The sequence below is a fragment of the Enterococcus sp. 12F9_DIV0723 genome, assembly GCF_002174375.1.
Classification (GTDB): domain Bacteria; phylum Bacillota; class Bacilli; order Lactobacillales; family Enterococcaceae; genus Enterococcus_A; species Enterococcus_A gilvus.
Genome location: NZ_NIBK01000001.1, coordinates 924,271 through 981,941, shown reverse-complemented (window position 1 = coordinate 981,941; position 57,671 = coordinate 924,271). Strand labels below are relative to the sequence as shown.

Sequence of the window (57,671 nt, the reverse complement as noted above, 5' to 3'; positions counted from 1 at the left end):
CTTACCAACTTTTGAACGAACCGCACCTAGAGCAGTTACAGCAGTTAAGAATTGGTCGGCAGCGAACATCAATACGTCGCCAGCTTCAGCATTTGTCGCCTTCTTCAAGTCTTCACTGACACCGCCCATGAATTTCGCGATCGGTCCAGTTAATTCACCGTTCTCGTCTACTTTGATCCATGCCAATCCCTTCGCACCAAATTGACCAACGAACTGACCTAGGCGATCCAATTCTTTTCGAGAATATTTATCGGCAGCACCTTTTGCGTTCAACGCTTTAACCACGCCGCCATTATCAGAAGCCATGCGGAACACTTTGAAATCAGTGGCAGAGGCAATATCTGTCACATCGATCAATTCCATATCGAAACGCGTATCTGGTTTATCTGAGCCATAGCGTTCCATCGCTTCATCCCAAGTGATCCGCGGGAATGGCAACGTCACTTCAACCCCACGTACATCCTTCATGACTTGTGCGATCATTGCTTCGGTGTATTCTTGTATTTCTTCAGCCGTTAAAAAGCTCGTTTCAATATCGATTTGTGTAAATTCTGGCTGACGGTCGCCACGTAGATCTTCATCACGGAAGCAGCGAACGATTTGATAGTAACGGTCAAATCCAGCAGTCATCAATAATTGTTTTAAAATTTGCGGTGATTGCGGCAGCGCATAGAAATGTCCTGGGTGAACACGTGAAGGAACCAAATAGTCCCGAGCACCTTCTGGCGTTGATTTAGCTAAATAAGGTGTTTCAATATCTAAGAAATCATTGTTATCTAAGAAACGACGAACCGATTGTGTCAAACAGTGACGCATCATCAAGTTTTGTGTCATCTTCGGACGACGTAAATCCATATAGCGATATTTCAAACGGACTTCGTCACTGATATTTTGGTCATCTTCAATTGAAAATGGCGGTGTTTTCGCACTATTTAAAATAGTGATTTCTTCACCCTTCACTTCAAAGTCGCCCGTGCTCATTTTTTTGTTTACCGCACCTGCATCCCGTCGGATCACCGTTCCGGTAATTTCAACAACGAATTCGCTGCGGCATTGATCCGCAATCTCCCATGCTGTTTTCGATTCTTCAGGATTAAAGACCACTTGGACGATTCCTTCACGGTCTCGCAGATCGATAAAGATCAGTCCGCCTAAATCTCGGCGTTTTTGTACCCACCCTTTTAATGTCACTTTTTGATCCAAATACTCTTCGGACACGCGCCCGCAATAGACAGTACGTCTAGCCATTTTTCCATTCCTCCATTTTTTAAGTAATCTACCTTTTTTATCAGTAGGATTTATTTCGTTTTAATCAATTTTCGGCATCGTCATTTCGTCATAGATCGCTGCAAAGTCTTCGTACAGATCAGCCAATGGAAAGGCCTTTTCCTCACGAGTAGCTGAATCTTTTACATTGATCACGCCTTTAGCTAATTCATCTTCCCCTAAGGTTAAAACAAGTTTTGCCCCTTCTTTATCAGCAGTCTTAAATTGTGCTTTCGCTTTGCGTCCCATGAAATCACGATCGGCTGAAAAACCAAATCCGCGAATCGCTTGAACCACTTTTAGGGCTTCTAAGTTTGTCACATCTCCAAGACCCACGACATAAGCGTCGAGACTTGCGGCACTTGGAATCATCACTTCTTCTTGTTCTAGAGTCAATAAAATGCGTTCGATTCCCATCGCAAACCCAATTCCAGGTGTCTCTGGCCCGCCAAGCTCCTCAACGAGGCCATCATAACGACCCCCGCCACAAATCGTCGTTTGCGCTCCCATCCCCGGTGCGTCACTCATAATTTCAAAAATCGTATGGTTATAATAATCCAAGCCTCGAACCATTCGGTGATCGATTTCATATGAAATGTTCAAATACTCCAAGGTTTTTGTGACACCTTCAAAGTATTCTTTCGCATACTCGCTTAAATAATCCAAAATACTTGGAGCATCCGCAACGATCGGCTGGTCTTTACGGTCTTTACTATCTAAAACCCGCAACGGATTTTCATGCAAGCGACGACGTGAATCTTCACTTAGCTCTTCTTCATGCGCTTCAAGATAGGCGATTAAAGCTTGACGATAATTGGTCCGTGTTTCTTGATCTCCTAGAGTATTGATTACTAATCGCAGCTGGTTGATGCCTAGCTGCTTAAAGAAATCCATCGCCATTGCCATTACTTCTACGTCAAGACTTGGATTTTCACTGCCAAACGCTTCGACACCAATTTGATGAAATTGACGCAATCGTCCTTTTTGCGGCCGTTCATAACGAAACATCGGTCCAGTATAATAAACCTTGTATGGTTTCTTGAATTCTGGGCCAAACAACTTGTTTTCAACGTACGCACGTACGATAGGAGCTGTTCCTTCAGGACGAAGAGTTACATGCCGATCACCCTTGTCATGAAAGTCGTACATTTCCTTAGAAACGATATCCGTAGTATCCCCCACACTGCGGGCAATTACTTCGTAGTGTTCAAAAATCGGCGTACGAATCTCTTGGTACTGATAATCGTTGAATACTAAGCGGGCAGTCTCTTCGACAAATTGCCACTTTTCACTTTCTCCCGGTAAAATATCATTGGTCCCTTTTGGTCGCTGATAACTCATGGTTTATCTCCTTTTTCTTGATATCGCAAAAATACAAAAAAAGCCCTTGTTCCTATGAACAAGGGCGAAAATCGTCGCGGTACCACCTATTTTTTTAAAAGAGTTTTACTCTTTTTCTCTGGCAATTAACGCTTGCTTTACGGAGCGGCTTTGCACACGCTCATCTCCAGACTGTCTTTCAATTACTTATCACGAAATTGCTTTCAGCCAAGGCAATTTTTTCTGTACGTTATCTCGTAATTTACTAGTTCCTTCGTAGATGTTTCATTGATGTTTTTATCTCTTCCTAAGCTACTAAAAAAAGGCTTGAAAGTCAAGTGATTTTCCAATGATATCTGAAAAGTGAAAAGAGGAGTCGCTTTTTCCCGCTCTTTATTTTAAACTTGGAAAGAAGCATCATTTTTTTATTGCGAAACACAGAAAGGGGAAAATGTACTATGACAGATGTGCGAATTGGAAAATCACAAGTTTATGCAAGTGCCTTAGGATTAGGGACGAATGCCGTTGGAGGCCACAACCTTTATCCAAACCTGACCGACGATATTGGAAAAGAAGTCGTTCGGACCGCTATCCATAACGGAATCACACTATTGGACACAGCTTTCTCATACGGACGCGGGCGTTCAGAAGAACTAATTGGCGAAGTGCTACAGGAACCGGAATTCGATCGTTCACGTGTCATTATCGCTACAAAAGCTGCCCACGATATGCAGCAAGATGGGAAATTTAATAATTCACCCGAATTTTTACGTCATGCTGTCGAAGCGGCATTAAAACGGTTGCAAACAGAATATATCGATATTTTTTACATCCATTTTCCTGACGAAACTACTCCAAAAAACGAGGCAGTCGCAGCTTTGCATAAATTGAAAGAAGAAGGAAAAATTCGCGCGATCGGTGTCTCCAATTTTTCTTTGGAACAGTTAAAAGAAGCGAATAAAGATGGCTATGTGGATATTGTCGAAGAACGTTTCAGCCTGATTCATCGAGAACACGAAAAAGAGCTTTTCCCATACTTGAACGAGCATACGATCAGCTTTGTCCCTTATTATCCGCTAGATTCAGGTTTGTTGACTGGAAAATACAGCGAGGAAACAGCCTTCGAGGACAGCGATCTTCGTAGTAAAAATCCTGACTTTAAAGGAGAACGCTTTAAAGAGATCATCAAAAAAGTAGATCAATTGAAACCCATTGCCAAAAATTATGACGCGACGGTTACCCAATTAGTATTGGCTTGGTATATGAAGCACCCGCATATTGACGTGGTCATTCCAGGAGCAAAACGACCAGAACAAGTCGAGGCAAACGCAATGGCAGTGGATATTCACCTTTCTGTCGATGATTTTGAAAAAATTGATCAGTTATTCCGTTAACAAACAGAGCCATGACAGGGAATTGTCATGGCTCTATTTACATGTTCATTTCATTGAAGTATTCATCGAAATAGAATAGTCGCTTTTTTTTAAACTTTAAACTACACTTGGAAAATAATCACTTATTTTTGAGTGATAGATAAAAGGAGCGAATGTTTTATGACGGATGTACGAATCGGAAAATCACGTGTTTATGCCAGTGATCTGGGATTGGGCACAAATGCAGTTGGTGGACACAATCTTTTCCCTAACTTAAATGATGAAACTGGAAAAAAAGTCATACGGACAGCCATCAATAATGGAATCACGTTGCTGGATACAGCTTATGCCTATGGCTATGGTCGTTCTGAGGAATTGATTGGCGAGGTTTTACAAGAGCCAGAGTTTGATCGTTCTCGTATCATCATAGCGACTAAGGCCGCTCACGATCCTGAAAATAACTATGCCTTTAATAATTCTCCACAATTTCTTAAACAATCCGTAGAGGACGCGTTAAAAAGGCTACAAACAGAATATATCGATATTTTTTACATTCATTTTCCAGATGAAGCCACACCTAAAAACGAGGCTATCGCCGCGCTACACGAACTGAAGGAAGAAGGAAAAATCCGTGCAATCGGTGTTTCAAATTTTTCACTAGAACAACTTAAAGAGGCCAATCAGGAAGGCTATGTCGATGTTGTCGAAGAGCAGTTCAATTTGATTCATCGTGAACATGAAAAAGACCTCTTCCCTTACCTGAAGGAAAATAGGATCAGCTTTGTTCCATATTTTCCTCTCGCTTCTGGTTTACTTACTGGAAAATATAAGAAAGAAGATCGCTTTGACGCGTCAGATCGACGGAGCCAGAGGCCCGATTTCACCGGTGAGCGTTTTGAAAAAATCGTCGGCAAAGTGGATCAGTTAAAGCCCATTGCCAAAAATTATGATGCCACTGTAGCACAATTAATTCTGGCGTGGTACATGAAGCATCCACAAATTAGTGTCATTATTCCCGGCGCAAAACAACCTGAACAAGTTGAAGCGAATGCAAAATCCGTGGACATTCGATTAACAACTGAAGATTTTGACACGATTGATCACTTATTTAAATAATCAGGAAAGGAGCCCGATGTGTGTCATCAGGCTCTTTCTTTATTTACGACATTTTTTTCTTTCCCTGCTAAATAAGCAGCAAAGTTGTCCACGGCTATTTCCATCAAACGCTCTCTTGTTTCTAATGGACGCCATGCGATATGGGGGGTGATGATACAATTTTTAGCAGACATTAACGGATTGTCCTTTGTCATTGGTTCTTTTGAGACGACATCCACACCTGCCGCAAAAATTTGACCTCTATTTAATGCGTCTGCAACAGCAGCTTCATCTAACAGACCCCCACGCGCCGTATTTAATAAAATGACGCCCTCTTTCATCCTGGCAATCGTTTTTTGATTGATCATTTTTTCTGTTTCTGAGGTTTGAGGAACATGCAAACTGATGATATCGGCTTGCTGATAAAGTTCTTCAATAGATACTTGCTTCGCCCAATCCTCTTGAGCCTTTTTGGGACGATGGTTCCAGTAAATAACCTTCATATTAAACGCATGCGCAATTGTTGCAGTGGCCTGAGCAATCTCCCCATACCCTATCAAACCGATCGTTTTCCCTCTTAATTCCATTAACGGTGTTTTTTGATATGTAAAATCTGTACTCCGCTGCCATTCTCCTTGTTGAACAGAAGCATTGTGTACACCAACTTGATTGGCGATCTCCAATAATAATGCAAACGTAAACTGTGCCACGGCGTCCGTTCCATAGGAAGGGATATTGGTCACAGGAATGTTCCGTTTTCTGGCAGCAGCAACATCGACTACGTTATATCCTGTCGCCACTACACCGATATATTTTAGTTTCGGAACAGCAGACAAAATTTCTTCGTCAATTGGCGTCTTATTCGTAAGAATGGCTTCTGCTTCACCGATTCGATCAATGATTTCCTGTTTATCCGTAAAAGAAGTCCGATCATAGACCGTCACTTCACCAAACGCCTCAAAGCCTTGCCAATCCAAATCCCCTGGGTTTAAGGCATAGCCATCTAACACTACGATTTTCATTTCTCATTCTCCTCACTTACTGCTTCATTAAACAATAGCATTTAATTTCCTTTACCGTAAAGAAAAAGTATTTTTACAAGAATGTCTTCTATTTAATGAAGATATTTTGGATGCGGATGCCACTGAGTTTGGAACCACGCAATTCATGATAATAAAAAAACAAGCCTGAACCGATCAAATGTCTTTGATAGGTTCAGGCTCTAAGAATATAACCGCACAGATCAACCTTTTTGGGAAACCAAATTCCCTACCGTCCTGCTTACTGGTGGCTGATTGATAAAACAGTAATTGCAAAAACTTATTTATATAAAAAGTGATTCTGTGGCGGACTTCCTCAAATTAATAAGCGCGTGCGATCCAAACGGTATGCTTCGCAGGCTTTCCATTCACGATATCGACTGTTTTTTCAACAGGTGGGTTAAATGGAATATTCCGTGTAGTGAAGCCAGTTTCTTCTTTGATCTTAGCTTCCGTTTCTTCCGTACCATCCCAACCGATTAAAACGAATCCTGGTGTTTCCCCAGCTTCTTTCGATTTTTCGATATGTGCTTTCAAATCATCTAACGTATCAATATCTGTATGTTCATTCGCTGTATAACGTTTTTGCGCGCTTTCGAATAAACGTTTTTGCATTACATCCAATTGGGCAACAATGTGTTCTTCGATGCCGTCTAAAGAGACAGATTCCTTGTCCGCTAAATCACGCATTTTGATAACGGCTTGATTGTTTTCAAGATCACGCGGGCCAAATTCAATACGTAATGGTGCCCCTTTAAGTTCCCATTCATTAAATTTATATCCAGGTGTATTGTCCGTAGTATCAATTCGAACACGTAACCCTTTCTTAACTAAGGATGCTTTTAATTCTTTCAGACGATCAAGAATTTCAGGTTTCTTTTGCCAAGGGCCAACAGGGATCAAAATCACTTGTGTTGGTGCAACTTTCGGTGGCAATACTAATCCTTGTTCATCTCCATGAACCATAATCAATGAGCCGATCAGACGTGTTGAGATTCCCCAAGAAGTCGTATACACATGGTCATGTTCGTTGTTGCGATTCAAGAATTTAATATCGAAAGCTTCCGCAAAATTTTGTCCAAGGTAATGAGACGTTCCTGCTTGGACGGCTTTTCCGTCACGCATCATTGCCTCTACTGAATAAGTGTCTACTGCACCTGCAAAACGTTCAGATGGTGTTTTTTGTCCACGATACACAGGGATTGCCAATGTATCTTCGATCAACGTAGCATATGCTTCTAAAACGCCCATTGTCCGTTCGCGTGCGCTTTCTTCTGTTTCATGTGCCGTATGTCCTTCTTGCCATAAGAATTCTGAAGTACGCAAGAAAGGCATCGTCTTTTTCTCCCAACGGAAAACGTTCGCCCACTGATTGATTTCGTAAGGAAGATCACGGTAAGAGTTGATCCAGTTAGAAAATGCATCACCGATCAGTGTTTCAGATGTCGGACGTAAGGCATAAGGTTCTTCCAACTCTTCATCGCCAACTTTCGTCAACCAAGGTAATTCTGGCGCAAATCCTTCTACGTGCTCTTCTTCTTTTTCCAAGAAATGTTTAGGGATCAGCATTGGGAAATAGACATTGCGAATATCTTGTGTTTTTAGGTATTTGTTAAAGTCCTCTTGAATATGCTCCCATAATTCCCAGCCATCTGGTTTAAAGATAATACAGCCGCGAACGGGTGAATAATCCATCAAGTCTGCCTTTTGGATTGTTTGTAAATACCATTTTGAAAAATCTTCTTTTTGTAAGTTTGTCATTCATGCATCCTCCTAAAATAAAAATAAAAAAAACCGTTCCATCCCTACAACTTGTAAGGACGAAACGGATAATTTCGCGGTACCACCTTGCTTGGTCAAACATTGTTGACCCAACTTTCAGCTCCAATAACGCTAGAGTCGCGTGCTGTTTTCACAACAATCAACTTTGGTAGGTTCATAAATCTCAGAGGGCGCGTTGATCTTTCAGACGGTGAATCAACTCTCTGCTGCCAATAAAATTTATTACTATTCCAAATGCTTAACACCATATTAAAGACTTCTCATCAAAAATGCAAGCCTAAATGTTAATTTTTTTCTAATCCTCTGGAACATAGCGTTCTTCTAAGCGGCTCATCCACCAGCCCAAAGCTGCTCCTAAAAGGCAGAGAACTGCGCAGCCGAGGAATCCAAGGAAGCCGATCCCGCTATAATCTGTTGGTACGATCATGACCGTAGAGGCGAATACAATTCCTAAAATAAAATGAAACATTGGGGCATAATAGTGACTGAAGACCCAGTCCATCACTTTTGATAAACTCAAAACTGTCACTAATCCTCCGATGCCGATCGGAAGGATCACACCCATATCGACTGTTTTGAACCCGTCTGCCATTGCTTTATACATACCCATATACACCAAAAAATTAGATGGGCTAAGTCCAGGGACAATAAGGCCTAAACCGATCAAACCACCTGCGATCATCCAAGTAAAAAAGTTTTGATCGACTGTCCCGAAGAGACTCGACCCCTTCCACAAAAATAAAAATCCTAAAACAAAACTAACCGCAATAATAACATAATCTTTTGTTCCTCGGCCTTTTTTTCCAGCCTCTTTCCATAATGCTGGGATCGTCCCGATAATACATCCTACAAAGAACCACAGCATAATTGTTTCAAATTCACCCAACAAAAAGCTAACCGCAAACGATAACACGAACACTCCTGTCAGGCCACCAAGTCCCACAGGTATGAAGAAAAGTACATTTTCTTTAAAGTTCTTTGTGATATGGGCTAAAAATGAAATGATTCGTTCATAAATACCAAATACTGCTGCCAAAGCACCCCCGCTGACACCTGGTAAAATAAATCCTGAGCCGATGAACATTCCTTTGATGAAGCGTAAAAACCAGTCGCTTTTATTCGGCTGTGTAACTTTTTCGTTTTCCATAAAAAAATAAGTCCTCCTAGTTCATTTAAAAGAACACATTTTCCAAAAAAATGAAAAATGATTCTAATTGTCGTGGTGTTCATTCGTTTCACGAATAAAAAAAATCCTATTGCACCTTAGTTAGTGTACCGATAAAAAGAAACTGGCGCAAGGCTAACTAGAGAACACGCGTCGAAAACTTATAAATTTTTTTGAGATTTTGATCATTCCTTTACGCATAGTCCTTTCAGAATTGACGACTGTAGGCACAATTTTTTAGTCATTATCTAAAAATAAACGAAATTATTTTTAAGCGATTGATAGCTCAAGCATCAAAAAAAGAAACCGGATGCGCATTGTTTGAACATCCAATTTCTTTTATAATTTATTATACACTGAATCAAGGTACTCTTGACGTTCTTCAAGCGACAAATTTTTTAGAGATCCCAAATGGTGCCAAGAGATATTACGCATCCCTATGTCCTCTAACGTTGTCGTCAATTGATGCTTATAGCTGCGAGTGCAGCGACGCTCTAGACTCTCTGTCGGTTGATCAGAAGTAGTAAAAACAACGACTGACTCAATCGATAACAGTGGCTGGATACCATTCCCGCCATCAAAAAAAGCGAATTCATTTAGCAGCACTTTGTCAAGGAACCCCTTTAGACTAGCCGGCGAGCTGTACCACCAAATTGGGAAAACCAGAACGAGCTGTGTTGTTGTACGTAACAAATTCATATAATGCAACACTAAAGGATCTAAAACAGAACCGCTTTGATAAACTGCCAGCTCTTCTTCCTTCATGACCGGGTCAAATCCGTCTTTATTTAGATCAATTATTTGATAGATTTTCTGATCTTGTTCAAGACCTTCGACCAATCGATTCAAAATACCATGATTAAAACTTTCTTTCCACGGATGATCAATTATCAATGTTGTTGCCATTTCAGTCTCCTCTTTACCCTTTTTAACAAAAATAGCACAAGTTTATTGCATTTCGATTTCATTTTGATTTCAAAAAAGCTAAGAACTTGATAAAGTTAAGTTATATTCACAAATCCCCTCGTCAATTCCTTTCGATAAATGTGTTTATTTTTCAATTTTCAGACAGACGATCCGTAAAAAACAAGGAGTTTGCTCATGTATTATTTACCTAATATAATAACTTTTCTTCGTATTTTAATCGCGTTAGCATTGCCTTTTATAGCAGACAATCTTTTTCTTCCGCTCTATTTATTTACTGGAATGACAGATTTTTTGGACGGATGGCTGGCAAGAAAAATGAATTGGACTACTCCTTTAGGCGCATGGCTAGATAGCGTGGCGGATCATATTTTCTTCGCTTCCGTCACAGTCAAGGTTATAGAGATTTTTACAGTGCCTCTATTTATCCTAAAAGGCGCGCTGCTGATCTTACTGATTCGTTGTCTCTCTTATGTGATCGGCTATTTTCGGTTTCATCAATTCACCAGTTTACATACGTATTTAAATAAATTAACGGGAGGTCTTCTTTTTATATCTCCAATAATCTTATTTTTTCTGCCTATCCATTTGTTAGGTTCGCTTCTGTTGTTTGTTTCGACGCTCTCTGCTTTTGAAGAGTTATTGATTGTGTTGACTTTTCCTAAGATAGATAGAAATGTACCAACTTTTTTTAAAAGAAAATAAATCGTCTCATTACGGCTTCTTCTTATAGTAGGTAAACTATGGATTACTCATTTATTTAAAAAAAGGCGAGGTGATTATGTAATGAACGAGGATAAAAAAGGATTTTAATGCCATACTGGCGAACAATAAAGGCGAACGGAGAAATCAACCCGAAATTCTCAGGAGGAATAGAAAAATAGAGGGAAATGCTTGAGGCAGAGGGGCATCGTGTCATTCGTCCAGGAAAAAAATTCCCGATAGTATGTTGAAATTTTGAAGATGCAATGTATGAATTGTAAGTTCCATTTTTATGATGAAAACAAACCGAATTTATGCAGTAAAAAAAACCTTTACCTATTTCGGTAAAGGTTTCAATGTTTATTTACTCAAGCGTTCAACATCACGAGCAATCATAACTTCTTCATCTGTTGGAATTACAAAAACCTTCACACGAGAATTTTCAGTGGATAGCTCTGCTTCTTTTCCGTGGATACTCTTATTGATCTCTTCATCAATTTCGATACCGAACCACGTCATATTTTCTAAGACCATGCTGCGAACAGGATCAGCATTTTCCCCAACACCAGCAGTGAAGACAATCGCATCGACACCATTCATCACTGAGATATATTGCGCAATGTATTTACGGATGCGATCGCAATAAATTTCTAAAGCCAAGATGGCATCTGCATTGCCCTCTTCAGCGCCATTTTCGATATCACGCATATCGCTTGAAATACCGGTTAGACCCAAAACACCTGACTTTTTATTTAGAACATCAATCATTTCGTTGATATCTTTGATACCTGCTTTTTCCATCAAGTATGGCAATAATGAAGCATCGATATCACCTGCGCGCGTGCCCATTGTCAGACCCGCTAACGGAGTGAAGCCCATTGACGTATCTACTGATTTCCCACCTTCGACAGCAGTTACAGAACCACCATTACCGATATGAGCAGTGATGATTTTTGTTTCTTCAATCGGTTTGCCCAGTAACTCTGCTGCACGTTCAGAAACATAACGATGGCTCGTTCCGTGGAACCCATACTTACGAGCTGCGTATTTATCATAGTACTCTTTAGGAATGCTGTATAAATAATTGACAGCAGGCATTGTTGCATGGAAAGACGTATCAAAAACAGCTACACTTGTCACATTCGGTAAAATATGACGGAATGCTTTAATTCCCATCGCATTTGCCGGATTATGCAACGGCGCAAATTCACTTAGCTCTTCAATTTTCGCCAAGACATCGTCATCAATCAAAACAGAATCTTTGAAGTATTCGCCGCCTGCTACTACACGATGACCTACGCCAGTGATTTCATCAAAGGATGCAATGATTTTCAACTCAAGTAATTGGTCCAATAACATTTGAACGGCAACTTCATGGTCTTTGATATCAAGAACTTGTTCAAATTTTTCACCTTCACCGTATTTGATAGTGAAGATAGAATCATTTAAACCGATTCGTTCAACGATTCCTTTTGCGATTACTGATTCTTCAGGCATTTGATAAAGCTGCCATTTTAGGCTTGAACTGCCTGCGTTGATTGCAATTGTTTTTGACATTTTAACTCTCCTTTGTTATTAAATTACTTTTCGCTCCATTGAGCAGTTTATAAATTAGAAGACTTCCAGTCCTCGAATTTTTTAAAGAACTCTGTTACTTGGGCAGGATCTTTTAGGGAAGGAAGATGAACAAGCAATACTTTTTCTACCTGTTCGGCCGTCTCACCTTTTTTTTGTAACAGTAAAATACTTTTCCTTGAATGTTCAGATTGGAATAATTCGTCTGGCAATTGGATAATTCCTTGAAGCAATACTTGATCCTTCAACCATTTTTGCAACAACGGCCCTTGTTCTGTTTCAAGAAAATTACTTGGTACTAAGAATAATCCAAAGCCATCTGGCTTCACATAGTTCATCGCTTGTTCCATCAATAAATGATGCGCATAACTATGCTCTTTCTCAGAATGAGTCGCAAATTTTTCCGCTTGCTGATCATTTGGATAATAGCCGACTGGTAAATCTCCGATCACATAGTCAACAGGGTCAACTAATAAATCTTGCAAACTATCTTGGTGGAATAACTTAATTTCTTCATCCATCAGCAACCCATCTGAAGCAGCAATGGCTAGTAAGGTTTCGTCGTTATCCACGCCAATTCCTTTAACAGAATAATTTGCTGCCTGCAAATTGATCACTGTTGTCAGTAATAAATTTCCCATTCCGACAGTAATATCTAAAATTTCTAATGGCTGATCCTTTTTCACTGTTAGTTGTTCTATCAAGAAAACAAATAGGAAACCAATACTGTCAGGTGTTAACTGATGATTGGGTTGTAATCCTTCATTTTTTGAACCTTTAAGTAAAATCAATTGGGTTAGCTTTCGCCAATCTTCTTTCCCTAGATCCAATGCTAATAATTCTTGATATAATGCTTCTACTCTTGCAACAGTACCTGCATCTGGTTGCTCTTCAAAGACACGTACTTTTGCATTGTCGACCAAGTTCTCCGTATTTTCGATGTAAGCGTCAAAAAAAGAAGTTCCTAGTGAACGTTGCAATACGATAACTGCTTCTTCCATCAATGAAAAAGCTTTCTCAATTTTCTCTGGATCCATCTTGCACCTCACAAACTAATATAACACTCACGATACCTGTTCTATTTTAGCGAACATGCACCAATTAATCAATCGCTTTCTTTCTTTTATCATCGATTTCCTAATTCGGTGTAAAAGTACCTTTCACACTGTATTCTCTCTCTTTCGCGTGATATCAAAGGCTATATCAATCCGAAGAATTTGATGTTCTATTTTTTTCAAAAAATTGATATGTTTTCTTTTTAATTTTCACATTCATTACTAAGCGATTCGCCTCTGTCTCATAGGCGATCTCTCCTTTATTGAATTTCCATACACCATTTTTATTTTTCAACTTTGGATAATCTGCTAAGAAAAGCTCTTTAGCGATCTTAGCTTCATACAACTGCTCCGTTCTTTTTGTTAAATCTGCTGTTTGATGATAGCTTGTTGTTAAATTTAGTAATAAGAAACTAAATAGAAAAATAGCCAATAAGACGGAAAGTAAAATTCCGCCTTGGCTATTCGATGATCCATGTCCCTTCTTTTTGTTTTCCATCCTTGAAGGTAACCACAAAATCCACTCCATGATTTTTTTCTTGGCAAACAAATCGACTCACTCCTGTTAATAATGGCTGATAGCCATCAGATTGGCTTTTAATAATTTTGTCATTGCTTTTCTTAATAACTATTTTTTTCTTTTCATCATTCTCCGCCCAAATCTCACGTGAACTGGTTTGTTTATAATGGAGACCCTCCATCTCCGTTTCCAATTGTAGTAGATAGATTTCCCACTCTAGCTGATGATACCCGCTAAGCGACTGTTCCATCTTATGCGCATGTTGAATTAACCCAGAAAGCAACAACAGAATTCCGCTTAGCATCAAAAGCGCCACTAAACTTTCTAACAATGTGAAGCCGCTATTTTTTCGCAATCAGAATTCCCCCCTGTTGATTTGACGCCGTTCCATTTTCCAAGGAAATAGAGATTTGTGGCCGGGTAGACTCCCCCTCATGTATTCTGCACCGTCGAGTTTCAATATACAGGTCGCGATAATTTTCTAAATTCGCCAGACGTTGATGGCTCTCCTTTTGCATTTTAACTGTGACGCCCACATAACTAGAAACAAGAATCAGTAATATCGCCAAACTAATCAAACTTTCTAACAAGATGTACCCTTCATTTCCTTTCAAAACGACCACTCCCCAGTTGAAATTGATACGTAATCTTTTGATTGTCTTCTGTGAAAACCACATGCGGAATACTGCCATTTCCAGGCTGTGTGGTCGATATATTCCCCGTTCCTGCTTTGAAAGCAATCGAATACCCACTTTGTAACTTCACAGTACGGGGGATCTTTAATTTTCTCCAAGACAGCTCAGTATGATTTGTAAAAAAATCAATCAGCTGCGCCTCATTATGAAGATCGATCCGTGTATTGCGCTGGTCGGCAATTGCAACTTGTTGGATATGCAGGGTAGACTTCTCGAACTGATAATAGAAAAACTCTTTTTCCAACTGTTGTTGCCACTCCTTAATAGCAAGCGTTGGCAGTAAAACGAAGATGCAAACCAGCGCAAGAACGATCAGTGTCTCAATGAGTGTAAATCCCGAATTATTTCGGTTGTTTTTGGGCTCTTTCATACGCGTCATACTGCTCCTTTTTGACGTATTCTTGATCGATTAACTCTTCTCTTGTGGGTGTCTTTCCAAAATCTAATTCATACACTTGAATTTGTGTTTCTACTACTTTTGCTATTGCTGCATCGCTTTTTTTACTAGCGCTTTCTTTTTGATTAATTAGTTTAGGCACGAATAATAATAAAAGCAGACTGATTACAAAAAGTACGACCAACATCTCTAATAAGGTGAACCCAGATACTTTCTTTTTCATATAATTCCCTCCAAATTCGTTAACGGCAAAAGCATCGTCATGTATAGGCTGATAATCAAAAGGGCAACGATCAAAAAAACAAGGGGCTGCAACCAAGAACACAGGAATTCTAACTGATTGAAAAAGCGACGCCAGACTAATTGACTGTAAGTTAACAACTCTTTGGCCAAATTCCCTCGAGCTTCTCCTTGAAAGATGATTCGTCCAAACTCTTTGGTTAAAAATGGGTAACGCTTCAATTCTTCGGCTAGCGAGCTGCCTTGAGCTAAGCGGATCTTCAAATCTGCTGCTAATTCTTGCATCAATGATTTTCCATCTATAGACAATAGACATTCGATAATTTGATTTAATTCCAATCCTTGCTGAAAAAGTTTGCCCCATTCCAAGGCAAAATAGGCAGAATAGTAATTACTAAATAATGCTCCGACTAACGGTACTCTTGCTAAAAAGCGAAAACGGATCAAAAAGTTTTGTCTTCTCCCCCAAGCTTGCCAGCATACTATTAATACTAAAAAAAACAGGATCATTCCTAAGGCAATCACAGGAACAACTTTTATGAGCTGAACCGAAAAATCCTCCTCCCGAATCATTCCGCTAGCTAATAGCTGAGGCAACAAGAAAAACCGCATTCCCAATAAAATAACAATTAGAAACACCAATAGAAGCAACGGGTACGAAACCGCCTTGAGAAAATTCTCTCTTTGACGTTGGACTAACCGCATTTGTTCAGCAATTCCCAGCAATGTTTTTGACAAGTCACCGTGAGAATCAGCAAGTTCTATTTGTAGTATTTGATCGTTTGAGTAATTCAACTTTGCAAAACTCACCGCTAAATTTTCCCCTTGATGGAGGTCTTTTTGTACACCGATTAATACAGAAGGCAGAAAAATGTTTGCATTAACAAAGAAGTCCAATGCCTGCTGCAAGCTAAACCCATTTTCCATCAACTCACCTAATAAATGAGCAAAATCAATTCGTTGTTTTCTGGTCAGTTTGTTTCTGTGCCACACGACGCATCCCCTCTTCCCAGGTGAATGTCACCTTTTCTTGATAAAATTGGTAACTTGTCAATAACCCTACCGTTTGGTCTATTGGTAAAAGTTCTTGATAAATAATTCCCCGTAGGCATTCTTTTAGTAACGAGGCCTCTCCTCCAAGCTCAAAGACCCGTGCATGAGCAGTTTCTAAGCTGGCAGCATGAAGGGTAGCAAATACGCAATGACCCGTTAACGCGGCTCGAATTGCGCCTTGAATCGTCTTCTCATCACGGATTTCACCGATAATCAACACATCTGGATGGTGTCTCAATGACAACTTGATCAGTTCATCATAGCTTTGTTGAATTTTTTCATTTACTTGCAACTGTACAAAATCAGGTTCTTCAATTTCTACCGGATCTTCAATGGTAATAACTTGCCCTTCCATTTCACGTGCCAACTTGTACATCAATGTTGTCTTACCCGAACCCACAGGCCCGCAGAAAATATACAGCCCTCTTTTTTTAGTATGCCTTCGCAAAATATCCAATTGCTCAGACAAGTGGTAAACCTCGGGACTAGTACCAAACTGATGTAAAAATCGAATAACTAAACTCTCCCGTTGTAAATAATCTCCTACCGTGGACAGCCTCAATCGCTGATTCGTCTCCGGTAACGGATAAGAGATCGCCCCAAGCTGAACTTTGCGCTTTTCGCTGACATCCATTTGCCCCAAATATTTGAAGCGGTTAATCAACTGCAATGCCGTACGTACATTCATTTCATTATCAACATAGGAAAGATCTGAGTTCTTATGCTCATAAAATGGGCCTCTGCGAAAAAAGTATCGATACTTATCTTTTTGGGGCAACAAATATAAATCTTGCATTTGGTGGTCAAAACCATATTGAATCAATTCGTCTGAAAGCTCTTCGATCTCCATTTTTATCACCTCAAAAAACAAGATACGTAAAAACTTTTTTCTGCTCCAAAAAAAAGAAGATAAACCTAAAAGGTCTATCTCCTCGTCTGCCATTATTTTGTCTTATCCTGAAAACGTGCTTCCACTCGATAAATTCGCTGTCCTTTGTTTGAAAACTTCTCTTCATATTCGGTCATAATATTTCCCTCAAAAGAACTTTCGTGCAGATCTAACCAAACGTGTTCAAGAGTCATTCCGTATTTTGAGAAACTACTCAATGAATATTCAAATAACCCTTGGTTGTCTGTTTTAAAATGGATTTCTCCGGCTGGCTTCAAAATCGCTTCGTCTACTTTTAAAAAGCTTGGCGATGTCAGTCGGCGTTTTTCATGTTTTTTCTTTGGCCATGGATCAGAAAAGTTCAAATAAATCTGATCTACTTCGCTGTCCGCAAAATAATTCGTCAGCTCTGAACCATCTACATGTAGCAATTGTAAATTAGGCAATTCTGCTTCAACTAGTTTATCTAAAGCTAAAGAAATCACGCTCACTTGCATTTCTATACCGATGTAATTGATCTCGGGATGAGCCGCCGCCATTCCAGTAATGAACTGCCCTTTACCCATGCCAATTTCAATATGGATCGGGTGATCGTTACCAAAACGTTCAGACCAGCGCCCTTTCCATGATTCAGGCTCTTGCACCGCATATTCAGGTCGAGCCGCCAGCATTTCTGCTGCGCCCGGACGATTTCTAACTCGCATGTTTTTCCTCCAAAAACTATTTTCTAATTCTCGTTTCTTTCTATTATAGCTAATAAAACTCGCAAAAAGCTGAACAAAACGTTCAGCTTCCAGCAAAAATTCGTTTTAATTGTAAGATCGATTGGTTCATGTGATGAAATTCTTCCCGTTTGTATTGACGAGCAATCTCTAACAGCAAACTCATCAACCCATACCAATAGACACGTTCCATGTTCTCATCAGTTGGGCGAATCCCATAGCGAACAAGCCACTTGCTCCAGCTAGATAACGGCACATAGTTTCCTAAAATCGTTCCAATATCCAGAGCAGGATCAGCAAACATCACGGAATCCCAATCAACCAAATATAAATAGTTGGAACAAACCAACCAATTTCGATGATTTACATCACCATGTACCACCGTATAATTTTTCTTTGCATACGTCGGTATATTTTTTTTAAGGTACGCATACACCAGCTCAATGAACGCATTTTGTTCGATCATCGTCGGTAAATTCGCCTCATAATCAGCCAATAGCTGCTGTGGTGAAACTTGGCGTCCACCCATTTTTTTTAACATCACTTTCAATGAAGGCGAGTGATGTAAGTGATACAGTACATCTACTACGTCATTGCGACGCGGTATTTCTTCTGGTTCGAGAATACGACCATCCAACCATTCTTGAGCAGTCAATGTATCGCCGTTTCCTGTCCGTTTGATCCAAACAAGTTTCGGTGCGATTCCTTCACGAGATAAAGCCGCCAACATTGGGGTGGTATTTCGTTTAATGAAGACGCGATCTTCGTCACGATAGCCGATATACGTTTTTCCTGTATCGCCTTTGATCGGCTGCACACGCCAGTCACTATCCAACTGAAACTCCATTCCCAAGGCCCTCCCCTAGCATTTTAAACGTATTTACTATTTTAGTCGGGGAAGGGCTCTTCGTCAAGAGCATGTATGTTCTTCTTTGATTATTTTTCATCACGATGTGCCTGAACCGATAAATTCACTGCTTCGATGTAGGCGTGAAGAATTTTTTTCGTTACCTTCCCTGGCATACCGTCGCCGATTTTTTGATTGTCAATTTCGATAATCGGCATAATTTCTGCCACTGAGCTCGTTTTGAAACATTCATCAGCTGCTAACAGCTCTTTGTCTGTGAACGCCTCTTCTTTCAATTCAATACCTAAAGCTTTTGCAATTTCGCGAATTTTGATTTTTGTGATACCTGGCAAAATCAAATTCCCGTCCGGATGCGTATAAAGAACTTCATTTTTTACCATCCATAAATTTGAGGCAGAAGCTTCTGTCACGTAATTGTCACGGACCAAGACAGCTTCTTCATAGCCGTTTTGTTTGGCCTCATCTAATGCCAAAAGATTCCCCAATAGGCTGATAGATTTTATGTCACAATGCAGCCAACGTTTATCTTCTACAAATCCAGCACGGATACCAATAGTTTGTTTCGCCGTTGGACGAGAAGCCGGCTGAATATCCGCCATCAGGACCGGCGGAACTTCCTTCGGATCAGGAAAATCATGCAGCCTTGGTTTTGCAGTTCCCCGTGTCACTTGGAAATACACCCGCGCGTTCTCCAAACCAGCTTCCTTGGCTAATTGGTGCAACCGTTCGCTAAGCGCCTCTTTCGTAAAAGGAAGTGTCATACGGATTTTTTCAGCACTCACCCATAGTCGATCTAAATGCTCCTTTTCCATATACATGTATCCATCGTAAATACGGATAACTTCATAAATACCATCACCAAATTGGTAGCCGCGATCCTCTAAATCAATCTTTACTTCTGATTCATCAACGATTTGATCGTTCCATAATACCTTCATTCTTTAATCCTCCATTTTCTTTATCCTTGTTGGGAGATAGAACCACGCAAACAAACTAATTTCGATTAAAAGTAACACAAGTATGATCAAACTTCCAACGATTGACAAATGTACAAGGCTGCACAACGTGAAGATAAGTGCTGCAGCAACTAATAAAATCACCATCAAGTGCTGCAAAGCCGTTTTTTTGTATTTTTTTGACACAGGATAAAGCTGTGTCGCACTGATATAATCAAATTGTCCATACAATGGAATCATTTGAAACCCGATCAAATAAATAAACAATAGACTGACTCCAGCAACAAATCGGATGTCATTCAAAGAGAGCAACAGAATACTTCCTACAATCAACAAGCGGAAAAACAACCCGCCAAATTCTGCCCCCCGTAACGCGCCTCGCGCAAACAAATAAAGATACGTGTTTTCCTGTTTAAAGGAAATTCTCGCCAATAGACCATCTAGATATTTCCTACGACGAACCTTTGCTTCGACTTCTGGAACATCCGTAAACAAATTAATAAATTGATAGATCCGATGCAGTCGAGCATTTTCACGCGCAATCATCTGGCTCCAATCCAGTAACTGGCTTTTCTCTTGTGTCAACACTACAAATCCCATCATCGTAGCTACTGCCAAGACTGAACCTAGCCATGCCATGCTGTAAAGGGCGATAAAAATGATCGCTCCGCTCCCGACAAACCAAGCGAAATACAAACGCTGCGTCTGCTTGCGCGTTCTTTGGTAACAGGCGAAGCGCTGGATTCTAAGATTTGCTAATTTCAGACTCCACAACACTACTATATAGAAGAAAAAGTTTATAAACCCTATTTGCTTCGCTAATACCACTAAAGGGAGCAGTGCACCGCATAAAAGCAGTTCAACTGTAAATGGCAGTGCCAAGGAGTGACGCAACCCGCTTGTCAAATAATTGCCCATTTCTTTTTCTTTCGGCAATAAGAAGGTCATATCAGCAGGCTCAACGAGAGTAGCTAATCTCCCAAAGGGTAAAACGAGCCACCACACTACCCCGACGATCGGCAGACTCCAAGGGAAATCTGGTGGCAGTTGTTTTAACAGGTTTGAATAATAAAAGGCTAGACCGCCAACTAAAAACAAGCACACCAATACAAAATGATCATTTAAAACATAGCGCATGTACTTCATCATTTTTTTCTGGTGGCGTTGACGCCTCAATAGAAAAAAATCATGCATGTTCCTTCTCCTTTGTTAAAGCGATATAAATTTCATCTAAAGAAGAGCCTGGCAAATTGAATTCTTGCTGCAATTCTTGCAACGTACCAAGTGCCCGCACTTCACCCTCATGAAGCACAACGAAACGATCGCAATATTTCTCTGCTGTCGCTAAGATATGGGTAGACATTAAGATCGCGGCCCCCTGTTCCTTCATGGTCACCATCAATTCCAACAGAGCATTGATAGCCAATGGGTCCAATCCTAAAAAGGGTTCATCAATAATGTATAAACTCGGTTGGATCAAAAAGGCGCATAGCACCATTACTTTTTGTTTCATTCCTTTTGAAAAGTTCACTGGAAACCAGTCTAACCGATTTTCCAAGCGAAATGTTTTCAATAACGACTCTGCTCGTTGCATCGCTTCTTCTTTAGGAATACCATAGGCCATTGCAGTAACTTCGATGTGCTCTCTCAACGTTAATTCTTCATACAAAGATGGCGTCTCAGGAATGTATCCAATTTTCTTTCGATAATTTTCTGGGTCTTGCTGCAGGGTAAGTTCATCAACCTTGATCGTCCCCTTTTGTGGTGTTAATAACCCAATAATATTTTTTATCGTCGTAGATTTTCCCGCGCCATTCAAGCCAATCAGGCCAATCATCTCGCCATTTTTAACATCAAAATTAATATCCTTTAAAACAGGCACGTGTCCATACCCGCCTGTTACGTGTTCTATTACTAAACTCATGCGTTCCCTCCAAGTTCCTATTTATAAGAAAACAACTATTATAATTCTCCAAGGTCTTTTACCTAAAATAAGTAGCCCCTCAGTCAAAGTTAAAAGAGCGGCTCATTCATAGTTAACATTATAGCAGAATCCTGCAAATAATTAATCTTCACTTGACCTTTTACAGCACAAGTATTCCAAGTTATGGTAAAGTTAAGGAAGAATTTTCAGTTGTCGGGACATTTTACCCATACTGACAGCACAAAATAAATCACCACGAAACAGAAAGGATGTTTGCAATGGAAAATTGTATTTTTTGTAAAATCATTAATCAAGAAATTCCCAGCTACAAAATTTATGAGGACGACAAAGTCTATGCTTTTCTAGACATCTCACAAGCAACAAAGGGGCATACTTTAGTAGTCCCTAAAAAGCATGTTACGGATATTTTCGACTATGATGAGGACTTGGCAGCAGACTTCTTCGCACGTATTCCTAAAATTGCACGTGCGATTGAACATGCTTTTCCTGAAATGGACGGATTAAATATCTTAAATAATAATAAAGAACTTGCCTATCAATCCGTTTTTCACTCTCATATCCATTTAGTGCCGCGTTATAGTAAAAAGGATGACTTTTCAATTCATTTTGGAAATCATGCGGATCAACAAACAGCGGAAGAAATGCAATTGATTGCTGATCAGATTAAGGAGCAGGTGAAATAAATGGGCTTTTTTAAAGGAATTCTATTTGGTGCCGGTTTAGGAACCTTAGGCGGACTTCTATTAGCACCGCGTAAAGGTGAAGAGACCCGCGAAAAACTAATTACAAACACGCGTGAGTTGGTTGAATTAACGGATGAATTAAACGATAATTTGGCGGCGTTCCGCGAATCATTGGTTACTTTAAAAGGAACGTTTGATACGCTGGTCCCAGCTTTCAAATCAGGAGTCGAAAAAGATGTAGAAGATTTTCGCTTTCAGGCAGAGCCTCGTATCCAACAGATTCAAGCGCAACTTGAAAAGATCAATCAGTCTTTACCTGTCACGGAAGAAAAGACGGTACTGAAAAAAGGACGCTTTACACTGGAAAGACCCACGGACGGAGACTGATTCTCCAGTGTTTTTTGCTTAGTTAATTGTGCTTTTATTGTGAATTTTCTCGGAAACTATTTTTAACCCCCTTTCCTTTGCATTTTTAGGTGTGTTATAGTTGAAAAGGAATAACAAACGGATGTAAATTATAATTTTAGGAGTTGTAGCATAGAAATGAAGAAAAAGATTCTTTTAGCCACTGCTGGCTTACTTAGTGTAATTGTATTGGGGGCCTGTTCAGGTGGATCTAGCCAGGACATCGCAACAATGAAAGGCGGAAAAATTACCGTCGAAGATTTTTATAACGAAGCGAAAAAAGAACAATCAAACCAAAGCTTAGTTCGCAACATGATCATCTATAAAGTATTTGAAAATGCTTATGGAGACAAAGTTTCAGATAAGCAAATCGACAAAGAGTACGACAAGCAAGAAAAACAATTGGGCGATAGCTTTGAAAGCCAATTAAAATCTGCTGGCTACACAAAGAAATCTTATAAAGATTACTTGAAACAATCATTAGCTTTCCAAGAAGGTTTGAAAGCTCATGTGAAAATCACTGATAAAGATACAAAAGCTGCTTGGGATTCCTTCCATCCAGAAGTGACTGCTCGCATCATTTTAGCAAGCAGTGAAGATGAAGCAAAAGAAATCAAAAAACAATTAAATGACAAAGGTGATTTCGCAAAAATCGCGAAAGAAAAATCACAAGATCAAACAACGAAAAAAGATGGCGGAGAGATCAAATTTGATTCTCAATCAACAAACGTGCCTGCTGAAGTAAAAGAAGCTGCTTTCAAATTGAAAGACGGCGAAGTTTCTGACGTGATCACTGCGATGGATTCATCAACTTACCAATCAAGCTACTACATTGTCAAAATGGAGAAAAATTCTTCTAAAGGCAACGACATGGATAAATACAAAAAAGAATTGAAACAAATCGCTGAAGATACAAAAATGGCGGATCAAACCTTCTCTTCTGAAGTAATTGCAAAAGAATTGAAGAAAGCAAACGTGAAAATCAAAGATGATTCATTCGAAAACATCTTATCTGATTTCTTAACCACAAATAGTTCAGGTAAAAAAGCAACAACTGAATCAACCAAATAGTTTGATTGAAACAAAAGGGGAATTCCAAGCGGAGTTCCCCTTTTTTGCCTATTCATGCTACAATAAAGTAGCGAATACTTATAATTAGAAAATGGGTGAAACATATGAAAAAATTTGCCTCTAAAGAAGCAGAAAAAGATTATTATGAACACGAAGCTGACGAAGCTGCATTCGTTGCTTGGTATAAAGAACAAGAACATCCCGAATATGACAAGCCGTCAGTAACGGTCGATATCGTCATCATGGGATATAACAAAGAAGAAGACCAATTAAAAATTTTATTGATCCAACGACGCGGCAATCCGTATCGCAATTCATGGGCATTACCCGGAGGCTTTGTCGAACGGAATGAATCCACGAATGATAGCGTTCGGCGTGAGACTGCTGAAGAAACGGGCTTAACGATTGGCCGGAAAAGTGTGGAACAGCTGCATACGTTTAGTACTCCGAACCGTGACCCTCGTGGTTGGGTAATTACGGTCAGTTATTTGGCCTTCATTGGGCAAGTCCCACCTACTGCTGGCGATGATACACAAGATGCCCGCTGGTTCAATCTTGAACGTCATGGTGAAACGATCAGCCTGACAAGTGATGATATTTCCATTGAGATCGAATTGGAAGCTGGGAAATCCGTCGGAAAAGATACGTTGGCCTTTGACCATAACGAAATCATTCGCAAAGCATTCAATCGAGTGTTAAATAAAATGGATCATGAACCTCTCATCCTGCAAGTATTGGGCGAAGAATTTACGATCACCGAAGCCCGTAAAGTGTTTGCGAAGTTTTTAGGTGTCGATTTCAAGACAGTCGATCATTCCAATTTTAAGAAAGCCATGCTGCAATATTTCGATGAAATCGGTGAACGTCCAGTCGGGATCGGACGTCCTTCAAAGATTTATCGCCTAAAAGAAGAGATCGGCGAAAAAAAATAAAAATTTTACTTACATGAAATTGAAAAATCTGTATATAATGGAACAAGCAAAAAAGAACGTTCCATAACGCAGTGAAGATACCTTAAAAGGCCGTCGTAGCGAGTTATACGATGGCCTTTTTTGCGTCCGAAATTCCATTAATTATTTTTGGAGGATCGGTCTACATTATAGGAGGATTTTTATGCCAAGTAATAAAAGAGAAAGTTTTGTTTATACGATAATGATGTGTTTTGTGATGGTATTCTGGATGAGCACGTATAACATCGCCCTCCATTCAGGTGCTTTTACATTGGAAAGTTTAAAATCAGCTTGGCTGGGGCTGCCATTGGGGTATTGCTGTGCACTGCTTCTTGATTGGTTTGTGGTTTCTGGCCCGGCGAAAAAAATAGCCTTTCAATTAATACCGACATTTTCTAGTCCTTTGCGCAAAGTGATTACTGTCTCTAGCTGCATGGTTTTACCAATGGTCTTCTTCATGTCTCTTTATGGGACGATCGAGGTATTGAGTCAAACACACCATTGGGAACAGTTTTTTATTATCTGGGGACTCGCTATTCTAAAGAATCTCGTTATGGCTCTTCCTTTCCAATTGCTTGTGGCTGGTCCATTGGTTCGAAAAGTTTTTAGAAAAATTTTCCCGATCGGTACGATTTTAGCCTAATGCAAAATAGCCAAGAACACTTGAAACATGTTCTTGGCTATTTTGTTTGACGGATCGCTGTTTCCATCAAGAGCATTCTTTATTTTTCTCAACCTGCAAGAGGATTTTCTCTATCGCGCGTACTTCCTTACGCAGTTTCTTGGTAGTGCAGCATCAAAAAAATTCTTTCTTCTATTTTGCTAAATTTTTGAGAATTTCTTGATAACGTTTCGTCGCGACTGCGCTTGTTTGACCTTTTTGACAAAAGGTCAATTTCCGTAATTTCGGAACCACCCGTTCAACGACTACTTGCCCATCCACTGTTTTGTCTTTAAATAATCCAAAGGCTTCCATAAATCGCGCGTCTTTACGAGCCTGCTCATAGAAGGACAAGACATAGAGATAGTAAAATAAATTGTATCCGCGAAATGGATATTCCACCTGCATGAACAGCGTTCCGATTCCGTAATGACAGGGACCAATCGGCAGTTTCGTCTCCCAATGATGCAAGAGAAATTCAATCGCCGCCTCTAATTCTGACGCGTCAACAGTTTCTATCTGGCGGAAAAGTTCCAATGCATTCAATGTCGGCAGTGGATTGGAAACGGTTGTTTCAGGTCCTTTGCCAAAGTAGAATTTTTTGCACCACCAGCCGCCGTCTTCGTGACGTGTTGCCAGTAAGTGTGTGACAGTCTGTTTCATTCTTGGGTCATCCCCATGACCTAACCGTACGAGTAACGTAGCCGCTGGGATTGTTTGGCATGGGAATATTGCTCCTTTAGGATATAGCTTGAAATCCCCGGGCTCCTGCCAGCTTTCCCATAAAAGTTGCGCTATCTCTTGTAAGACTTCTGTCTGCGGATCCATTCGCAGTTCCAATAAATACTCCGCCGATTCTAAACATGAAAAAGGCGCCCCTTTTCCTAAGCGTCGGTCTTCTGTCGTCCAATAATCCCACCCTTGATCATAACGGCGATCCAAAATTGCTTGAATATCTTCAGTATTCATCTCTTTCTCCTCGCGCACTTTCTTTTAAGTGTATCATACAACAAAAAAAACTCCTTCAAAAACTGAAGGAGATGTTTGTTTTATTTTGAGGCTGCTTTTTTCATTTGCTTACTACGTAGTTGTCCGCAGGCGGCATCGATGTCTGTACCATGTTCTTTTCGAATGACACAATTGATTCCGTTCTTTTTCAAGACATCATAAAAACGCAGAACATCTGCTTTACTACTGCGAGAATATTGGTCGTGTTCACTAACCGGGTTGTAAGGAATCAAGTTTACGTAAACCAGTTTTTTCTTGTCCTTCATCAAATCGGCTAATTGCTGTGCATGATCTGGACGGTCGTTTACTCCAGAGAGCATAATGTATTCAAATGTTACACGACGATTGGTTTCTTCTATATAATAATCCACTGCTTCCATCAATTTTTCGATTGGGAAGCTGCGGTTGATTCGCATGATGGATGAACGAACTTCATTGTTTGGTGCATGCAATGAGATGGCCAAATTGACCTGTAAACCATTTTCCGCAAATTTTTTGATTTTTGGTACTAAGCCGCTTGTTGAGACCGTAATATGGCGCGCGCCAATGGCCATTCCCTTGTCGTCGTTGATGACATGCAGAAAATCCATCACATTGTTGTAATTATCGAAGGGTTCTCCGATGCCCATAACAACAACATGTGAGACACGTTCTTCTTCGCCGCGTTCATCGAAATAGTGCTGCACGAGCATGATCTGTGCGACGATCTCGCCTGCCGTTAAATCCCGCTGTTTCTTTAATAACCCAGAAGCACAAAATGTGCAGCCAATATTACAGCCAACTTGAGTCGTCACACAGACAGACAACCCGTATTCTTGACGCATCAAGACCGTTTCGATCATTAAATGATCCGGTAGTTCAAATAAATATTTGACCGTCCCGTCGCTAGCTTCCTGCACGACCAATTGTTTTAACGGATTGATGATAAAATTTTCTTCTAACAAAGCAATTGTTTGTTTTGAAAGATTGCTCATTTCTGCAAACTCACTGACACGGCTGCGATAAAGCCATTCCCAAACTTGTGTTGCACGGAATTTCTTTTCCCCGTGTTCTAAAAACCATTCGACTAATTCTTCTCTTCTTAAACCATAAATTGAGGGTTTATCCAAAGTGTTACCTCCTAGTGCATTCTACCGAAGTGCTCGCCCCTCACTTTACTGGGGACTGCTTATTATTAAGGTGAAACCTCTTAGTAATCTCTTTTCCTTCGTGCGTTTCCCCTCACTTTCTTTCATATAAGTAAAAAAAAGCTGGAAACATTCGCTACATACTATAACTGATTCACAAAGAGAAAACAATCAACTTTGAAAAAAAGAAATGATTTCACAAAGTAATTGCTCATAAAAATAAAAAAGAGAGGCTCTACGCCTCTCAGTCTAACCCTTCAATATTGGCATGGATTCCAGCACATTGGAAGTCCTCCTTAATAGTTCTCACTTCTTCCGTGCTTAACGGTTGAACCTCCTTCATCGCGTATTCCCACCCTAAATAATCATATTTACTGCTGCCGTACTGATGAAAGGGCAATAGATGAACCTCTGTTAGTTTACGTTTTGTTAAAAAGTGAATAAGCTGCTGCCGATTTTCTTTATTCGTCGTGTATTCAGGAATCAACGGAACTCGAGGAATCACTTGGATGTGCGTTTGCGTCAAAAGATAATCCATGTTTTCTCTGACTGTTTTTGTATCCAGACCGATCACTTTTTTTGCTTCACAGCGGTCCATGATCTTTAAATCAAACAATACTTGATCAACATACGGTGTAAGCATTTTTAATCGCTCTACTGGAAAACAGCCCGTCGTTTCAATTGCTGTATGGACACCGAGATCGTGCAGCTCTTTTAAAAAAGCCGTCGCAAACTCGGCCTGCATTAACACCTCACCGCCAGAAAGCGTGACCCCGCCGCCAGATGTCCGATAAAAAATTTCATCCTTCAAGACAACCTCCAAAAGATCGTCTATGGTGCGCCACTCACCAATCTGTTCAGTTTTCCCATTTTTTGTCCACGTAGCGGGTGTTACTCTTTTACGTGATTCAGGATTTGAGCACCACGGGCAACGCAAAGGACATCCTTTCAAGAAAACCAGTGTTCGAATACCGCCGCCATCGTGAACCGAATACCGTTGAACATTAAAGACCAATCCTTGTTCCATTCCTATCCCTCACCCTACAATTGATGTTCAACACGTGCGATGATATCGTCTTGAATTTGTTTGTTTAAATCAACGAAAAAGGCGCTATACCCAGCTACGCGAACCAGCAATCCCGAATATTTTTCAGGATGTTTTTGAGCTTCTAACAACGTTTCTCTTGATTGAACATTGAATTGGACGTGTTGAATTTTTAACTTTGTAAACGCCAATAAAAAGTCGGCAAATTTGTTCAAGCCTTGCTGTCCTTTCAACGTGTTCGGTTGAAACTTTAGGTTCAGTAAGCTGCCATTCACCGTCAAGAAATTATCTAGCTTGCTGACAGACTTTAATACCGCTGTCGGCCCTAAATGATCGCGCCCGACCATCGGTGATAACCCGCCATCAGCTAATTGTTCCTGTGCTTTTCGACCATCAGGAGTCGCACCCACTGCTTCCCCTAATGGGATATGAGCTGAAACGGTATAGGCCCCAGGAATAAACTGTCCACCACGCACATTCTCGTATTTCCCTAATTCTTTGGCATAATGTCGGAAGAATGTTGCTGCAATGATATCTAGCTCGTCATCGTCGTTTCCAAATTTTTCAAAATCCTGGATCACATGCTGTTGCAGCGCAGCATAGTCACCTGTAAAATCAGACTCTAATGCATCCACTAACTCACTAAAGCGCATTTCCTTCTTTTCAAAAACCATTTTCTTGATGACATACATCGAGTCACTCAAGTTGGCTTCTCCAATGCCTTGCACTCCGGAAAAGTTGTAGCGAGCACCGCCTTCTGTGACATCCTTTCCATTTTCCAGACAGTCATTGATCAAGACAGATAAAAATGGGGTAGGCGCGTATTGCCGATGACCCAAATCCACGATATTCGATCCTTTAACTACCAACTCCACATAGTAATCGATTTTCTTTTCAATCGTTTCGACTAATTGGTCATAGGTCAAATCCGACTCGTTTCTCAATTCATAGATACTCAACTCCATGATCCGAAGCAGATTAAAAAGTGCAATATCGTGGAGACCGTAAGTTTTTCCAGGAATCGAAGTCTCCACACAGCCCACCGTCGCATAGTCTCGCGCGTCGTCGAGCGATACGCCTTTACTCAAAAATGCGGGAACACAGACATCGTCGTTGAATAATTGAGGGATACCTGTTCCCAAACGAATCGTTTCCACCGTTTTTAGTAAAAACCGGCGAGGGATCAATTCGTTCATTCTCACTGACAAGTTTGGCTGCGGCAACAGGATCTCATGGTAAAGTTCCAACATCACGAACGACAGCGGATTAACAGATGTGTGTCCCAATGCATCTAGCCCACCTAGAACAACGGTATAGCCAGTAGGAAATCCAGCGAAGCATTTTGCGCTGCTTTCAGAACGTAGAAGCACTACGTCATTTGTCTTCACATAAAAATCACCTAGCACTTCGTAAAGGAATTCTTTGTCCACGCCTTTATTTAGCGAGGCTTCGTAAAATGGATATAAATAGTGATCCATTCGTCCCAAAGAAAGGGAAGATGCATTTGATTCATACTGTCCAACGATACTGGTCATCCATAATAATTGAAGAGCCTCATAAAAGGATTCTGGCTTATCAATACTTAGTTTCCGGCACATTTCAGCGATTCGTTGCAGTTCTTGCCGTCTTTTTGGTTCTTTCTCGTCTTTTCCTAAAGACTCCGCCAATTCCCCATAGCGTAAGAAATGATCTTTCATCCCAATAAAAATGATTTTCCCAGCTTGGTAAAACAGGTTATCCGGGTCTTCCTTGATTTTCTCGTCTAACTTTCCAAGATAGCTGCCGATTCCACGTGATAGGATGCCGGGGAAATCCATAATAATGTGCCCTTGTCCCTTATCCGTTTGATTTAATTTGAAAACTTCCTCCTTCAAAGCTGTACTTACTTCTTCTGTCAGCTCACCATTGATGAAATCTTTCATTGAGCGCTTTTCCCAATATGGAAATAATTTTTCACGGTAGATTTTTTTATCCGCCTCTGTAAACTCAAATTGGTCCTGCGGTCGCGTATCGATCGTATCGATTTCTTTCATGATCCAATAAGGGTCCATTTCCGGTGAAAGAATCCCTGATCTCGGACGCACCGTTCGATTTCCGACTAACAATTCCCCTTCACGAATGCTTATTTCAACACTCCCTAAAATATGTGCGACTGCCTTTGCGCGGCGAATGATGGTAGGCTCGCCTTCTGTTTGACGATAACTTTCCGTATAAAGCAATGCGCGTTCCAATGAAATCTGACGCTTTTCTTTGAATAAATGACTCTTCATTGCTTGAATCCGTGGATTCCCTTTCATCACGAGATTTGCATTGTTTTGTTCCAAATCAATAACTCCTGTTCCCATTTTTTTCACTCCTCTTCTTCTATTCACACTTAGTATAGAAATATGTTTCGATTGAAACCACAGAATTCTTTGAATTACAGTAAAAAAGTTGGATTTGTTCACTTTTTCCCAAGTTTTAGATTGTTTTTGTTGGAATCTCATGCTACCGTTAAAAAAAGGGGGATGTTGATGTTTATGAAGGCTGCAGAAATTTCGCAACGCCGCAAAGAAATCACGGAACTTTTCTATCATCAAAATGAGCTGAAAGTTCGTGAATTAGTGAAAAAGTTTCATGTCTCTGATGAAACCATTCGAAAAGACTTAACCTACCTAGCGAAGGAAGGCATTATAGAAAAGCGGCACGGCAAAGCCACGTTAGTTCGTGAAAAAGAATTGGCTCCTGTCTTCCAACGTACCTCACAATTTGCTGAGAAGGAAGCATTGACACAAGCCGCATTAGATTGCATTACTTCTGACGACTATACTATCGGCCTCGATCAGGGAAGCACCTTGGCACTTTTGGCAAAAAAAATGGGGTCCTTGGAAAAGAAGCAGATTTTTACTAGCTCCCTTGCGGCCATCTCCCAACTTGCCCTCAGTCAACACAAACTCTTTTGTTTTGGCGGAGAATACTCTCCCGCAGATATGGCTTTTCGCAACAATGGCAGTGAGATATATCCCGATATTCAATTTGATCTTTGCTTTTTCGGCTCAAGCGGGGTCAAAAATCGCAAAGGCTTTTGTACATCGTCTTTGATTGACGCTGAAGCAAAACGTCGGATGCTAAAAAAATCTACAAAAAAAATCGTGCTTTTGGATCACACGAAATTTGAAAAAACTTCTCTCGTTCAAGTGGCTCCCTGGTCATCAGTAGATGTAGTCATTACTAGTAAAGAACTGCCTCTGGACTACAAGCGCATGATCAGTGCCTATGCGAAATTGATTTTAGTCTAGAAAAGAGGGCTCGAAACGACGTTCGATCCCTCTTTTTCTTTACATGATCTCGATATCTAGGTCGAAGTCATCCTCGATTCCCACTGCTTGACTTGATTCTTCAACAACGGGCTTCTTCAAGGCAATCACGATGCCTGCGGTAATTACTGAGCCGATGACTGTGCCTAAGATATAGACCAATGGATTTTGAGCAACGGGAGCAACGATCCATCCACCCCATGGTGCCGGGTTTCCAGCACCTAAGACCATCGCAATAGCTGCACCAATGGCACTTCCTATCATATTCGCCGGAATGCAGCGCAGCGGGTCAGCCGCCGCGAAGGGAATGGCTCCTTCTGAAATACCTACCATCCCCATGACAATGGCTGCTTTTCCAGAGTTCCGCTCCTCCACTGTAAACTTCTTCGGTGCAATGATCGTCGCTAATCCCATCGCAAGCGGCGGAATACAGATAGCTGCACCGATCCCAGCCATGATCGTCAAAGCAGTTTCACTAGGCAAGCCTGTCGCAGGATTGATCGTCCCTACCATCGCAGAGCCAAAACTAAAGGCCACTTTATTGATCGGTCCACCCATATCTGAAGCGATCATCGCACCTAAAATCAATCCCAGTACAACTAAATTTCCCGTTCCCATTGATTCTAACCACTTCGTCAACGCTGTCATCAAGGCCGCGATCGGCTGACCAATCACCCAATACATCAATGTACCAACAACCAGTGTACCAAACAATGGAATGATAAAAATTGGTCCTAATGAACGCAAGCTTGATGGCAACTTAATTTTCTTTAAATAAAACACGACGATCCCTGCGAGAATCCCGGATAATATTCCTCCTAAGAATCCTGCACCAATGTTACTGGCGATCAATCCGCCAATAATCCCTGGTGCCAGCCCAGGACGATCGACCATTGAAAAGGCGATATACCCAGACAAGATAGGGACCATCATACCTAATCCCGTGATACCAATAGTAGCAATGTCAGCCAACCAGCCTTTATCTGGAACGGAGGCATCTCCGGACAGCAGCACACTCAATGCTAACAAGATACCGCCCGCGACAACAAAAGGAATCATATACGAGACGCCAGTCATCAAATTTTTTCTAGTACCTTTTAATAATTCAATCATTGCTGTTCCTCCTATTTTGCTAATTTCTGCTGAATTTTTTTGACGATTGCTTCTCCTTTATTGATACAGTCTCCCGCGCTCACACGCACGACCGGTTTCCCTTTGAATCGCTCTTCGTTCTTGATCCCAATATTATTTGTCAGAATCACTACATCCGCACCAGTGATCTGCTCGATCGTCAACTCGTTCTCGATACCGATCGACCCTTGTGTTTCTACATGGATGTCTACATTATTTTTTTTAGCAGCAACCTCTAAGCTTTCAGCAGCAAGATAGGTGTGTGCCACTCCTGACGGACAAGCCGTTACAGCAACTAATTTCATACGTTTCTCTCCTTTTATGTTTTATTCACTAAGCGACTACGCTAGCCAGACTGTCATTCAGCAAGTCCACGATCTCTTGATCACTCGTTGCGTGCGCCAATGTTTCTCTGAATTCTTGATGAACCAACTTTCTTGATAACCCAGCGATTATTTTCAGGTGTTGATCGCCTTGACATTCTTCTGGAACAGCTAATAAAAAGACAAGCCCGACCCCTTCACCATCCAAACTCTGCCAATCTATTTTATTAGTCAATCGTCCAAAAGCGACGGTCGTTTCTTTGACATGAGCACTTTTCCCATGAGGAATGGCGATGCCAAAACCAATTCCAGTAGTTGTTAAGTTTTCTCGATCTACCACACTTTCTACATAGCCTGCATGGTCATGTAAACGTCCCGCCTGGTTGATACGATCTGCTAATATATTGATCGCTGCCATTTTTGAATCTGCGTCTATCGATAGATCTACTAATTCTTTCGTAATCACTTGCATATTTTTACCTCCCAATAATATCGTTATAAATTTCTACTGCCTCTCTATCTCCAAAAATACTTTTTAACTGTTTTTCCGACTGAACAATCTTATGAATGTCTGTCATCACTCCTCGTACAAGGGTCCGGTCACTTTTAGCAATGCACATCAATAAGATCGAATGCACTTTCCGTTTATCCCAAGTAATCGGCTTTGTCAAAGTGACGATCACGATCTTCGTCTGCAAAACATTTTGTGGTGATGCGTGCGGGATCGCTACTCCCGTTGCTAACGCGGTCTCACCAATCGTTTCTCGATCAAATACTTCTTTGCGAAACCCTCGTGTAACGATCTCCCCTTTTTCCAGCTTATCTATCAACCAATTCAAGCACGTTTGCTTATCTGAAAAATGCTTTTTCGTATAGATATACGCAACATCAATGACCTTTTTTAAAAATGGAAATGCCAAGTTTTCAGCTTCTTCAGATTCTTCTGAATAGAATAAATTCGAATAAAGGGCCGTGATATTTTTGATGTCTTCCTGAGTGACTAAGGTAGAGACCTGAATGATCGGCTTATTGACACTTTCTAATTTGATAGAGGAAATTATCAAATCAACATTATCCAAATTTTTCTTGTATAGCTTATCGAGCGTCGTAATCTCCGCGATATCTTGTGCGGGCAAAATTCGTTTGATTTTATTGAAAATCAATTCCGATGTTCCTACGCCATTGGGACAGACAATCAAAATCTTTTTACCGTTTTGACTTTTCTCCAGCGAGACTTGAAAATACATGGATACCAACGCCACTTCTTCATCGTTGAAATGGACGCCCAGCTTTTCTTCAGCATTGGCGAGCGCATACCAAGTGGCACTAAAGGTGATAGCATATTGACTTCGAATTTCATCGACCAACGGATTTGTGATGACGATCCCCATCTTCAATCGATAGATCATTGGAACAAAATGGCTGGCAAAACGTTCTTTTAATTGTGTGTCAGCCACAAAATCAACCTGCATGATCTCACTCATGTTTTTAATGATCTTTTTGATTGATTCCGCGTACCTTTCATAGCTCTTATGACTTTTACTGTTTAGCTTTACACCGTAACCGACCAGTTGACGATTGACGTAGGAGATATCTTCTTCGTCATACGTGACAGCATACGTGTCTGATACCCGCACAACTAATTCATTAGCGATCAAATACGTATCGATCAATTTAATTTGATCAAATAGAAATTCCTTTTCTTCAATGTGCTTGCCTCTAGTCAAACGGAAGCAGAACACCAACAGACGGATCATCAACGACTTTACGTAATGACCTGGAAAACAGAAAGCCGTTTGACTTCTCCATTCCGTAATTTGCTGGAACACAAGCGCTACTAACTGTTGTGGAAAGAAGTATCCCAACAAGTCTTTCGATTCTTTATTAAAAAGATGCTCTGTATCGACTCGATGAGTGTCTAAGTAATCTTCACAAAAACGAAATAAGCTATTTTGAATCTCCTCCTCGTTTCCTACAGCTTTTGTCCCTTGCTTCGTAGCGGCCAGCGTTAAACGATAGTTCTCAATGATTTTTTCTAAATCGCTCACGATCGAACTTGGACTTACATGAAACTGCTGAGAGAGCATTTGCTGCGTCACGGTCTCTTCGTTGATTACTAACTGTTTGACGATCTCCCATTGCCGCTCTTGTGAGCCAACAGCTTCTTCCGTGTTCACTCCAATGTGCTGCTCTAGAAAGTGCATTTTTTCTTCTACTGTTCCTTTTAGCAAAATACCAACACGCGGCTTTTTTTCCAAAACAAGCGGTTCTTTCTCCAATAAAAGTTGGATCTTCTTCAAGTCAGAATAGAGCGTCCGATTTGATTTTCCTAACTTCTCAGAGTAGAAAGACACTGGCAAATAATGCTCATTTTGAACCAGTAAGTGAAGTAATTTGGTTTGCCGTGAGTTCAACCCTTTCATTTTTGTTTCCTCCAATTGTAAGCGCTTATCAATCTAACAAAAAGATAGCACAGCCTTTTTCTATTGTATAACACATAAAAGTTCCACATTAATGTTGAAATTTATTGTTTCTTCTTTTTTTAGCTATAATTTCTCTATCTTTCACTACACAAAATGTTGATATAGCAGGCTTTTTATCCTTGTAGTCCTATATTAGACACGCGAAAAAAGAGGTGCATGGGAATTGAAATCACTGTCTTTTTGCACATTTGTGCAATCAATTAAAAACGCAACAAAAAAGCTTTGCCAAAAAATGGCAAAGCTTTTTATTCATCCAATGGATTTTCGGGTTCTTCTTCGGCTTTTTGCATAAAGACTTCCCGCGGCTTGCTGCCGGTTGAAGGCCCGATGACGCCGTGTTCTTCTAATTCATCCACGATCCGCGCTGCTCGATTATAGCCGATACGGAATCTTCGCTGCAACAAAGAGATGCTCGCTGTCTGCATATCCACTACTAATGCTTTTGCTTCTTCGTAAAGTTCATCCTGCGGTGTTTCTGATGGCGAAGAACTTGTTTCTTCTGTTGGCATCATTTTTTCTTCGTAGTGAGCTTCCTGCTGATCAGAAACAAACTCAACGATCTGTTCTACCTCGTGATCTGAAATAAACGCACCCTGAACACGGATCGGCTTGTTCTCTCCCATTGGCAAGAACAGCATATCTCCACGTCCTAGCAGTTTCTCCGCACCATTTCCATCAATGATCGTTCGCGAGTCCGTCCCGCTTGAAACAGCAAAGGCAATTCGTGACGGAACATTGGCCTTGATGATTCCGGTAATAACATCGACACTTGGACGTTGCGTCGCAAGGATCATATGGATACCCGCCGCCCGCGCCATCTGTGCCAAACGCGTAATCGCGTCTTCCACTTCATTGCTTGCGACCATCATTAAGTCTGCTAACTCATCCACTATGACAACAATAAATGGCAAGATCGGCCGGTTTTGACCGTCTTCCAAATTCTTCTGAATCACCAATTCGTTAAAGCCGGAAATATTTCGCACACCTGTTGCGGCAAATTTTTCGTATCGTTCTTCCATCTCCTGAACGACTTTTTGCAACGCTTGTGCGGCCTTTCTTGGATTCGTCACGACCGGCGTCAATAGATGAGGAATGCCGTTATACACATTCAATTCGACCATTTTCGGGTCGATCATCATCAATTTTACTTCATTTGGTTTTGCCCGCATTAAAATACTTGTAATGATCCCGTTGATTGCTACAGATTTACCACTACCAGTGGACCCAGCGATCAGCAAGTGGGGCATCTTCGTTAAATCTGCCACCCGTACCAATCCAGAGATGTCTCGACCTAATGGAACTTCCAGAATTTTATCTGGGTGGTTCGGTTGAGATTCGATGATATCGCGGAATGACACCGTACTGATCGTGCTGTTTGGCACTTCGATCCCAATCAAAGATTTCCCTGGGATCGGCGCTTCCATTCGGACATCCTTCGCTGCTAAAGCCAGCGCGATGTCATCGGTTAGATTGACGATTTTGCTGACCTTTACACCAACGGCCGGTTGGACCTCAAATTTCGTAACAGATGGTCCTAAGCTGGCTTTGACGACTTTGGCCTCTACACCGAAACTATTGAAAGTTTTCTCCAATACCTTGATATTTTGCTCGATCTTTTTGTATTCATCGCTTTGATCGGCAGCTGGAATTGAATCTAATAACGTTGACGGCGGCAACTGATAGTCATGATCCTCAGGCTCCGCGCTGATCTCAAATTCTAAATCACCTGGATCATCAATCTCCTCATCTTCAAGTGAGGCTTTTTTAGGTACAGGTGCGGCTGTCGTTCTTTCGGGCTCCAAATTTTCTTGAAACCCTTCGATCGGCACGAGCGTCATCTGCTCAGGTTCCTTAACTAAAGGCTCCTGGCTTTCTTTCGCCAATTGCTCCCCTGGTGTCATTGAACGAACCTTGTTTTTTTCTCGCTCGGCCAATTCGGCCTCCAGCTTGGCTTTTGCTGCCGCTTGCTTTTCAGCTTTGGCTTGCGCTTTTTGTGCTTGTCGTTCTTCTCTTTTTGCTGCCTTCAGTTCTTTTTTCTCATCAGATTCTGAGAATTTTTCCTGCATCATTTCGACAAAATTGCCTAAATAATCCGTTACTTGGTTGAATTCTAAAAGGCTGAACAAAAAAATACCCAATAGTAATAATAAGCCGGCAATCAAATAGCTGCCTACTTGCGATACGAGAAAGTGCGTTAAATTATAAAGCGCCGCACCTAGCATTCCGCCGCCGACATTTTGGGTTATTTGATTCCCTAAGAAATCTGTCATCAATAAATCCCAAGTCGTTTTTAAAATATTAGGATCTTTGCTTTCCACATTCGCAAACAAACGTGCATGAAGAATCAGCAATATTCCAAGGTAGAAAAAGCCGATCCCTACCCATCGTCGCGGTTTAGTCAATCGCAACTTGGTATTCTTTACAACGAGCAGCGTGCCATAAAGTCCTAACAGCAAGGCTAAAAATTGATACGTGTTTCCGCCTATCAGACGTAAGACATTCGCAATCAGATTTCCTAAGAACCCTAGCTTAAATAATGCAAAGACAGTAAATAATATAAATAAAAGTCCAATGCCGATGATCAGGCGCTGCTCTTGGAGTTGTTTTTGCTTTTTCGTTTTTCTTTTTTTCTTTGTACGCTTCTTTTGCGCCATGATATCCCTCTTTCCATTCTGTACCATTATACAAAAAAAAGAAGGCGAACAAAAGTTTTGCTCGCCTTTTCTTTCTGATTAAATAATGTTTAAATTTTTGGAGAGACATTTCGCTTATTCTTTAGGCAAGGACAATTCTTCCCCAAACCATTTTTTCGAGATCTCGCCGTATTTTCCATTTTCCTGCAGCTTCTTGAATGCTTCGTTGATTTTCTCAACCAATTTCTTGTCTCCTTTGCGTGCACCGACCGCAAAGTTTTCATTTTTGAATCCTACGCTGAAAATATTGTAGGCATCTAATTTATTTGCTTGCTTCAAGTAGTAATCCGCGTATACTTTATCGATCAATAGTCCGTTGATTCGATTGTTTTCAAGGTCGATCATCGCTTCATTGAAGCTGGCATACAACGTAGCGTCATTCTCTTTCACGATATCCTTCAGTGTTTTAGCTTGATTATTGAAGGCTTCATACCCTGAAGACCCTTCTTGCGCCCCTAAAACTTTATCCTTCATATCTTCTGGCTTCGTGATGCCGCTGTCCTTTTTAGTGACTAGGACTTGTTCATTCTGTGCATAAGCATCAGAAAATAAAACTTTCTTTTCGCGTGATTCTGTCACGGTGTAGCCATTCCAGATCAAGTCGATCGTGCCGTTTTCCAGTTCATTTTCCTTCATTGACCAATCAATTGGTTGAAAATCTGCTTTGATTCCGTATTCGTTAAACACTGCTTTGGCTAAATCAACGTCAAAACCAACGATTTTTCCATCTTCATCTTTAAATCCCATTGGAACGAATGTGTCATCTAAACCGATCGTCACCTTTTTATCTTTCTCAATCGTCTTCCAGCTTTCGTTGCTGCTCGCTTCTTTTTTGCCGCAGGCCGCTAACGTCACCAGTGTTAAAACAGCCACCATTCCCAAAATAATTTTTTTCATTTTCATACGTTACTCCTCCTAATGTTTATTTTTTATTTGATAGGTTCAACCTTCAATAACTGATCACCAATTTCTTCTGCAAAAATCAAATCGTGGGTAACAACAATTTGAGTCACTCCGTCCGCTTTTAATTCCAGGATCAAACTTGCCACTTGCTGACGCAACGCAGGATCTAGCGCACTGGTTGGCTCATCATACGCCAACACTTTCGGATTCATCGCCATCGCACGAGCAATCGCTAAACGTTGCTTTTGCCCGCCGGATAATTGATAGGGATAATTGTTCAATAATTCTTCAATGCCTAGCAAACTTGCTAAATGCTCGGCTTTATTCATATACGTTGCTTTGTCTTGCTTTAAGACCAGTCTAGGACCGATCGTGATATTGTCTAAGACACTTAAATGCGGGAACAATTGAAAATCTTGAAAGACGACCCCAACAACTTGTTCTTGTTCTTTCGAAGAAGTGGGATCGAAGGCGGCGCCATCTAGTAAAAAAGTGCCGCTATCTGCTCTTTCTAAACCAGCCAGGGTTCTCAGTAAGGTTGTTTTCCCACCACCGGAAGGGCCAACGATCGCTAATATCTGTCCATCCGGAATGACTAAGTCCAAATTATCGATCACCTTTTTATTTCCAAACGATTTGTTTACTTTTTTTAATTCGATCATTTTTTCCACCTGCCTAACGATAATAGTTCAAACGATTTTCTAGTTGCTTCAAGATCACTGAGGTCACCCCAGTCAACACTAAGTAAATGAGCGCTACCCCGAATAATGGCAGCAACGTCGTATCTCGTTCCATTGCGATCTTCCCAGCCCGCATCACATCTGACAATCCTAAGATATAAACAAGTGACGTATCTTTTACTAAATTAATGACTTCATTTCCGACAGAAGGTAAAACAATTTTAACGACCTGTGGAATGATGATTCGCGTGATCGTTTGAATCGGTGTCAATCCAATGACCTTCGATGCCTCGTATTGCCCAACTGGAATTGATTGAATCCCGCCACGGAAAATTTCTGCATAGTAAGCGGCGTAGTTCAATACGAAAGCAAATAATGCGGCTTCGAAACGGTCGAATATGATTCCCATCAATGGCAGACCATAAAAGACGAAAATCAATTGCAGCAGCAACGGCGTCCCTCGCATGATCCATACATAAAACTGTAAAATCCATTGTAACGGTTTAAAGCGGCTCGCCAATCCAAACGATAGCAAGATTCCTAACGGCAGTGAGCCCAATATCGTATAAGCAAATAATTTCAGTGTTATCGCTGCCCCTTGTAATAATTGCGGCATGACTTCGATCAAATAATTCATCCCAATATCCCTCCATTTTTTTGAAAGTTGTACGGCCTTTCAAAAGCTCTTAATCGTGACTTTTTTAATAAAGATAGAATTTGCTAGTGGCGGCTAACCTTTAATTCTTGATTAGAACTGACAGCTAATTCGTTTTAATGAGTTAACTTTTTCAAAAAACGAAAAAGTTAGTTTGACCCTCAGCACGCATACCATCCAACTACACAGTTACTTACTTAATTAGCAGAATGAAATTTTACTCACCCTCCACCTCATTGAACTGCGGAAAATCGGACTAGCAAAAACGCCCTCTGGTATCTCTACCAGAGGGCGTTGAATACGCGGTTCCACCTCATCTTTGTTCCCTTCTCGCGAAAAGAACCTCTACGGGTCTTTCATGATCCAGCAGGTAAAACTAAAAAAAGTCCTTTAGCCGCTAGGGCTAAAGGACGTAGTTACGTGGTTCCACCTTTTTTCATCGTCGTCTCACAACGAACGATCTCAACTGGTCAATCTGACCTCCGCTATAACGGGCTCTCCCGGACCAACCTACTTTCTTCAGTTGATCGACTCAAAGATGTGGTTCACAACTCATTGCCGTCTCTTTTCACCAACCAGAGACTCTCTGGGAACAAATGAACTGCTACTCTTCTTTTCACTGTCGTTTGATTAAGTTGAGTCATACTTTACACGCCTTTATTGGGTTTGTCAATAAAGATCATTCATCTTTTTTTCATTCGCTTCAAATTTAATTTTTAGGAACGAATTGAAATTTCGCCCAAGGCTTCAAAAAGTCCAGCATGATCACTTCTTCTTGCGGGATTTTTCCGACTAAATTTTTGCGAGAATCACTATGAGGTTCTAAAACAATCTGCAATTCATTTTTATATTTTCCAAATTCATCATTCCCTACAACGATGTCTCCCACTTGAAATTCTTGCGTATTGTCGTGAGCAGGATTTGCCTCGTTGGCATACTTCACTCGAACCATCGTTGACCGGACGGCTGTTGACGTAATATCACCCCGACGGAAATGCTTTGGATCAGCGACGATTTTGCGCTCGATTTCTGTTGCTTCAGGTACGAATTCAATGCCAAGACTTACTTTGTACCGATCGACGGCAGCTACTTTTTCCAATTCGTCATCAGAAGCATAGGCATTGCCGATGATGACTGTATCGATCACTCCCGTTGCAAACATGTGGCGTGCTTGTAAATCAATCGGCAGATGGCGATGCATCTCTAGTGTAGGTAAGCCATCATTGATATCCCATGGGCCGTACTCCGCATCATGGCTCGTAATAAACGCAGCCGTCTTAATGCCGTGTCCCTTGAAACGTTCACTGCAACTGATAAAAAAGTCGTAGGGCAAGGCAGAACCTTCTTGAGGATAGAAATTGTGACACCCATAGATAAATGGTTCGTTTGCTTCGTAGGATAAGATGTTGTCCAAATAAGCAACATTATTACTCATGTTCAGCTCAATGGCTAGACCCTCCGGATTATAACTCAGCATCGCCTCTTTATTTCCATCAAAGCCTTCATCCAACCGAATACCTTCTGCACCAAGTGCGGCGAAAAAGCTCAGGTCGTCATAAGAAATACCCAAATCATCAAAAATCGATGGCGCGATATCTAGAACTGTTTCAAACCCCAGATCCTTCGCGTAATGAATGATGCTACCGAATTTTTCACTGACTTTTTCTTTGCCTTCCGTCACTTCCAGCATACTCATGAAAATACGCGTATAGCCAAGCTCAGCCGCTTTTTTGATATACGCGCGATCCGCTTGCGGATCACTATGATCGGGATAGACCGAAATACCTAATTCACGTTTCATTCTCTTCCTCCAGTTATTCTTAGTCTGCTAATCCGTTTCGTTCAGTCACTTCTTTGAACCAGTAGCCTGATTTTTTAACAGTCTTGATTTGTGTATGAATATTATTTGAAATGAAACCGTAGCGGTTCTTATAGGAATTCAACCAAGACCAGCAGTCGATCGGTGTCCACATATGATAGCCAAAGCAATTTGATCCTTCTTCGATTCCTTTATGCAGCCATTCCAGATGTTCTTGGACAAAATCGATCCGATAATCGTCTTCGATCATGCCTGCCGTGTTTTTAAAGCGGTCTTCATTAGAAACACCCATACCATTTTCAGATACGTACCACGGAATGTTCTTATAGTTTTCTTTGATATTTACAGCGATATCGTAAAGTGCTTTCGGATAGATTTCCCATCCGCGGTCCAAATTCACTCGGCGACCAGGCATATCATATGCATCATAATACCGATCAGGCATCCACTCGCCAACGGAGTTTGGTGCAACATCGGGTGCTTTCACGCGATTCGGATGATAGAAGTTCACCCCTAAGAAATCAACCGTATTATTCTTTAAAATGTCTTTTTCTTCGTCCGTTGTTTCCCATAAAACCTTGTCCTTCGTCAACAGTTCCTCTAATTCAGCAGGGAAATGTCCATACACTGCGGGTTCCAAAAACATTTTATTGTTCCAAAGCTCCGCAATACGCGCAGCCTCTTGATCTTCCGGCGCGTCGGAGGCTGCATAAGTCGGTGTCAGATTTAGAATCGTTCCGATTTGCGCATTCTCAATGTTTAATTTGCGGAATGCTTGGATGGCTTTCGCAGAAGCTAAATTCAAATTGTAGGCCACTTGTACCGCTTTTTTTCCATCAACGATATTTGGATAGTGGAATTGGAATAAGTATTCGCCTTCTACTACCACCATTGGTTCATTGTGCGTCGCCCAGTATTTCACACGATCACCAAACAATTCAAAACATTTCTCAGCAAACCCTACATACAGATCCACCACTTTCTTTGATTCCCAGCCGCCGTATGTATCGTACAATTCTACTGGCAAATCAAAATGGTGCAGATTCATCACAGGTGTCATGCCCTCTGCCAACATTGTGTCGATCACATTGTTATAAAAGTCGACAGCGTCTTGATTCACCGTATTTGTTTCTAGGTCATCGATCAAGCGGCTCCATTGGATGCTGGTTCGCAGGCTGTTCATACCGATCGAGCGCATCATGGAAATGTCTTCTTTGTAGCTGTTGTAAAAATTCGAAGCGACATCCGGTCCTACATGATTATGGAATTTTTCTGGTTCGATCTCGAAATGATAGTCAAAGACATTCGCATGTTTTTTGTTGAAGCGTCCTTCGCTTTGTGGTCCAGATGTGGCTGCGCCCCACCAAAAATTTGTTGGAAAAGTTTTCATTATTGTTCTACCTCATTCTTAAAAATAGTATTTTTTAACGAATAAAGAGGGTGGAATCCAGTGATCCGCACCCCCTTTTTTGTTATCAATTAAGCTTCTGCTTCTTTAACTTTTTTCAATTCTTGTCTTGTTGCTAAGGATACGAATGGTACATACATTGCGATTGAGATTACTAAGTTCACTGCTGCCAAGATGGCGCCGGAGAAGCTTTGAGTAGCTAAGAACCCACCAATGATTGGAGGAGTTACCCATGGCGGCATTACTGTTGCTGGCGGCACTAACCCGAATTTCGTCGCAAAGTAAGCTGTTGTTACACAGACCATTGGTGTCAAAATGAACGGGATAAACATAATTGGATTCAACACTAACGGCAGACCGAACATCAAAGGTTCATTGATGTTGAAGATACCAGGAGCTGCTGCCAAGTTGTTTACGACCATAAATGGTTTGTTTTTACGTCCAACTAGGTAGATAGCAATGATCAAACCGATCGTTACACCTGTACCACCCATGTTCACAAATGAATCGATAAATGGTTTGTTCACGATATACGGAGCTGCTTTACCTGCTGCCAATGCATTTGCATTTGCTTCAATCGCTGGCGCATTGATTGCTTGCATGAAGGGATCGATCATGTTGGCACCGTGTAACCCGAAGAACCATAAGAATGGTGTGATGAAAGCAATGAGTAACGCTGAGCCGTATGAATTTGCTAAGCTCATGAATGGTTCTTGAACAGCTGCGTAGAAAGCAGCAAACATATCTTCTACACCGAAACCTGCAATAATCGCAGCAATTAAACCAAAGATCGAGATAACGATCATCGCTGGGAATAATGACGCGAATGAACGTGCAACTGCTGGCGGCACGCCATCAGGCATTTTAATAACTAATTTTGGACTACCCACTAAACGAGTGAATAATTCTGCAACGACCATACCCACGATCAAGGCAACAAACAAACCTGAAGAGTTCATTCCGCTCGTTGCTGCTCCTAAAGTGAAGAATGATGCCACTGAAACAACACCTGTTGCAATTGGATCTTTTCCATAGTGGCGAGCTAAATTGTAAGCTACTAAGAACGCGATGAATACAGAAAGAACACCAAATGTTCCGTTCCAAACAGCGCCCCCGAAGCCTTTCCATGATTCGCCGCCGAAGATGCCGTTCATGAAGTTACCAAAGGCTGGAATCGACAGTGACAAGTTGTTGATCATTACTGCTAACGCTCCTAGGATCATTAGCGGCATTGTTACCATAAATGAATCCCGAATCGCGACTAAGTGACGCTGATTACCGATTTTTGAAGCAACCGGGATAAAGTGTTTTTCCATAAAATTGACAAATTTATCCATTTTTTATAGTCCCCCTAATTTAAAAATAATCATAAAAACTTTGTTTTCCTTTTGGAAAAATATCTAACGCAACGTCTTTTGACGCAGTGACTTTCCCGAAGAAAAGTCCTTCAGCTAAAGATAATTCGCCTAGTAATAATTCGCTCCACCCGTGGATAGAGGCTTTGACATCGCCTGCTTTTTGTACTTTTTGACACGTCCCCTGACTGATCAGCCAGCTACCAACATTCCAAGGACATTCCTTATCTTCAGTTACTTCTAAAATAATTTCTTGTTGCTTTATCGGAAGTTTCGGTAATAATTGCGTGATGTCAATAATTCGACTCATCATATACGGTTCCAAAGTAATCGTGAAATAGTCTTGCTCAAGAAAACATTTTTCTATGCATTCATGAACAGGAGCATGATAAAGAAATTCTTCAAATGATGAGACATGGGATTTCAAGTACGTTAATAATTTTCGCATCGCGAGTTCGTCCTCGTAAGCGAGCTCATCGACTACTAATGTGTTTCCTTGCATTCGATAAATAATGTAACCCTTCGCCTCACCAGCATCATCGAAAGCTACCGCATAAAAACGGTGTGGATAATAGTCGTTTAGACGTTCCCACCACCACTCTTCTCGGATCACTGTTCCGACTTGCTGCTGTGTTAGCAAGCGTTGGTAAATAGATTGGATCTCAGGCTTCAATTGCTGCCAAGACCCGCGTTTGATAGTCCCCCTTCTTTCACTTTTTAAATAAGTAAAAGCTAGTGCCGGGATGCGGTATGTTTTTCTTCGGCTTGTAGGTTCGTACCCGAATTTACGATAAAAATCTTCAGAAAAAGGAGCAAGCTGAGAAACCGCCACGCCTTGATCATACAGATCAGACAAAAGTTCGGACATGATGCTGCTGATGCCGCCCTTGCCTCGGTATTCCGGATAACTCGCTACGTACCCAACACCAGCCATTTTTACTTTTTGTTGAAAGAACTGCATCTCGAAATGATTGGCCATCACTAAGTTCGTCAATTCATTGTCTTGATACACTCCATAACAATCCGCGTGTTCGTAACGTGATAAAAAGAGCGGATAATCAATGATCGGATCTTGCTTTCGAAAAGCATATTCAACCAAAGCTGTGATCGCTTTCAACGTTTCATGATCGCGAGCTAATTTCACGTAATCACTTCCTATTCGTTCCCTATACGTTTGTAAAGGTCCACGACTTCTTTAGCCATATCATTGAAGGTAATACTAGTCATCAAATGATCTTGACTGTGCACTGCTAAAAGCGTCACGGTCATTGGATTACCGCTGGCTTCTTCTGTTAACAACCCTGTTTGAGAATGATGGGCTTCAACTAATGCTTGGTCGGCTGCTTCAAGTTTTTCCTGCGCCAAATCAAAGTTGCCTTCTTTAGCGGCTTGAATCGCTTCCATTGCATCGCTTTTCGCATTTCCGGCATTGATGATCAACCCCATTACTGCTTCTAATTGTTCTTGACTCATCGTATCGCTCATCTGCTTATCTCTCTCCTCCGGACAATTATTTCATTAATTTTAATGCGGTATTTAAAACGGCTTCACCATTCATCATGCCATAATCTTTCATATCGATGACATCAACTGGGATTCCTTTATCCGCAAGTTTTGTTTCAAATTGGCTCTTCATGAAACGAACTTGTGGGCCTAATAGTAAAACATCTACTGGTTTGCTTGCATCTTCTAATTTAGAATCCGCTTCCGAAGCTGAGACCGCAAAGATATCAGATTCCAATCCTTCTGCTTCTGCTGCTTTTTCCATTTTTGTTACTAATAAACTGGTACTCATTCCTGCTGCACAAACTAACATAATTCTTTTCATAAATGACACTCCTCAATTTTTATTATTGTACACTTTATATAAAGCAACTCCCGTGCCAACTTTTACAGTGCACAGAAGCCGTCATGATAAGGGTTTCATCTTACACACAAAAAAACTAGGGTTACACACTGTGCAATCCTAGTTCGATTCGATTGTCTTCAAGAGTCTTAACGATGTAAGCGATGTCGTCTTCAGTAAAGCGAACCCCAAACTGTTTTTCGAGTATTGAGAGATTTGCCGCTGTTTGGTTGAAGCGCACACGATGCTGTTGATGAAAGTATTTTACATTCTCGAACGTTGGGCGGTTCTCGCCTTTTTTGATTTTATCCACTAAAAAGGCAATATGGACACTCAATGCCTGCAATGCTGTATTCTCAATAATCAATTCCTGGTCTTTACGGATCAATTGCAACACATCGTCAATCAATAAAAACAATGTTTTGACATCCAATTCAGGAGAAAAGTTCTTCGTTAAGGAGTCCACCATCTCCGGCAAAGTGATGGTACTTCCCAACAGGTCCTGAAATTCTAAGATCTTTTCTCGTTTAAATAGATTCATTGCTGGAATAAATGGAATCTTTTGATAATGAATCTCCATCGTTCCTACGATCGCCACGATATCTTTGTGAGTGATTAGCTGGTCAATGCGGTGCTTGAAGCTTTCTCGCTCCAAGGATTGCATCTGAATAACTTCAAACTCCTCCAGATTGACGATCTGGGAGACCACTTCATTCAATCGTTTAGAGACGCCTTCGCCAGTGAAGCAAGCAACGATGATGACTTTCTTTTCATCCTTTTGAGTGGGCTCCTCCAGACGGACCATCGTTTGGAACATGGCAATCACACTGGTGTAAATCTCTTCCAAAGAGCGTCCCAATGTAGCTAAGCGCAAGCTCTCCAATACCAACATCGTACTTGCCATAGAGATCACTCGCGTACGAATCCCCATTTCATGAAAGATCAGATTTCCAAAATTATTAGGCGAACCCATATCTGTCAGAAGAATGATCCCTTCAGAGAACTCTTCTCGTTTTCCTGAGATATAATTTTTGATTTGACCATACATTTTCTCAGTATTTAATGTCAACGGCATGTTAAAGGCGATGCCGCTGGTCGTGCCCAACAGCTCCTGGACCGTTTCTAGCATACTTGATGCGGTTGATTTTCCGTGCATCACTACCAGCACTGCGACTTGCCGTTCATCCACCTGTTGCGCTTCTTGATTGTCCATCGTCAAAAACATGGTGATAAAGCCGATCTCATCTAAGGGAATCATAATGGCATAAGCTTCTTCGATCCGATTCGACAATTCGATGGCTAATTGGAACTCTTTTGAATAATTCCGACGAATATCGTTTAAATTGGGGTGAGAGATGAATTGATTGCCACGAATTCGTTCAATCGTCGAATTGATATGCAATGCAAACGCGAACCGCACTTTCTCATCGTACTCACGGTTCATTTGACTTGAAGCAAAGTCATAAAGTTCATTCACCAGCTTCCACAGATCGTCAGAAATAATTTCGCGATAGGCGTTCGTGTGTGACAGCTCTTCAACATAGGTCTCAAAATACTGATCGACATCATCAGAAATCAATTCTTCCAAATCAATCTCAGATAAATTTTCACGACCTAGCTTTTCCAACTTATAGGTAATAGAATGATAGACTTCCATATCTTTATTTGGGTCTTGCCCCCAAACGACTTCCTCCGTCCCCGGTTTCAAAGTCAGATAAAGATTTCGTTTATCCATAAAAGGAGTGAGCTTGTCTTGTACTTCATTCATTCGCAAGAGGCCTTTTTGGACTACTAAAGGCAAGTCTTCTTCTACGACCATGAGTTTGTCTAACTCACTATTGGTTTGATGATGCAAAAAGGCCTTTGCACAGACTAATTTTAAGTCTCGTTTTAATTGTCCGATGTTTCCTTCTGCATTATATAGAAGAAAGGCTAACAAGCTCCGCTTATCGATCGCGATTTCCTGCATCAATCGATTGGCTTCCTGCTGAAGAAATTCTTTAATGATGGCTAGTCGCTCGTCTAACGAACGTTCGGCCAAAGAAGGCAATTCGATCTGCATGGGGATTCGACGATTAAACGTAGACAAAAATGTCGAACTTGTTTCTGTCGTTGCCCCAATGATCTGCACGGAAGCTTTCTTTTCTTGACCATCACCCAGAGAACGGAACGTGCCCTTATCAATAAAGGTGAAAAGCATCTCCTGTCCTTCCGGCGGCAAGCGATGAATTTCATCCAAGAATAAAATGCCTCCATCCGCTTGCTCCATCAGCCCTTTTCGTGTTTCCTCTGCACCGGTAAAAGCACCACGCTTCACTCCAAAAATATGTCCGTAAAGCAACTGGGGATTTTGTGCATAGTCCGCACAGTTAAACGTGATAAACGGGGCAGTCTCATTTAATACATTGGCAGAAACAGCAAAGCGATACATGCATTCCGCAAACATCGTTTTCCCTGTTCCCGTCTCACCAAATATGATCGTATGCAGTCCGCGGGGAGGATATAAAATCGCGGCTTTTGATTTTTGAATTTGACTCTTCAAAGAATCTTCGCGACCAATCAAATTATCAAAATTAATATGTTTTTCCGTGGACACCGTAGTAATTTGAAACTTTACCGGTCGTCCGTCGATTTTTTTTACTGTGCCGTCCTTCGTCAATTCATTCAAGTAGCGGCTGACATTGGTCCGATCCACGCCTAATTGATCCGCCAACTCTTGGGCTGTCAGTTCGTTAGGATTTGCTCTCAATGCGTCTAATACTTCATCTTTTCTTGATTTCAAAAAAATCCCTCCCGAAAGTGGTATAAACCATTTACATTGTAACCCTTTTCTTTTCTTATTTCTACTCCTTCAAGTTCAAAAAAATTTACACTCCATTAACGAAATGAATGGGTGATTTTTTCTAATTCCTGGGACACCTCTACTTCTGAAACATCATTCGTCAAGTAATACTCCAGCAAGCCAACCAACCCGTGAGCGAAGAAAACACTGGTCATCGGCGATTGGTCCGTCATTTGCTCCATCAAATAATTAATTTGAAAGCTCGCAAAAAAACCTTGCTTATCCGCACGAAACAACCGTTGCAGATGGTCACGATTTGCCGTTACATATTCGAACGTTTTTTCTAGTTTTCTCTGATTGCTTGTTTCTTCGTTCCGATCACAATACTCGAATAATTTTTGCATCTCGTAAGCAATACTTTTTTCCAGCAGGTCATCTTTATCAATAAAATGAAGATAAAACGTTCCTCGATTAATATCCGCCGTCTGACATATCAGGCTCACAGATAGGTCCTCATAACTTTTTTTCTTTAAAAGATGATAGAAAACGGATGTAATTACTTTTTGAGTCTTTCGCTTTCGTCGGTCCATCATTGCACTCCAATCAATTAATACTTTTTGTTCAATTATCAACATAAAAGACTTTTTGTTGATTGAAACTTCTGAATAGTCCACTTATTATAATGTACACAAGTTGATTAATCAACGCCTGTTGATTTTGGAAGGATTGAAAAAGATGAAAATACTAGTATACGGTGCAGGCATCCAAGGAAGCTATCTTGCCCATTCACTCCTAAAAGGGAACAATCAAGTGACACTCCTGGCACGAGGTCAGAGAAAAAAAGAGCTGCAGACAAATGGTTTGGTGTTGACCCATTCCCTTCAGCGCAAGCAAACAAAAGATACCCTTCGAGTGATTGAAACGCTTCAACCGAAGGATCAGTATGATTTGATTTTTGTGACGATGAAATACAGTGATTTCCCGACAGTCATTGACTCTTTGGCAGAGAACTGCAGCCAAACGATCCTCTTTGTGGGCAACCAGATCGACGCGGCTGGTTTAGAAAAAGATTTGCAACAAAAAAGTGTGCAGCCTAAAGACGTTTACTTTGGTTTTCAATTAACTGGGGGTATTGCTACTGACACTGGGGTCTCCGTTCTGCGTTTTGGAAAAGGGCAAATGAAAATCGGTTCGCTGCATACACACTTTAAACTCACACAAACCTTAGATACTGTGTTTGAAGGTACAAATTATGGTTGGAGTCATGAACAAAAAATGGATGACTGGCTAAAAAGTCACGCAACGATGGTCATGATCCAAAATTCGTTTGAATATTTTTATGATTTTTCCGCTGTGACCATTCGCAAGTCCGGCGAACTCTCGACGCTTTCCTATGCATTAAAAGAAGGCATTGATTTGTTAGAAGCAAGCGGTAGTGAGATCTTGCCTAACGGACAACAATTTCTATTCCAGCACCCAGCTCTTGCAAAGCTTTTTTACACACTCTATTATCGTTCACCAATCAGTCGAATGGTTCAAGGAAATTTCAAAGAGGTTTATGAATTGATCCGGACGTTTGAACACTATCAAACAAAAGAGAATAAAGAGCTTGATACCCTGCTTCAAACTGCTAAAGAAAAGTACGAAAAAAGCTGAGGAATTTATCCTCAGCTTTCTAACTAACAAAGCCGCCAAGACGATTTCAATCTTGGCGGCTTGTCGTTAATCTTGGTCTTTCATGGCTGCCTTTAGCGCAGCAGCTAATGGACTTTCTTGCGGTTCTTCTTGATCATTGAGTTTCTTTAATAAGCGGCGTTCTTCGTGCTTAGTCATTTTCTTTGATCGTTCTTTTTTGTCTAACATCTTCTCTGTCGTTCCGTCATATTTACAGCGGAAGTAAGCGCCGTTTTTCCCGTCGATGATCTCCATCTTGCGGTGACATTGCGGACAACGGTGATTCGAGACTTTTGGATCTTTCCGACGGCGGTACGTACACTCTGGATTCGTACAAATATAGATTTTACCATCTCGCGTATTTTTTTCTCGTAACGGTGACCCGCACTCCGGACATTTTTTTGCTGTAATAGAGAAATCCTGATACTTCTTGTCGCTATGTTTAACTTCACTGACTAATTTCTTCGTATCGGCTTCGATTTCTTGCAAAAATTGTTTGCTGCTGTATTTACCGTTAGCGATCTGCTCTAATTGCTTCTCCCATTTTTCTGTCAGCTCTGGGGTCACTAATGAAGGATTCACCAGCTCCAATAACTGCTTTCCTTTTGGTGATACCAATAGTCCGCTAGTCGTCCGTTCCATTAATTCCGATTTGATTAATTTCTCGATGATTTCAGCGCGTGTAGCGGGAGTTCCCAGACTGTGTTTTTCCATCTGGCCTAGAAGAGTTCCTTCATTCAATGGCTTCGGCGGTGTCGTCAGAGCCTTTTCAATTGTAAAGTTCGGAACGATTTTCATTCCTTCAGACCATTGAATTGCCTTTTTCGCCTCTTCTTCGGGCTTCCATCCAGCAACCAATACCTTGTTTTGACGGAAAGTGAACGTCTCCTGCTGGAATGTCACGGTTACTTTTTGTTGGCTCTCCTTGTGCGCTTCTGCAAATAAACCTAAGAATCGTGTGACGATCATATTATAGATTCGCTGCTCATCGGTGGACAATTTTTCGAAGCGGGCACGCTGTTCAGTCGGGATCAGCGCATGATGATCTGTCACCTTGCTGTCTTGGAACACACGCTTTTGTTTTACTTGCGCACCGTTTTTGATATATGTTTTTACTTCTGGCGCAAAATCACTGACTGCTTGCAGGCGTTCTTTCATCGTTGCCTTCATATCATTTGTCAGATACTTACTGTCTGTTCGCGGATAAGTCACGACTTTATGAGTCTCGTATAGGCTTTGGACGAGAGACAAGGTTTTCTTCGCAGAAAATTGATACCGGGCATTGGCTTCTCGTTGGATCTCTGTTAGATCATACGGCAAAGGAGCCGGTTCCGTCTTTTCCTTTTCCGTTATCTCTGTCACTGTTCCTTTTTGCTGTGACAAATCCTTAACCAGCTTTTCAGCCGTTTCACGTTCAGTGATTCCATAAGGGTTCTTTTGGTTCAATTTGGCTTTTTGCCCTTCAACCACCAAAGAAACCACAAAATAATTTTGCGGACGGAATTTCTCGATTTTCTTCTCTTGTTGCCGAACCATCGCAAGGGTCGGTGTTTGTACACGCCCGGCCGATAGACTGTCTTCGTATTTTACTGTCAATGCGCGTGTGACATTTAAGCCAACGAGCCAGTCCGCTTTTGCCCGTGCCAATGCTGAATAATACAGATTGTCATAATCTTTTGCAGGCTTTAGCTGCTTAAAGCCGTCTTTGATCGCCTTGGTCGTCTGCGAAGAAATCCAAAGACGTTTGACAGGTTTTTCAAAACGTACATATTCCAAAATCCATCGCGCGACAAGTTCCCCTTCACGTCCGGCATCAGTAGCAATCACCGCTTCTGTAATATCTTTTCGTTTTGCCAACTGTTGGATCGTTTTTAACTGTCCACGGGTTTTAGGTAACGGCTTGATGCCGATCGTTTTAGGAATCATCGGCAATGTCTCCATCTGCCAACTTTGCCATTCCTTATTCAAATCCTCCGGCATTTTTAAACCCAATAAATGACCAAGGGCCCAAGTCACGACAACATTGGGTCCTTCAAAATAATTCTTATTCTTTTGATTGGCGTTAAGCACCTTGCTCAAGTCTCTTGCAACACTTGGCTTTTCCGCTATAATTAGCTGTTTCATAAAATTCCTTTCTGCTATCAACCGTTAATGGCTGTTCATCTTTCAATAAGGCAAGACCCCAATACTGTTGTAAATAGTCATCACATTCCTCACACCAGCGTTCGTCCTGTTCTTTCCAAAATGCGCTTAAAAAGTTATGTTTCGCACTGCTATATGTATTGGTATTTTGGAGCTCGCTCCAACGATGTTCGTAATAAGCTACAGCCGCGTCAAAATCCTCAAAAGTCGCGGTTTCTTGAATATCTTCTTGCCATTCTTCAAAGAACCACCAAGGTTCATTATCTCCATACATTGTAATTACTTGATACATCCCGCTACCCTTCTTTCCACCCTAATCATAAGTATCATGAAATAAAAATTCAAGAAAAATGTTTCCGGCTGAAACAAGTTCAAGAAAAATCAAGATAACCACAAAAATTTGCAGAAAAATATTGATTTTTTCTTAATTATATCCTACCACAAAGCGAGAGGTTTTTATATGCACCTTAAGAGAGTTATAATGAAAATCGATTTTTGAAAACTTCATAGGTAATGAAAGAAGGCAGTTAACACGTTGAGTAAACTCAAAAATACATTGTTTCAACCACGCCCTACTTGGCAAAAGAACTTGATTGTTTTATGGTTTGGTACCTTTATGGCTGGCATTGGGTTCAGTCTCGTGATGCCTTTTATGTCTTTATACATAGATTCACTAGGCCACTATACCAATCAGCAATTGAACTTTTGGAGTGGGATCACCTTTTCTTCGACTTTTTTGATCACCGCGATCGTCTCTCCTTTATGGGGAAGATTGGCTGACCAAAAGGGCCGAAAAATAATGTTGCTGCGGGCCTCTCTAGGAATGGCGATCGTTATCAGCTTGATGGGAACAGTAGGAAATGTTTATCAGTTGATCGGTCTGCGCTTGCTGCAGGGTGTTTTCTCCGGCTACATCAGTAATTCTACCGCTTTGGTGGCAACAGGCACCCCTCGTGAAAAAAGCGGACAGGTCCTTGGGACATTAGCCACAGGAGCTGTAACGGGTAATTTGCTCGGACCTTTGGTAGGGGGCGTCACCGCGTCCATCTTTGGGTATCGTTTGACCTTCTTCATCACAGGCGGGATTCTATTTTTAGTCTTTCTTTTGAGTCTGATGTTTGTTCATGAAGAATTTACACCGATCGAGAAAAAAGATATGCTTCCGGCAAAAGAGATTTTTCATAGCTTGAAATACCCACATGTCGTCATCGGAATGTTCGTTACGACACTGATCATTCAAGCCTCGAATAATTCAATCAGCCCCATTATCAGTCTATACATTCGCCAGTTGATGCATAATCACGGCAATGTCACTTTAGTCAGTGGTATCATCGCCTCCATTCCAGGTATCGCCACCTTGATTGCGGCGCCGCGCTTTGGACGGCTGGGGGATAAAATTGGGAGTGAAAAAATTCTAGGAATCGGATTGATCTTTGCCATGCTGGTCTTTCTGCCTATGTCCATCGTAACAAATGTTTGGCAACTCGCTTTTTTACGTTTCCTTGTGGGTATTTCTGATGCTTGTCTGCTCCCTGCTGTACAAGCGCTGATCACAAAGTATTCCCCTCAAGAAGCTGCGGGAAGAATCTTCAGCTACAATCAATCCTTCCAAGCGGCTGGAAACGTTGTTGGGCCTATGATCGGGTCTAGTGTTTCCTCACTCTTCGGCTATCGCGGAGTCTTTATTTCAACCTCCGCATTGGTTCTGATGAATTACTTGTTAGTTCACCGCAATACGAAAGAAATCGCTGAAAATCATCACCAAGCACAAGGTTCTCATTGACCGCCGAGACAGATTAATGGCAACTTTTTCGTTAGTTTTTTATACTAATAAGTGATTCTAATGAAAGAAGTGAAAACGATGCTTGATGGACAATTAAAGTTTTTAGACTTTTTCCTCAACAATACGATTGAAGGAAAAGAAGAGGAAGCAAAAGAGATTCTAGTGAAAAGCTTCGCGGATAAAGAAACTGAGGCGCTAAGCCTGCAAGAATTCAAGAAGCTGCAAGAAAAACTATTCCCCTTGATCAAACCTGAAAAACTTAATGAAGTGAAAGTTGCCATGGCACATTTTGCCCAGAGCCTTTCATAGAAAAAAGACTTCGTCGAATGGACGAAGTCTTTTTTTATTCTTATTCTGCGACTGCTTTTTCTGTACTTTTACTTTCTACATTAAATAAAGAGCGCAGGCATTTCGTTGCGACCATCAAGCCCAATCCTAATAACAGAAAGGCAAAGACTAACTGTAATCCGTCTGACAAGAAGACAAATTGTCCTGCAGCCGGAACTGCTGGGATCGTCACTAAGTAGTCTGTCGCACGGATCAATTTCGTTACCAGCCCATAAACTGACATGCCCAGTGCCGTAAAGGTAACGGCAAGCATGATCCCCATAGGAATGTAAAACATCACGCCTGATTTTTTAGAGGTCTTCATATAAACGGCTACCGCGATCATGACCATCGCAGCCAATAATTGATTCGCTGAACCAAATAGCGGCCATACACTGTTATAGCCTCCAAGCGCTAAGACAAACCCTACACCTAAAGTCACAACCGTTGCGACATATTTATTTGTTAATAATTTAGCTAGCCCTTTTTGCTCGGCACCCTCTTCATAAAAGAATTCCTGCAACGACATTCGGCCAATACGTGCAACGGAATCCAGCGAAGTCAATGCCAATGCAGAAACACACATCGTCATGAAGGCTTGCGCAACATTCAACGGCAAACCAAATTTCGTTAAGAAGCCAGCGACTGAACCAGAGAAGATCTGGAAAGGTGTTCCAGCCGGTAATTGACCATTCTTAGCAACAGCCCCTGCTACTACCAAAGCCACTACCGCCAAAACACATTCGCACATCATCGCGCCATAGCTGATAGGACGCATGTGTTTCTCGTTCGTTACCTGCTTCGAGGAGGTTCCCGAAGAGACCAAACTATGGAATCCAGAAACAGCCCCACAGGCAACGGTGATAAATAAAATCGGGAAAAGGTATTTCACATTTCCTGTTGCATCCTGTACCGCAAATCCATTGAAGGCATTCAGCTCAACCATCGGCGCTTCCACCAAAAGTCCCAACACTGCCGCAATGATCATCCCTAACAGCATATACGTGCTAAGAAAATCACGAGGAGCCATTAGCAACCAGATCGGCATAACCGATGCTAAGAACAAATAAGCAAATACGATCAGCAGCCACGTTTGTTTGTCTGCGAAAATCGGAAAGAGAATACCAATAGCCAACGTCACTAACAAGACCACGATTCCAAAAGCATGCATAGCGATGCCCTTTAAGTGCACTTTCTTCATAAAGAATCCGACTAGCACTGCGGAAACGATAAACAGCATCGAGATTGAGGCCGCAGAAGCATTTGCTGTGTTGACTGCTGCGGGAACGTCCGGTGTCATTCCATTGAAGGTCGTGGCAACAATGTCACCAAAAGCTGCAATGACTAACAGGGCAAACAACCAGCAGAACAATAGGAAAAGCTTCTTCCCAACTTTTCCAATATATTTTTCAATGATCAGTCCAATTGACTTGCCTTCATTTTTAACGGAGGCGTAAAGGGCGCCAAAATCATGTACTGCTCCAAAAAAGATTCCGCCAAACAAGATCCATAAGAAAGCTGGCAACCAACCAAACATCGCGGCAATGATCGGGCCTGTCACCGGTCCGGCACCAGTGATCGATGAAAATTGATGACTAAATACCACAAAAGCTGGCTCAGGTACGTAGTCGTCTCCATCCTCCAGAGCGACCGCAGGCGTTACCGCCTTCGGATCAATGCCCCATTTTTTCTCCAACCAGCGGGAATACCCAAAATACGCGGCGATAAAACAAATAATAGCTACTACTAACAAAACAACACCATTCATAAACTCACCCAACTCTCTTCGTTTTATAATAAATATTTAATTAGTATCTTCCCATAATTCCATGAGCATGT

General features: G+C 41.2%; 55 protein-coding genes and 1 other annotated feature (1 of these 56 running past the window's edge). Of the genes, 12 read left to right on the top strand and 43 right to left on the bottom strand.

Annotated elements, in window-relative coordinates; genetic code table 11:
* Both aspS and hisS read right to left on the bottom strand, forming a co-directional pair.
* Nucleotides 1–1,248 carry the 5' portion of an aspartate--tRNA ligase gene (gene aspS / locus A5868_RS04825; RefSeq protein WP_086305615.1) on the bottom strand. It extends 525 nt beyond the left edge of the window, so 1,248 of the gene's 1,773 nt are visible here — the first part of the coding sequence; its start codon is at nt 1,246–1,248; the stop codon falls past the left edge of the window.
* A gap of 60 nt (nt 1,249–1,308) precedes the next feature.
* Nucleotides 1,309–2,607 (bottom strand): histidine--tRNA ligase, encoded by a 1,299-nt coding sequence (gene hisS / locus A5868_RS04820; RefSeq protein ID WP_086305614.1) that lies wholly within the window; start codon nt 2,605–2,607, stop codon nt 1,309–1,311.
* Between the two features lie 437 nt (nt 2,608–3,044).
* Here hisS and A5868_RS04815 point away from each other — a divergent pair, with 437 nt between their 5' ends.
* Both A5868_RS04815 and A5868_RS04810 read left to right on the top strand, forming a co-directional pair.
* Nucleotides 3,045–3,980: an aldo/keto reductase gene (locus tag A5868_RS04815; protein WP_086305613.1), complete on the top strand. Its 936-nt coding sequence runs from the start codon at nt 3,045–3,047 to the stop codon at nt 3,978–3,980.
* Between the two features lie 159 nt (nt 3,981–4,139).
* Entirely contained in the window at nt 4,140–5,075 is a 936-nt protein-coding gene (locus tag A5868_RS04810) for an aldo/keto reductase (RefSeq protein WP_010781395.1), read from the top strand.
* 26 nt (nt 5,076–5,101) lie between these two features.
* On the opposite strand, the gene A5868_RS04805 is transcribed toward A5868_RS04810, so the two are convergent.
* From A5868_RS04805 to A5868_RS04790, 4 genes are all read right to left on the bottom strand, one after another.
* Nucleotides 5,102–6,076: a D-2-hydroxyacid dehydrogenase gene (locus A5868_RS04805; RefSeq protein ID WP_086305612.1), complete on the bottom strand. Its 975-nt coding sequence runs from the start codon at nt 6,074–6,076 to the stop codon at nt 5,102–5,104.
* A 339-nt stretch (nt 6,077–6,415) separates the two neighbouring features.
* Entirely contained in the window at nt 6,416–7,855 is a 1,440-nt protein-coding gene (gene proS / locus A5868_RS04800) for a proline--tRNA ligase (RefSeq protein ID WP_086305611.1), read from the bottom strand.
* 316 nt (nt 7,856–8,171) lie between these two features.
* Nucleotides 8,172–9,023 (bottom strand): DUF368 domain-containing protein, encoded by an 852-nt coding sequence (locus A5868_RS04795; protein ID WP_010781398.1) that lies wholly within the window; start codon nt 9,021–9,023, stop codon nt 8,172–8,174.
* A 357-nt stretch (nt 9,024–9,380) separates the two neighbouring features.
* Nucleotides 9,381–9,947: an NAD(P)H-dependent oxidoreductase gene (locus A5868_RS04790; RefSeq protein WP_010781399.1), complete on the bottom strand. Its 567-nt coding sequence runs from the start codon at nt 9,945–9,947 to the stop codon at nt 9,381–9,383.
* A gap of 195 nt (nt 9,948–10,142) precedes the next feature.
* Between A5868_RS04790 and A5868_RS04785 the strand changes: the two genes are divergently transcribed.
* A complete protein-coding gene (locus A5868_RS04785) occupies nt 10,143–10,670 on the top strand; it encodes a CDP-alcohol phosphatidyltransferase family protein (protein ID WP_086305610.1) in 528 nt (175 codons plus the stop codon).
* A 357-nt stretch (nt 10,671–11,027) separates the two neighbouring features.
* On the opposite strand, the gene A5868_RS04780 is transcribed toward A5868_RS04785, so the two are convergent.
* The 14 genes from A5868_RS04780 to A5868_RS04715 all read right to left on the bottom strand — a co-directional run bounded on the left by A5868_RS04780 (nt 11,028) and on the right by A5868_RS04715 (nt 21,561).
* Entirely contained in the window at nt 11,028–12,224 is a 1,197-nt protein-coding gene (locus A5868_RS04780) for an acetate kinase (protein ID WP_086305609.1), read from the bottom strand.
* A 47-nt stretch (nt 12,225–12,271) separates the two neighbouring features.
* Nucleotides 12,272–13,279: a class I SAM-dependent methyltransferase gene (locus tag A5868_RS04775; protein ID WP_086305608.1), complete on the bottom strand. Its 1,008-nt coding sequence runs from the start codon at nt 13,277–13,279 to the stop codon at nt 12,272–12,274.
* Between the two features lie 166 nt (nt 13,280–13,445).
* Nucleotides 13,446–13,796 (bottom strand): competence type IV pilus minor pilin ComGG, encoded by a 351-nt coding sequence (gene comGG, locus A5868_RS04770; RefSeq protein WP_086305607.1) that lies wholly within the window; start codon nt 13,794–13,796, stop codon nt 13,446–13,448.
* Nucleotides 13,759–14,172, bottom strand: coding sequence for a competence type IV pilus minor pilin ComGF (gene comGF / locus A5868_RS04765; RefSeq protein WP_010781404.1), 414 nt, complete (start codon nt 14,170–14,172; stop codon nt 13,759–13,761). Before comGF ends, comGG begins: the two co-directional genes overlap by 38 nt.
* Nucleotides 14,159–14,440, bottom strand: a complete 282-nt coding sequence (comGE, locus tag A5868_RS04760) for a competence type IV pilus minor pilin ComGE (RefSeq protein ID WP_244265154.1) — start codon at nt 14,438–14,440, stop codon at nt 14,159–14,161. Before comGE ends, comGF begins: the two co-directional genes overlap by 14 nt.
* Nucleotides 14,418–14,882 (bottom strand): competence type IV pilus minor pilin ComGD, encoded by a 465-nt coding sequence (gene comGD / locus A5868_RS04755; RefSeq protein ID WP_254908370.1) that lies wholly within the window; start codon nt 14,880–14,882, stop codon nt 14,418–14,420. The genes comGE and comGD overlap by 23 nt, the downstream gene beginning before the upstream one ends.
* A complete protein-coding gene (gene comGC / locus A5868_RS04750) occupies nt 14,854–15,132 on the bottom strand; it encodes a competence type IV pilus major pilin ComGC (RefSeq protein WP_010781407.1) in 279 nt (92 codons plus the stop codon). The genes comGD and comGC overlap by 29 nt, the downstream gene beginning before the upstream one ends.
* Entirely contained in the window at nt 15,129–16,142 is a 1,014-nt protein-coding gene (gene comGB / locus A5868_RS04745) for a competence type IV pilus assembly protein ComGB (RefSeq protein ID WP_086305769.1), read from the bottom strand. Before comGB ends, comGC begins: the two co-directional genes overlap by 4 nt.
* On the bottom strand, nt 16,102–17,052 hold the full coding sequence (gene comGA, locus A5868_RS04740; RefSeq protein ID WP_044926424.1) for a competence type IV pilus ATPase ComGA: 951 nt from the start codon (nt 17,050–17,052) through the stop codon (nt 16,102–16,104). The genes comGB and comGA overlap by 41 nt, the downstream gene beginning before the upstream one ends.
* A gap of 92 nt (nt 17,053–17,144) precedes the next feature.
* Nucleotides 17,145–17,795: a tRNA (guanosine(46)-N7)-methyltransferase TrmB gene (gene trmB / locus A5868_RS04735; RefSeq protein WP_010781410.1), complete on the bottom strand. Its 651-nt coding sequence runs from the start codon at nt 17,793–17,795 to the stop codon at nt 17,145–17,147.
* A gap of 82 nt (nt 17,796–17,877) precedes the next feature.
* Nucleotides 17,878–18,660, bottom strand: a complete 783-nt coding sequence (locus tag A5868_RS04730) for a phosphotransferase family protein (RefSeq protein ID WP_010781411.1) — start codon at nt 18,658–18,660, stop codon at nt 17,878–17,880.
* Nucleotides 18,661–18,749: 89 nt separating this feature from the next.
* The gene (gene dat, locus A5868_RS04725) at nt 18,750–19,619 is read right to left on the bottom strand and encodes a D-amino-acid transaminase (RefSeq protein ID WP_010781412.1); all 870 of its coding nucleotides are present in this window, start codon (nt 19,617–19,619) and stop codon (nt 18,750–18,752) included.
* Between the two features lie 3 nt (nt 19,620–19,622).
* The gene (locus A5868_RS04720; protein WP_086305605.1) at nt 19,623–20,831 is read right to left on the bottom strand and encodes an ABC transporter permease; all 1,209 of its coding nucleotides are present in this window, start codon (nt 20,829–20,831) and stop codon (nt 19,623–19,625) included.
* A complete protein-coding gene (locus tag A5868_RS04715) occupies nt 20,824–21,561 on the bottom strand; it encodes an ABC transporter ATP-binding protein (protein WP_086305604.1) in 738 nt (245 codons plus the stop codon). Before A5868_RS04715 ends, A5868_RS04720 begins: the two co-directional genes overlap by 8 nt.
* A 278-nt stretch (nt 21,562–21,839) precedes the next feature.
* Between A5868_RS04715 and A5868_RS04710 the strand changes: the two genes are divergently transcribed.
* The 5 genes from A5868_RS04710 (at nt 21,840) to A5868_RS04690 (ending at nt 25,334) form a co-directional block, all read left to right on the top strand.
* The gene (locus A5868_RS04710; RefSeq protein ID WP_086305603.1) at nt 21,840–22,265 is read left to right on the top strand and encodes an HIT family protein; all 426 of its coding nucleotides are present in this window, start codon (nt 21,840–21,842) and stop codon (nt 22,263–22,265) included.
* The gene (locus tag A5868_RS04705) at nt 22,266–22,652 is read left to right on the top strand and encodes a YtxH domain-containing protein (protein ID WP_010781416.1); all 387 of its coding nucleotides are present in this window, start codon (nt 22,266–22,268) and stop codon (nt 22,650–22,652) included. It abuts the gene before it with no gap.
* 156 nt (nt 22,653–22,808) lie between these two features.
* Complete coding sequence (locus tag A5868_RS04700) at nt 22,809–23,741, top strand: peptidylprolyl isomerase (RefSeq protein WP_086305602.1); 933 nt, start codon at nt 22,809–22,811, stop codon at nt 23,739–23,741.
* Nucleotides 23,742–23,845: 104 nt separating this feature from the next.
* Nucleotides 23,846–24,673: an NUDIX domain-containing protein gene (locus A5868_RS04695; RefSeq protein ID WP_086305601.1), complete on the top strand. Its 828-nt coding sequence runs from the start codon at nt 23,846–23,848 to the stop codon at nt 24,671–24,673.
* A gap of 181 nt (nt 24,674–24,854) precedes the next feature.
* Complete coding sequence (locus tag A5868_RS04690; RefSeq protein ID WP_086305600.1) at nt 24,855–25,334, top strand: DUF2798 domain-containing protein; 480 nt, start codon at nt 24,855–24,857, stop codon at nt 25,332–25,334.
* 171 nt (nt 25,335–25,505) lie between these two features.
* Here A5868_RS04690 and A5868_RS04685 read toward each other — a convergent pair whose 3' ends face one another.
* The 4 genes from A5868_RS04685 to A5868_RS04670 form a co-directional block, all read right to left on the bottom strand.
* Nucleotides 25,506–26,321, bottom strand: coding sequence for a prenyltransferase (locus A5868_RS04685; protein ID WP_086305599.1), 816 nt, complete (start codon nt 26,319–26,321; stop codon nt 25,506–25,508).
* Nucleotides 26,322–26,401: 80 nt separating this feature from the next.
* Entirely contained in the window at nt 26,402–27,469 is a 1,068-nt protein-coding gene (gene rlmN / locus A5868_RS04680) for a 23S rRNA (adenine(2503)-C(2))-methyltransferase RlmN (RefSeq protein ID WP_086305598.1), read from the bottom strand.
* Between the two features lie 262 nt (nt 27,470–27,731).
* Nucleotides 27,732–28,514 carry a glycyl-radical enzyme activating protein gene (locus A5868_RS04675; RefSeq protein WP_086305597.1) on the bottom strand — a complete coding sequence of 261 codons (783 nt, stop codon included), beginning with the start codon at nt 28,512–28,514 and terminating at the stop codon, nt 27,732–27,734.
* 14 nt (nt 28,515–28,528) lie between these two features.
* Nucleotides 28,529–30,877: a formate C-acetyltransferase gene (locus A5868_RS04670; protein ID WP_086305596.1), complete on the bottom strand. Its 2,349-nt coding sequence runs from the start codon at nt 30,875–30,877 to the stop codon at nt 28,529–28,531.
* 168 nt (nt 30,878–31,045) lie between these two features.
* Here A5868_RS04670 and A5868_RS04665 point away from each other — a divergent pair, with 168 nt between their 5' ends.
* Nucleotides 31,046–31,810 (top strand): DeoR/GlpR family DNA-binding transcription regulator, encoded by a 765-nt coding sequence (locus tag A5868_RS04665; RefSeq protein ID WP_254908369.1) that lies wholly within the window; start codon nt 31,046–31,048, stop codon nt 31,808–31,810.
* A gap of 39 nt (nt 31,811–31,849) precedes the next feature.
* Here the strand turns inward: A5868_RS04665 and A5868_RS04660 are convergent, their stop codons facing one another.
* The 16 genes from A5868_RS04660 to A5868_RS04585 all read right to left on the bottom strand — a co-directional run bounded on the left by A5868_RS04660 (nt 31,850) and on the right by A5868_RS04585 (nt 50,496).
* Nucleotides 31,850–32,941 (bottom strand): PTS fructose transporter subunit EIIC, encoded by a 1,092-nt coding sequence (locus A5868_RS04660; protein WP_086305595.1) that lies wholly within the window; start codon nt 32,939–32,941, stop codon nt 31,850–31,852.
* A gap of 11 nt (nt 32,942–32,952) precedes the next feature.
* The gene (locus tag A5868_RS04655; protein WP_086305594.1) at nt 32,953–33,264 is read right to left on the bottom strand and encodes a PTS fructose-like transporter subunit IIB; all 312 of its coding nucleotides are present in this window, start codon (nt 33,262–33,264) and stop codon (nt 32,953–32,955) included.
* 28 nt (nt 33,265–33,292) lie between these two features.
* Nucleotides 33,293–33,754: a PTS sugar transporter subunit IIA gene (locus A5868_RS04650; protein ID WP_086305593.1), complete on the bottom strand. Its 462-nt coding sequence runs from the start codon at nt 33,752–33,754 to the stop codon at nt 33,293–33,295.
* Between the two features lie 4 nt (nt 33,755–33,758).
* On the bottom strand, nt 33,759–35,705 hold the full coding sequence (locus tag A5868_RS04645) for a BglG family transcription antiterminator (RefSeq protein WP_086305592.1): 1,947 nt from the start codon (nt 35,703–35,705) through the stop codon (nt 33,759–33,761).
* Between the two features lie 305 nt (nt 35,706–36,010).
* Nucleotides 36,011–38,419, bottom strand: coding sequence for a DNA translocase FtsK (locus tag A5868_RS04640; RefSeq protein ID WP_086305591.1), 2,409 nt, complete (start codon nt 38,417–38,419; stop codon nt 36,011–36,013).
* A 114-nt stretch (nt 38,420–38,533) separates the two neighbouring features.
* On the bottom strand, nt 38,534–39,361 hold the full coding sequence (locus A5868_RS04635) for a transporter substrate-binding domain-containing protein (RefSeq protein ID WP_086305590.1): 828 nt from the start codon (nt 39,359–39,361) through the stop codon (nt 38,534–38,536).
* Nucleotides 39,362–39,387: 26 nt separating this feature from the next.
* A complete protein-coding gene (locus A5868_RS04630; protein WP_086305589.1) occupies nt 39,388–40,023 on the bottom strand; it encodes an amino acid ABC transporter ATP-binding protein in 636 nt (211 codons plus the stop codon).
* 13 nt (nt 40,024–40,036) lie between these two features.
* Nucleotides 40,037–40,678: an amino acid ABC transporter permease gene (locus A5868_RS04625; protein WP_010781432.1), complete on the bottom strand. Its 642-nt coding sequence runs from the start codon at nt 40,676–40,678 to the stop codon at nt 40,037–40,039.
* Between the two features lie 421 nt (nt 40,679–41,099).
* Nucleotides 41,100–41,325 (bottom strand) — a binding site (T-box leader).
* A gap of 80 nt (nt 41,326–41,405) precedes the next feature.
* Nucleotides 41,406–42,497 carry a DUF871 domain-containing protein gene (locus A5868_RS04620; protein ID WP_086305588.1) on the bottom strand — a complete coding sequence of 364 codons (1,092 nt, stop codon included), beginning with the start codon at nt 42,495–42,497 and terminating at the stop codon, nt 41,406–41,408.
* Nucleotides 42,498–42,516: 19 nt separating this feature from the next.
* Nucleotides 42,517–43,905 carry a glycoside hydrolase family 1 protein gene (locus A5868_RS04615; protein WP_010781434.1) on the bottom strand — a complete coding sequence of 463 codons (1,389 nt, stop codon included), beginning with the start codon at nt 43,903–43,905 and terminating at the stop codon, nt 42,517–42,519.
* An 89-nt stretch (nt 43,906–43,994) separates the two neighbouring features.
* Nucleotides 43,995–45,260, bottom strand: a complete 1,266-nt coding sequence (locus A5868_RS04610; RefSeq protein WP_010781435.1) for a PTS sugar transporter subunit IIC — start codon at nt 45,258–45,260, stop codon at nt 43,995–43,997.
* A 19-nt stretch (nt 45,261–45,279) separates the two neighbouring features.
* On the bottom strand, nt 45,280–46,422 hold the full coding sequence (locus A5868_RS04605; RefSeq protein WP_086305587.1) for a GNAT family N-acetyltransferase: 1,143 nt from the start codon (nt 46,420–46,422) through the stop codon (nt 45,280–45,282).
* Between the two features lie 11 nt (nt 46,423–46,433).
* Entirely contained in the window at nt 46,434–46,763 is a 330-nt protein-coding gene (locus A5868_RS04600) for a PTS lactose/cellobiose transporter subunit IIA (RefSeq protein ID WP_240318392.1), read from the bottom strand.
* 25 nt (nt 46,764–46,788) lie between these two features.
* Nucleotides 46,789–47,106 (bottom strand): PTS sugar transporter subunit IIB, encoded by a 318-nt coding sequence (locus tag A5868_RS04595; protein WP_010781438.1) that lies wholly within the window; start codon nt 47,104–47,106, stop codon nt 46,789–46,791.
* 121 nt (nt 47,107–47,227) lie between these two features.
* Nucleotides 47,228–49,906 carry a sigma 54-interacting transcriptional regulator gene (locus A5868_RS04590; RefSeq protein ID WP_086305586.1) on the bottom strand — a complete coding sequence of 893 codons (2,679 nt, stop codon included), beginning with the start codon at nt 49,904–49,906 and terminating at the stop codon, nt 47,228–47,230.
* Between the two features lie 95 nt (nt 49,907–50,001).
* A complete protein-coding gene (locus A5868_RS04585) occupies nt 50,002–50,496 on the bottom strand; it encodes a TetR/AcrR family transcriptional regulator (RefSeq protein ID WP_086305585.1) in 495 nt (164 codons plus the stop codon).
* 145 nt (nt 50,497–50,641) lie between these two features.
* On the opposite strand from A5868_RS04585, the gene A5868_RS04580 reads away from it, so the two are divergent.
* Entirely contained in the window at nt 50,642–51,562 is a 921-nt protein-coding gene (locus A5868_RS04580; protein ID WP_086305584.1) for a ketopantoate reductase family protein, read from the top strand.
* A gap of 66 nt (nt 51,563–51,628) precedes the next feature.
* On the opposite strand, the gene A5868_RS04575 is transcribed toward A5868_RS04580, so the two are convergent.
* Nucleotides 51,629–53,704 (bottom strand): DNA topoisomerase III, encoded by a 2,076-nt coding sequence (locus tag A5868_RS04575; RefSeq protein WP_086305583.1) that lies wholly within the window; start codon nt 53,702–53,704, stop codon nt 51,629–51,631.
* The gene (locus A5868_RS04570) at nt 53,643–54,014 is read right to left on the bottom strand and encodes a DUF1033 family protein (protein ID WP_010781443.1); all 372 of its coding nucleotides are present in this window, start codon (nt 54,012–54,014) and stop codon (nt 53,643–53,645) included. The genes A5868_RS04575 and A5868_RS04570 overlap by 62 nt, the downstream gene beginning before the upstream one ends.
* A gap of 243 nt (nt 54,015–54,257) precedes the next feature.
* Here A5868_RS04570 and A5868_RS04565 point away from each other — a divergent pair, with 243 nt between their 5' ends.
* Both A5868_RS04565 and A5868_RS04560 read left to right on the top strand, forming a co-directional pair.
* Nucleotides 54,258–55,505 carry a multidrug efflux MFS transporter gene (locus tag A5868_RS04565; protein WP_086305582.1) on the top strand — a complete coding sequence of 416 codons (1,248 nt, stop codon included), beginning with the start codon at nt 54,258–54,260 and terminating at the stop codon, nt 55,503–55,505.
* A gap of 60 nt (nt 55,506–55,565) precedes the next feature.
* Nucleotides 55,566–55,814 (top strand): hypothetical protein, encoded by a 249-nt coding sequence (locus A5868_RS04560; RefSeq protein WP_240318389.1) that lies wholly within the window; start codon nt 55,566–55,568, stop codon nt 55,812–55,814.
* A 40-nt stretch (nt 55,815–55,854) separates the two neighbouring features.
* On the opposite strand, the gene A5868_RS04555 is transcribed toward A5868_RS04560, so the two are convergent.
* Nucleotides 55,855–57,600 (bottom strand): carbon starvation CstA family protein, encoded by a 1,746-nt coding sequence (locus A5868_RS04555; protein ID WP_086305581.1) that lies wholly within the window; start codon nt 57,598–57,600, stop codon nt 55,855–55,857.
* Nucleotides 57,601–57,671: the final 71 nt, after the last annotated feature.

What these genes read in the sequence shown, in the direction of transcription:
- A5868_RS04705 (WP_010781416.1), top strand. Translation starts at nt 22,266, where the DNA reads ATGGGCTTTTTTAAAGGAATTCTATTTGGTGCCGGTTTAGGAACCTTA.
- A5868_RS04580 (WP_086305584.1), top strand. Translation starts at nt 50,642, where the DNA reads ATGAAAATACTAGTATACGGTGCAGGCATCCAAGGAAGCTATCTTGCC.
- A5868_RS04610 (WP_010781435.1), bottom strand. Translation starts at nt 45,260, where the DNA reads ATGGATAAATTTGTCAATTTTATGGAAAAACACTTTATCCCGGTTGCT.
- hisS (WP_086305614.1), bottom strand. Translation starts at nt 2,607, where the DNA reads ATGAGTTATCAGCGACCAAAAGGGACCAATGATATTTTACCGGGAGAA.
- A5868_RS04695 (WP_086305601.1), top strand. Translation starts at nt 23,846, where the DNA reads ATGAAAAAATTTGCCTCTAAAGAAGCAGAAAAAGATTATTATGAACAC.
- A5868_RS04715 (WP_086305604.1), bottom strand. Translation starts at nt 21,561, where the DNA reads ATGAGTTTAGTAATAGAACACGTAACAGGCGGGTATGGACACGTGCCT.
- A5868_RS04655 (WP_086305594.1), bottom strand. Translation starts at nt 33,264, where the DNA reads ATGAAATTAGTTGCTGTAACGGCTTGTCCGTCAGGAGTGGCACACACC.
- A5868_RS04635 (WP_086305590.1), bottom strand. Translation starts at nt 39,361, where the DNA reads ATGAAAATGAAAAAAATTATTTTGGGAATGGTGGCTGTTTTAACACTG.
- comGD (WP_254908370.1), bottom strand. Translation starts at nt 14,882, where the DNA reads ATGAAAGAGCCCAAAAACAACCGAAATAATTCGGGATTTACACTCATT.
- A5868_RS04670 (WP_086305596.1), bottom strand. Translation starts at nt 30,877, where the DNA reads ATGGGAACAGGAGTTATTGATTTGGAACAAAACAATGCAAATCTCGTG.
- A5868_RS04720 (WP_086305605.1), bottom strand. Translation starts at nt 20,831, where the DNA reads ATGCATGATTTTTTTCTATTGAGGCGTCAACGCCACCAGAAAAAAATG.
- A5868_RS04560 (WP_240318389.1), top strand. Translation starts at nt 55,566, where the DNA reads ATGAAAGAAGTGAAAACGATGCTTGATGGACAATTAAAGTTTTTAGAC.
- A5868_RS04615 (WP_010781434.1), bottom strand. Translation starts at nt 43,905, where the DNA reads ATGAAAACTTTTCCAACAAATTTTTGGTGGGGCGCAGCCACATCTGGA.
- A5868_RS04660 (WP_086305595.1), bottom strand. Translation starts at nt 32,941, where the DNA reads ATGATTGAATTATTAAAAGGTACTAGAAAAAATTTGATGACTGGCGTC.
- trmB (WP_010781410.1), bottom strand. Translation starts at nt 17,795, where the DNA reads ATGCGAGTTAGAAATCGTCCGGGCGCAGCAGAAATGCTGGCGGCTCGA.
- A5868_RS04815 (WP_086305613.1), top strand. Translation starts at nt 3,045, where the DNA reads ATGACAGATGTGCGAATTGGAAAATCACAAGTTTATGCAAGTGCCTTA.
- comGA (WP_044926424.1), bottom strand. Translation starts at nt 17,052, where the DNA reads ATGGAGATCGAAGAGCTTTCAGACGAATTGATTCAATATGGTTTTGAC.
- A5868_RS04805 (WP_086305612.1), bottom strand. Translation starts at nt 6,076, where the DNA reads ATGAAAATCGTAGTGTTAGATGGCTATGCCTTAAACCCAGGGGATTTG.
- A5868_RS04570 (WP_010781443.1), bottom strand. Translation starts at nt 54,014, where the DNA reads ATGTATCAAGTAATTACAATGTATGGAGATAATGAACCTTGGTGGTTC.
- comGG (WP_086305607.1), bottom strand. Translation starts at nt 13,796, where the DNA reads ATGGAAAACAAAAAGAAGGGACATGGATCATCGAATAGCCAAGGCGGA.
- A5868_RS04710 (WP_086305603.1), top strand. Translation starts at nt 21,840, where the DNA reads ATGGAAAATTGTATTTTTTGTAAAATCATTAATCAAGAAATTCCCAGC.
- comGC (WP_010781407.1), bottom strand. Translation starts at nt 15,132, where the DNA reads ATGAAAAAGAAAGTATCTGGGTTCACCTTATTAGAGATGTTGGTCGTA.
- A5868_RS04595 (WP_010781438.1), bottom strand. Translation starts at nt 47,106, where the DNA reads ATGAAAAGAATTATGTTAGTTTGTGCAGCAGGAATGAGTACCAGTTTA.
- A5868_RS04690 (WP_086305600.1), top strand. Translation starts at nt 24,855, where the DNA reads ATGCCAAGTAATAAAAGAGAAAGTTTTGTTTATACGATAATGATGTGT.
- A5868_RS04555 (WP_086305581.1), bottom strand. Translation starts at nt 57,600, where the DNA reads ATGAATGGTGTTGTTTTGTTAGTAGTAGCTATTATTTGTTTTATCGCC.
- A5868_RS04650 (WP_086305593.1), bottom strand. Translation starts at nt 33,754, where the DNA reads ATGCAAGTGATTACGAAAGAATTAGTAGATCTATCGATAGACGCAGAT.
- A5868_RS04780 (WP_086305609.1), bottom strand. Translation starts at nt 12,224, where the DNA reads ATGTCAAAAACAATTGCAATCAACGCAGGCAGTTCAAGCCTAAAATGG.
- A5868_RS04665 (WP_254908369.1), top strand. Translation starts at nt 31,046, where the DNA reads ATGTTTATGAAGGCTGCAGAAATTTCGCAACGCCGCAAAGAAATCACG.
- proS (WP_086305611.1), bottom strand. Translation starts at nt 7,855, where the DNA reads ATGACAAACTTACAAAAAGAAGATTTTTCAAAATGGTATTTACAAACA.
- A5868_RS04685 (WP_086305599.1), bottom strand. Translation starts at nt 26,321, where the DNA reads ATGAATACTGAAGATATTCAAGCAATTTTGGATCGCCGTTATGATCAA.
- A5868_RS04620 (WP_086305588.1), bottom strand. Translation starts at nt 42,497, where the DNA reads ATGAAACGTGAATTAGGTATTTCGGTCTATCCCGATCATAGTGATCCG.
- A5868_RS04730 (WP_010781411.1), bottom strand. Translation starts at nt 18,660, where the DNA reads ATGGAGTTTCAGTTGGATAGTGACTGGCGTGTGCAGCCGATCAAAGGC.
- A5868_RS04775 (WP_086305608.1), bottom strand. Translation starts at nt 13,279, where the DNA reads ATGGATCCAGAGAAAATTGAGAAAGCTTTTTCATTGATGGAAGAAGCA.
- A5868_RS04630 (WP_086305589.1), bottom strand. Translation starts at nt 40,023, where the DNA reads ATGATCGAATTAAAAAAAGTAAACAAATCGTTTGGAAATAAAAAGGTG.
- A5868_RS04645 (WP_086305592.1), bottom strand. Translation starts at nt 35,705, where the DNA reads ATGAAAGGGTTGAACTCACGGCAAACCAAATTACTTCACTTACTGGTT.
- A5868_RS04795 (WP_010781398.1), bottom strand. Translation starts at nt 9,023, where the DNA reads ATGGAAAACGAAAAAGTTACACAGCCGAATAAAAGCGACTGGTTTTTA.
- A5868_RS04785 (WP_086305610.1), top strand. Translation starts at nt 10,143, where the DNA reads ATGTATTATTTACCTAATATAATAACTTTTCTTCGTATTTTAATCGCG.
- A5868_RS04790 (WP_010781399.1), bottom strand. Translation starts at nt 9,947, where the DNA reads ATGGCAACAACATTGATAATTGATCATCCGTGGAAAGAAAGTTTTAAT.
- A5868_RS04575 (WP_086305583.1), bottom strand. Translation starts at nt 53,704, where the DNA reads ATGAAACAGCTAATTATAGCGGAAAAGCCAAGTGTTGCAAGAGACTTG.
- A5868_RS04625 (WP_010781432.1), bottom strand. Translation starts at nt 40,678, where the DNA reads ATGAATTATTTGATCGAAGTCATGCCGCAATTATTACAAGGGGCAGCG.
- A5868_RS04675 (WP_086305597.1), bottom strand. Translation starts at nt 28,514, where the DNA reads ATGGAACAAGGATTGGTCTTTAATGTTCAACGGTATTCGGTTCACGAT.
- A5868_RS04585 (WP_086305585.1), bottom strand. Translation starts at nt 50,496, where the DNA reads ATGGACCGACGAAAGCGAAAGACTCAAAAAGTAATTACATCCGTTTTC.
- A5868_RS04640 (WP_086305591.1), bottom strand. Translation starts at nt 38,419, where the DNA reads ATGGCGCAAAAGAAGCGTACAAAGAAAAAAAGAAAAACGAAAAAGCAA.
- A5868_RS04600 (WP_240318392.1), bottom strand. Translation starts at nt 46,763, where the DNA reads ATGAGCGATACGATGAGTCAAGAACAATTAGAAGCAGTAATGGGGTTG.
- A5868_RS04810 (WP_010781395.1), top strand. Translation starts at nt 4,140, where the DNA reads ATGACGGATGTACGAATCGGAAAATCACGTGTTTATGCCAGTGATCTG.
- A5868_RS04700 (WP_086305602.1), top strand. Translation starts at nt 22,809, where the DNA reads ATGAAGAAAAAGATTCTTTTAGCCACTGCTGGCTTACTTAGTGTAATT.
- dat (WP_010781412.1), bottom strand. Translation starts at nt 19,619, where the DNA reads ATGAAGGTATTATGGAACGATCAAATCGTTGATGAATCAGAAGTAAAG.